General features: G+C 65.6%; 50 protein-coding genes (1 of these 50 running past the window's edge). 32 read left to right on the forward strand and 18 right to left on the reverse strand.

The window, feature by feature from the left end; translation table 11 throughout:
- Positions 1–884: 884 nt before the first annotated feature.
- Both CJ179_RS46350 and CJ179_RS46355 read left to right on the forward strand, forming a co-directional pair.
- The gene (locus tag CJ179_RS46350; RefSeq protein ID WP_257016228.1) at positions 885–1,454 is read left to right on the forward strand and encodes a Clp protease N-terminal domain-containing protein; all 570 of its coding nucleotides are present in this window, start codon (positions 885–887) and stop codon (positions 1,452–1,454) included.
- Positions 1,451–1,807: a VOC family protein gene (locus CJ179_RS46355; protein ID WP_218834930.1), complete on the forward strand. Its 357-nt coding sequence runs from the start codon at positions 1,451–1,453 to the stop codon at positions 1,805–1,807. The genes CJ179_RS46350 and CJ179_RS46355 overlap by 4 nt, the downstream gene beginning before the upstream one ends.
- Before the next feature lie 156 nt (positions 1,808–1,963).
- Here CJ179_RS46355 and CJ179_RS46360 read toward each other — a convergent pair whose 3' ends face one another.
- Entirely contained in the window at positions 1,964–2,248 is a 285-nt protein-coding gene (locus CJ179_RS46360) for a hypothetical protein (protein ID WP_143549052.1), read from the reverse strand.
- 227 nt (positions 2,249–2,475) lie between these two features.
- On the opposite strand from CJ179_RS46360, the gene CJ179_RS46365 reads away from it, so the two are divergent.
- The 4 genes from CJ179_RS46365 to CJ179_RS46385 all read left to right on the forward strand — a co-directional run bounded on the left by CJ179_RS46365 (position 2,476) and on the right by CJ179_RS46385 (position 6,643).
- Complete coding sequence (locus tag CJ179_RS46365; RefSeq protein WP_095865940.1) at positions 2,476–3,219, forward strand: hemerythrin domain-containing protein; 744 nt, start codon at positions 2,476–2,478, stop codon at positions 3,217–3,219.
- Between the two features lie 163 nt (positions 3,220–3,382).
- A complete protein-coding gene (locus CJ179_RS46370; protein WP_095865941.1) occupies positions 3,383–3,733 on the forward strand; it encodes a hypothetical protein in 351 nt (116 codons plus the stop codon).
- A 1,233-nt stretch (positions 3,734–4,966) separates the two neighbouring features.
- A complete protein-coding gene (locus CJ179_RS52395) occupies positions 4,967–5,188 on the forward strand; it encodes a hypothetical protein (RefSeq protein ID WP_095865943.1) in 222 nt (73 codons plus the stop codon).
- A gap of 84 nt (positions 5,189–5,272) precedes the next feature.
- Positions 5,273–6,643, forward strand: a complete 1,371-nt coding sequence (locus CJ179_RS46385) for an NAD(P)/FAD-dependent oxidoreductase (protein ID WP_257016229.1) — start codon at positions 5,273–5,275, stop codon at positions 6,641–6,643.
- Positions 6,644–6,930: 287 nt separating this feature from the next.
- Here CJ179_RS46385 and CJ179_RS46390 read toward each other — a convergent pair whose 3' ends face one another.
- Positions 6,931–9,591 carry a LuxR family transcriptional regulator gene (locus CJ179_RS46390; RefSeq protein WP_095865945.1) on the reverse strand — a complete coding sequence of 887 codons (2,661 nt, stop codon included), beginning with the start codon at positions 9,589–9,591 and terminating at the stop codon, positions 6,931–6,933.
- A 474-nt stretch (positions 9,592–10,065) separates the two neighbouring features.
- Here CJ179_RS46390 and CJ179_RS46395 point away from each other — a divergent pair, with 474 nt between their 5' ends.
- The 6 genes from CJ179_RS46395 to CJ179_RS46420 all read left to right on the forward strand — a co-directional run bounded on the left by CJ179_RS46395 (position 10,066) and on the right by CJ179_RS46420 (position 21,476).
- Positions 10,066–12,672, forward strand: a complete 2,607-nt coding sequence (locus CJ179_RS46395) for a LuxR family transcriptional regulator (protein WP_095865946.1) — start codon at positions 10,066–10,068, stop codon at positions 12,670–12,672.
- Positions 12,673–12,749: 77 nt separating this feature from the next.
- Positions 12,750–15,386, forward strand: a complete 2,637-nt coding sequence (locus tag CJ179_RS46400) for a LuxR C-terminal-related transcriptional regulator (protein WP_143549053.1) — start codon at positions 12,750–12,752, stop codon at positions 15,384–15,386.
- A gap of 77 nt (positions 15,387–15,463) precedes the next feature.
- Positions 15,464–18,133, forward strand: a complete 2,670-nt coding sequence (locus CJ179_RS46405; RefSeq protein ID WP_095865948.1) for a LuxR C-terminal-related transcriptional regulator — start codon at positions 15,464–15,466, stop codon at positions 18,131–18,133.
- Between the two features lie 45 nt (positions 18,134–18,178).
- Positions 18,179–18,397, forward strand: a complete 219-nt coding sequence (locus CJ179_RS46410; RefSeq protein ID WP_095865949.1) for a hypothetical protein — start codon at positions 18,179–18,181, stop codon at positions 18,395–18,397.
- Positions 18,394–19,539 (forward strand): LLM class flavin-dependent oxidoreductase, encoded by a 1,146-nt coding sequence (locus tag CJ179_RS46415; RefSeq protein WP_095865950.1) that lies wholly within the window; start codon positions 18,394–18,396, stop codon positions 19,537–19,539. Before CJ179_RS46410 ends, CJ179_RS46415 begins: the two co-directional genes overlap by 4 nt.
- A gap of 344 nt (positions 19,540–19,883) precedes the next feature.
- A complete protein-coding gene (locus CJ179_RS46420; protein ID WP_095865951.1) occupies positions 19,884–21,476 on the forward strand; it encodes a GMC family oxidoreductase in 1,593 nt (530 codons plus the stop codon).
- Between the two features lie 129 nt (positions 21,477–21,605).
- On the opposite strand, the gene CJ179_RS46425 is transcribed toward CJ179_RS46420, so the two are convergent.
- Positions 21,606–22,178, reverse strand: coding sequence for a GNAT family N-acetyltransferase (locus tag CJ179_RS46425; RefSeq protein WP_095866134.1), 573 nt, complete (start codon positions 22,176–22,178; stop codon positions 21,606–21,608).
- A 151-nt stretch (positions 22,179–22,329) separates the two neighbouring features.
- Entirely contained in the window at positions 22,330–22,506 is a 177-nt protein-coding gene (locus CJ179_RS51900) for a hypothetical protein (protein ID WP_179377908.1), read from the reverse strand.
- A gap of 690 nt (positions 22,507–23,196) precedes the next feature.
- On the opposite strand from CJ179_RS51900, the gene CJ179_RS46430 reads away from it, so the two are divergent.
- From CJ179_RS46430 to CJ179_RS46445, 5 genes are all read left to right on the forward strand, one after another.
- Positions 23,197–25,827, forward strand: coding sequence for a LuxR C-terminal-related transcriptional regulator (locus tag CJ179_RS46430; protein ID WP_143549054.1), 2,631 nt, complete (start codon positions 23,197–23,199; stop codon positions 25,825–25,827).
- A 77-nt stretch (positions 25,828–25,904) separates the two neighbouring features.
- On the forward strand, positions 25,905–26,336 hold the full coding sequence (locus tag CJ179_RS51105) for an AAA family ATPase (protein WP_143549055.1): 432 nt from the start codon (positions 25,905–25,907) through the stop codon (positions 26,334–26,336).
- Complete coding sequence (locus tag CJ179_RS46435; protein WP_095865953.1) at positions 26,333–26,554, forward strand: hypothetical protein; 222 nt, start codon at positions 26,333–26,335, stop codon at positions 26,552–26,554. The genes CJ179_RS51105 and CJ179_RS46435 overlap by 4 nt, the downstream gene beginning before the upstream one ends.
- Positions 26,551–27,696 (forward strand): LLM class flavin-dependent oxidoreductase, encoded by a 1,146-nt coding sequence (locus CJ179_RS46440; protein WP_095865954.1) that lies wholly within the window; start codon positions 26,551–26,553, stop codon positions 27,694–27,696. The genes CJ179_RS46435 and CJ179_RS46440 overlap by 4 nt, the downstream gene beginning before the upstream one ends.
- 355 nt (positions 27,697–28,051) lie before the next feature.
- The gene (locus tag CJ179_RS46445) at positions 28,052–28,492 is read left to right on the forward strand and encodes a hypothetical protein (RefSeq protein WP_143549056.1); all 441 of its coding nucleotides are present in this window, start codon (positions 28,052–28,054) and stop codon (positions 28,490–28,492) included.
- A gap of 256 nt (positions 28,493–28,748) precedes the next feature.
- Here the strand turns inward: CJ179_RS46445 and CJ179_RS46450 are convergent, their stop codons facing one another.
- The 6 genes from CJ179_RS46450 to CJ179_RS51910 all read right to left on the reverse strand — a co-directional run bounded on the left by CJ179_RS46450 (position 28,749) and on the right by CJ179_RS51910 (position 33,952).
- The gene (locus tag CJ179_RS46450; RefSeq protein WP_257016230.1) at positions 28,749–29,489 is read right to left on the reverse strand and encodes a hypothetical protein; all 741 of its coding nucleotides are present in this window, start codon (positions 29,487–29,489) and stop codon (positions 28,749–28,751) included.
- Entirely contained in the window at positions 29,413–30,321 is a 909-nt protein-coding gene (locus tag CJ179_RS46455) for a nucleotidyltransferase (RefSeq protein WP_095865957.1), read from the reverse strand. The genes CJ179_RS46450 and CJ179_RS46455 overlap by 77 nt, the downstream gene beginning before the upstream one ends.
- Before the next feature lie 423 nt (positions 30,322–30,744).
- The gene (locus CJ179_RS46460) at positions 30,745–31,431 is read right to left on the reverse strand and encodes a hypothetical protein (protein ID WP_095865958.1); all 687 of its coding nucleotides are present in this window, start codon (positions 31,429–31,431) and stop codon (positions 30,745–30,747) included.
- 307 nt (positions 31,432–31,738) lie between these two features.
- The gene (locus tag CJ179_RS46465) at positions 31,739–32,938 is read right to left on the reverse strand and encodes a histone-like nucleoid-structuring protein Lsr2 (RefSeq protein WP_095865959.1); all 1,200 of its coding nucleotides are present in this window, start codon (positions 32,936–32,938) and stop codon (positions 31,739–31,741) included.
- 498 nt (positions 32,939–33,436) lie between these two features.
- A complete protein-coding gene (locus tag CJ179_RS51905) occupies positions 33,437–33,583 on the reverse strand; it encodes a hypothetical protein (RefSeq protein WP_218834942.1) in 147 nt (48 codons plus the stop codon).
- A gap of 219 nt (positions 33,584–33,802) precedes the next feature.
- A complete protein-coding gene (locus CJ179_RS51910) occupies positions 33,803–33,952 on the reverse strand; it encodes a hypothetical protein (protein WP_179377911.1) in 150 nt (49 codons plus the stop codon).
- Positions 33,953–34,250: 298 nt separating this feature from the next.
- Here CJ179_RS51910 and CJ179_RS46470 point away from each other — a divergent pair, with 298 nt between their 5' ends.
- Both CJ179_RS46470 and CJ179_RS46480 read left to right on the forward strand, forming a co-directional pair.
- Positions 34,251–34,724 (forward strand): N-formylglutamate amidohydrolase, encoded by a 474-nt coding sequence (locus CJ179_RS46470; RefSeq protein ID WP_257016231.1) that lies wholly within the window; start codon positions 34,251–34,253, stop codon positions 34,722–34,724.
- A 494-nt stretch (positions 34,725–35,218) separates the two neighbouring features.
- A complete protein-coding gene (locus tag CJ179_RS46480; protein ID WP_095865960.1) occupies positions 35,219–35,509 on the forward strand; it encodes a DUF4193 domain-containing protein in 291 nt (96 codons plus the stop codon).
- Positions 35,510–35,672: 163 nt separating this feature from the next.
- Here CJ179_RS46480 and CJ179_RS46485 read toward each other — a convergent pair whose 3' ends face one another.
- Complete coding sequence (locus CJ179_RS46485) at positions 35,673–36,554, reverse strand: zeta toxin family protein (protein ID WP_179377912.1); 882 nt, start codon at positions 36,552–36,554, stop codon at positions 35,673–35,675.
- Complete coding sequence (locus CJ179_RS46490; RefSeq protein ID WP_095865961.1) at positions 36,544–36,990, reverse strand: hypothetical protein; 447 nt, start codon at positions 36,988–36,990, stop codon at positions 36,544–36,546. Before CJ179_RS46490 ends, CJ179_RS46485 begins: the two co-directional genes overlap by 11 nt.
- Before the next feature lie 206 nt (positions 36,991–37,196).
- Between CJ179_RS46490 and CJ179_RS46495 the strand changes: the two genes are divergently transcribed.
- The 5 genes from CJ179_RS46495 to CJ179_RS46520 all read left to right on the forward strand — a co-directional run bounded on the left by CJ179_RS46495 (position 37,197) and on the right by CJ179_RS46520 (position 43,365).
- Positions 37,197–37,658 (forward strand): MerR family transcriptional regulator, encoded by a 462-nt coding sequence (locus CJ179_RS46495; RefSeq protein ID WP_095865962.1) that lies wholly within the window; start codon positions 37,197–37,199, stop codon positions 37,656–37,658.
- A 112-nt stretch (positions 37,659–37,770) separates the two neighbouring features.
- The gene (locus tag CJ179_RS46500; RefSeq protein ID WP_095865963.1) at positions 37,771–38,811 is read left to right on the forward strand and encodes an NAD(P)-dependent alcohol dehydrogenase; all 1,041 of its coding nucleotides are present in this window, start codon (positions 37,771–37,773) and stop codon (positions 38,809–38,811) included.
- Positions 38,812–39,222: 411 nt separating this feature from the next.
- On the forward strand, positions 39,223–39,582 hold the full coding sequence (locus tag CJ179_RS46505) for a hypothetical protein (RefSeq protein WP_257016232.1): 360 nt from the start codon (positions 39,223–39,225) through the stop codon (positions 39,580–39,582).
- A gap of 759 nt (positions 39,583–40,341) precedes the next feature.
- The gene (locus CJ179_RS46515; protein ID WP_095865965.1) at positions 40,342–41,676 is read left to right on the forward strand and encodes an FAD-binding protein; all 1,335 of its coding nucleotides are present in this window, start codon (positions 40,342–40,344) and stop codon (positions 41,674–41,676) included.
- Between the two features lie 210 nt (positions 41,677–41,886).
- Positions 41,887–43,365, forward strand: coding sequence for an MFS transporter (locus CJ179_RS46520; RefSeq protein ID WP_257016233.1), 1,479 nt, complete (start codon positions 41,887–41,889; stop codon positions 43,363–43,365).
- A gap of 297 nt (positions 43,366–43,662) precedes the next feature.
- On the opposite strand, the gene CJ179_RS46525 is transcribed toward CJ179_RS46520, so the two are convergent.
- Both CJ179_RS46525 and CJ179_RS46530 read right to left on the reverse strand, forming a co-directional pair.
- The gene (locus CJ179_RS46525) at positions 43,663–43,953 is read right to left on the reverse strand and encodes a hypothetical protein (RefSeq protein ID WP_095865967.1); all 291 of its coding nucleotides are present in this window, start codon (positions 43,951–43,953) and stop codon (positions 43,663–43,665) included.
- Between the two features lie 12 nt (positions 43,954–43,965).
- Positions 43,966–44,511: a flavin reductase family protein gene (locus tag CJ179_RS46530; RefSeq protein WP_095866135.1), complete on the reverse strand. Its 546-nt coding sequence runs from the start codon at positions 44,509–44,511 to the stop codon at positions 43,966–43,968.
- Positions 44,512–44,685: 174 nt separating this feature from the next.
- Between CJ179_RS46530 and CJ179_RS46535 the strand changes: the two genes are divergently transcribed.
- The 8 genes from CJ179_RS46535 (at position 44,686) to CJ179_RS46570 (ending at position 53,385) form a co-directional block, all read left to right on the forward strand.
- Complete coding sequence (locus CJ179_RS46535; protein WP_095865968.1) at positions 44,686–45,159, forward strand: nuclear transport factor 2 family protein; 474 nt, start codon at positions 44,686–44,688, stop codon at positions 45,157–45,159.
- Positions 45,160–45,231: 72 nt separating this feature from the next.
- Positions 45,232–46,401: an LLM class flavin-dependent oxidoreductase gene (locus tag CJ179_RS46540; protein WP_095865969.1), complete on the forward strand. Its 1,170-nt coding sequence runs from the start codon at positions 45,232–45,234 to the stop codon at positions 46,399–46,401.
- Positions 46,402–46,492: 91 nt separating this feature from the next.
- Complete coding sequence (locus CJ179_RS46545) at positions 46,493–47,554, forward strand: 3,4-dihydroxy-2-butanone-4-phosphate synthase (protein WP_095866136.1); 1,062 nt, start codon at positions 46,493–46,495, stop codon at positions 47,552–47,554.
- 418 nt (positions 47,555–47,972) lie between these two features.
- Positions 47,973–49,043: a substrate-binding domain-containing protein gene (locus tag CJ179_RS46550; protein WP_257016234.1), complete on the forward strand. Its 1,071-nt coding sequence runs from the start codon at positions 47,973–47,975 to the stop codon at positions 49,041–49,043.
- A gap of 79 nt (positions 49,044–49,122) precedes the next feature.
- Positions 49,123–50,625, forward strand: a complete 1,503-nt coding sequence (locus CJ179_RS46555; protein ID WP_257016235.1) for a sugar ABC transporter ATP-binding protein — start codon at positions 49,123–49,125, stop codon at positions 50,623–50,625.
- Positions 50,622–51,626, forward strand: a complete 1,005-nt coding sequence (locus CJ179_RS46560; protein ID WP_095865972.1) for an ABC transporter permease — start codon at positions 50,622–50,624, stop codon at positions 51,624–51,626. Before CJ179_RS46555 ends, CJ179_RS46560 begins: the two co-directional genes overlap by 4 nt.
- 67 nt (positions 51,627–51,693) lie before the next feature.
- On the forward strand, positions 51,694–52,530 hold the full coding sequence (locus CJ179_RS46565; RefSeq protein ID WP_095865973.1) for a mycofactocin-coupled SDR family oxidoreductase: 837 nt from the start codon (positions 51,694–51,696) through the stop codon (positions 52,528–52,530).
- Between the two features lie 27 nt (positions 52,531–52,557).
- Positions 52,558–53,385, forward strand: coding sequence for a mycofactocin-coupled SDR family oxidoreductase (locus CJ179_RS46570; RefSeq protein ID WP_095865974.1), 828 nt, complete (start codon positions 52,558–52,560; stop codon positions 53,383–53,385).
- A gap of 296 nt (positions 53,386–53,681) precedes the next feature.
- On the opposite strand, the gene CJ179_RS51915 is transcribed toward CJ179_RS46570, so the two are convergent.
- The 4 genes from CJ179_RS51915 to CJ179_RS46590 form a co-directional block, all read right to left on the reverse strand.
- Positions 53,682–53,867 carry a hypothetical protein gene (locus tag CJ179_RS51915; RefSeq protein WP_179377913.1) on the reverse strand — a complete coding sequence of 62 codons (186 nt, stop codon included), beginning with the start codon at positions 53,865–53,867 and terminating at the stop codon, positions 53,682–53,684.
- A gap of 590 nt (positions 53,868–54,457) precedes the next feature.
- The gene (locus CJ179_RS46580; RefSeq protein ID WP_257016236.1) at positions 54,458–55,585 is read right to left on the reverse strand and encodes an alkene reductase; all 1,128 of its coding nucleotides are present in this window, start codon (positions 55,583–55,585) and stop codon (positions 54,458–54,460) included.
- Complete coding sequence (locus tag CJ179_RS46585; protein WP_095865975.1) at positions 55,582–56,577, reverse strand: LLM class flavin-dependent oxidoreductase; 996 nt, start codon at positions 56,575–56,577, stop codon at positions 55,582–55,584. The genes CJ179_RS46580 and CJ179_RS46585 overlap by 4 nt, the downstream gene beginning before the upstream one ends.
- A 101-nt stretch (positions 56,578–56,678) precedes the next feature.
- Positions 56,679–57,671, reverse strand: partial view of an MFS transporter gene (locus CJ179_RS46590; RefSeq protein ID WP_257016237.1) — the 3' portion only. The gene runs 264 nt beyond the window's last position; only the last 993 of its 1,257 coding nucleotides appear in the window; the start codon falls outside the window, past its right edge — the gene reads right to left on this strand; it ends in the stop codon at positions 56,679–56,681.

Genomic DNA, 57,671 nt, shown 5'->3' on the forward strand with positions numbered 1-57,671 from the left:
CCGCGGCGCTGCTCCCGGCGCTCCGCGCCGCGAGACGGGGCGAGTCGCTGCGCTCCCCGCCAGGGAGCCGCTGCGCGGCTCGCAGTGGGTCCATTCCCGTTGCCGTCGATCGAGTCGCTTCGCTCCTCTGAGTTTCCGAGATCAGGCTTTCACCTGCGCTTTTCATCGGCAGGTTTGATCCGGTCCCCCACACCCGAACGAGGCTGGGAGACGGGCGGTGCGCCCGTCCACTCGCCTTCCCGCGCCGCTCCATGTCATACACGCAGCATACCACCAGCCATCACGCAACCCAAAACAGTTGAAAATCTTGAAACATCCAATCTTATTGATGTGCAAAAGATTACGAACTTTACAATCTAGTACTTGTGCATAACACACGTAAAACCCTACTAATCAACAGATTAGCTAAACATATTGTTAATCAACATCTTTCAAATCTAGCTCCAAATCGGGCGAAACAGACACCCGCGCGCCCGCCGACACCCCGGCGCCGGCACTCCCCCCGGCACGTCGCCGGCACCCTCCACATCACAAACCGGGGAAATATCATCACACCAGGTCACAGCACCATTACGCCCAAGGCTGCCGAGGTCGCATCGATCCCACCCATAACCACCTACACACCGCCCAGAATGGGCAGCAGAGATTCAGCAGCGGTTCGCGTCGCTCGCGGCGACGCCCGGGGAGGGAGCGCGTCATGGTGTTCGAGAGATTCTCCGATCAAGCCCGACAAGTGGTCACCCCTCGCCGCCCGCACCCACCACCAAAACTGGCGTCGGCACCGAACACCTGCCCGCCTCAGATCTTCGACGCCGGCGGCCCCGGAGCAGCAGCACTGACCTCATGGGGTATCACCGCGCCGGCACTCGACAGCAAGCTCGAAGGTGTCAGCTCACCGGCGGGCTCCGCCCCGGCCGCCGGGCACATCCCGAACACGGGCGAAAACGAAGAAGGTCCTCGAGGGCAGCCTGCGCCAGACCGCCCTGCTCGGGCACGAAGAAATCGGCACCGACCACCTCCTCCCGGCCCTGCTCGACGACCCCGCCTCCACCGGCGCCCGGATCCTCACCGACCTTGCACCCCTGCCCATCAGCGAAATGCGTGAGCACCTCAGACGCGAACTCGCCCACAGGCCCACCCCAGGCCCCGCCCACCGCATCCCCATCCGGCTCAGCGCCGACGAATACACCCGCGCCCACGCCGCCGCCCGCACCGCCGGCCAGAACCTCGAAACCTGGATCCACGACCGCATCACCGACGCCCTCAAACAACCCTGGGGACCGACGGCCGAATGTCGACAGAAACGACACAGCCACCAGACCATCCGCGGTGAACCGATCCGATCACCGGCCCCGAACCCGATGGTCTACCAGCAGTCGAAACGAGAGCCGACGATAGGCTTCACACCCGAGCAAAGGGGAACGCCATGGGCCGCCGAGTGCCGTCGATCATGATGTTCGTCAAACAGCCCTGGGACGTAGCCAACTGGTACTCCCAATGGCTCAATCTTGGTGCCATCGAACAAATTCCCGGAGGAGACAGCGTTCTCCTCTCCGATGGAAGGTTCGAGGCGGTCTTCCACGCCGCCGACGCGGCGAAGAACCCTTGGGGCAGGAGCACAGTTATCTACTGGGCATCCGAGAACATCAGCGCAGACATCGAAACCCTGCACAGAGCGGGTGCCACCCTCCACCGCAGGCCACTGACGATCGCACCCCGACGAACCATCTGTCAGATGCTCGATCCGTGGGGAAACGCCTTCGGCCTGGAAGGCCCCGCCGAACACCAACCACCGAACAAGCCATAAAACTCACGACCGCGAGACCATTCCGTCCAACCACACGATCACCTCGAAAACCCGCAGAGCAGATCTCCTCAGGCCGCCCGGATCTCAACCAGCGGAAATGCAACGTCAGAGACACGGGCATCATCGAACATGCAGCCGCTTCGCGGCTGCCCACACCTACTGCAGCGCGCCATCGACATGGGCGAGCACGGACCGCGCATCGCGGATCTGGGCCGCAACAACCGCCGCCAGCGCATCCGACTCGGTCAGCGAGGCATCTTCGGTCCGCAGACCATGTCTCGCGTCCGGCCAATTCTCGACCTCCGCCCTCACTCTCAGCAGCATTTCTTCCAGGTCCCGCGCGTTCTCACGGTAGATCGTCTGCGGATCGGTTATGCCGACCACCACCTGAAGTGCCGACAGAGGACGCCAGCGGCTCGGGGCAGGGCACAGCGCGCCCATGTCCTCCGGGCAAATTGGAAGTACCGGCCTTCAGTCGAACACATCCTCGTGCTCCAACCCCACGTCACCGCGCGTAACCCGTCACGGGTGGAGTACCTGCGGGACCATCCACCGCTCAGGTGGAGTACTCCACTACTCCTGGCCATGCGCGTGCCGGCGCGCAGGCTTCTTCTTGTACCCAACACGAAGCATCACCCAGTACGGCACCGCAGCCCAGGAGCATCGCCATGACCACCGCCACGGCCCACCCAGTCGACACCCAACTGATCGGCATCATCCACGACGCCCTGCGCCGCGACCTCGGACGCACCTTCGACACCCTCAGCAGCCGGGCCCCGCTCGGCGCCCGCCGCCGCGCCGCACTCACCGACCACCTGACCTGGACCCTGGCCTTCCTCGAACGTCACCACACCATCGAAGAGACGTATCTGTGGCCGCTCGCCCGCCGGCGGGCCCCAACCACCGCGCCGCAACTCCACCAATTGACCACCGGCCATGCCCGCATCCACCGCGCCGCCGAAACTGTCGAGCACGCCGCCCACCTCTACCACGACTCCGATGCCGCCACAGTGCGCGATGACCTCCGCGGCGCACTCGAACGACTCTGCACCATGCTGCTCCCCCACCTCGACCGCGAAGAAATCGACATCACGACCATCCTGGCCGCGACCATCACCGACACCGAATGGAATACCTGGCTCCACCACCACCTACTCCACACCACCCGCCCGGCCGAGCTCGCCAGGGAAACCTATTGGCTCACCGAGACACTCGAACCCGAACGCCGCGCGTTCACCACACGCCTCCTCCACCCACATCATCGATCCGTCACTCACCACGCGTTCACTCTCACCTGCCGCCACCACACACGACAGCTCTGGAAGAAACGCACCACCACCGGTAACCGACAGCATTCGTCACGGATCCACGCCGCACTGCACCAACTCGACACCGCGCTCCCCCCCATCTGAACCACACTCTCCCCCATCTGAACCACCCAGCCACCCCTCCACATCACACCACAGGTGGCGATGCCACACCCAAACAGATTTCACTGCAGCCACTTACGGCCGCACCCCGAAATTTCGAGAGCCCTCAGCACGCCCTCAGCCCAACAACAGAAAGCAACGACCAATGAACAAGACCACACTCCGCACCGCGATCACGACCGCCGCCATCGCAACCACGATCGTCGGGATCGGGGCCGGCACCGCCACCGCCAGACCCACCGCCATCCCGGATCCGATGCCCAGGGTCGGGGTCCTGCTCGGTAGCGATGCACCCGCGAACACCCCGGGCGAGAACTGGACCTGCACCATCCGCCAGGGCGCGACCGTCGGGACCGAGAACGGAACCGGTCTGAAGGTGGATCGCCACGTGGCGATCAACCCGACGGTCGGCGACTGGCAGCCTGGACCAGTCAGTGGTTTCTGTGTCGGCCCTCAAGGACTCCAACCTCTCGCCCCCGGATCTGTTGCCGGGTAATACGAGATCGATCCCAGCGCTGCTCGTCTCAACCCAAACCCTCGGTCGACGGGTAGCGCTGGGACCTCGGGAATCCGTCCGAAGGACTTGGCAGCCCTTGCGAACGCAAGAGAACCATTTCCCTCTCCTATTAGCTGACCGACACCCTCGACCCCCGACGCTGCCAGTACATCAACCGCAGGCTTCGCCCCTGCCGGCGATCCATACGCGCCGTCTCCCACAGGCGCGAGTACCGCCGACCCAACGACTCCGCGCACATCACCGATCAAGGCAGTCCTGCACATCGCCGCACCCGCCAGCCCGCCCGCCGTCGTCTAGACCTCGTCTAGACCGCCCCGACCAACACTTCGCCCGCCGCATAGAGGAGGTGACGCGCACCCATACATACAGGCCACAGGGCCACCACGGGAGCGACCCGACCCGACCGCCTGACTCGAACCGAACAACACGTTCTCACGACAACGACTGCGAGAACGACAACCGCCTGACCCCGCATCGGCCAGGAAGCCACGTCGGTGATCCGGAACACAGAACCCGCGGCACCGACACGATTGAAAGAGAAACCATCATGCATTCCTCAGCAAACAAAGCCAGGACGCAAAGCACTCGCAGGAAGCGCGCCCGGCGATTGGCTCTCGGCGCCACCGCACTCGGAGCCACAGCAACGATCCTGGTACTCGCCGCTCCGTCCGCATCGGCCAACGTCACCAGTGTCAACATCTCGCAGGGCCTCAGTCTCGGCGGCTCAACGGCCTTCGGGACGGGCTGTACTTATCGTGTGACAGCGAACGTCAACGGCCCAGGTGACGTGCGGTTCTATGACAACGGCGTTTTCTTCGCCGGACCGTTGACGCCGACTGGTGGAGCGGCGACCGTGCAATGGACCCCCACCGGGACCGGCAAGCACATCATCCAGGCGCGGCAAGTTGGGCCCCCGAATGAGGAGACCAGGATGGTGGGCAACGGGCTCAATCTCGGTAGCTCCTGCGTCGTTCTACCGTTCTAATCGCTATGGCGACGCGGTGCCGATCGCAAGCACCGCGTCGCCGAGGCCGCCCTCACGCCATCGCATCGGTAGCCGCCGCCGAACACCTAAGGAACACAAACCCGTTCGAGGACGTGACGACCTCGGCGCCACACTCACCGGCGACCCCAGCCGTCACGACCGCAATCACGAACTGAAGTAATCGACTACTCCACCCACTACCACGCCGTGGCCACACCCTGAAAAGCATGACCACACCACCACTTCACCCCCCGCGAGCAAGCGTTGCGGCGGCTCCCCAGCCCTACTCACTGGCCCTGCGGCTCCGCAACGCCGGTGTTCCCGACGACCAAATGTGCAACTACCTCGACATCGAGGCAGAAGCCCTGGCACCGATTCTCGAGCTCGCCGGGGCGAAACTGGCCTCCATAACCGACTCGGAACCGAACACATCGGAAGGGCAGTCGTAGCAGCAGGCCCGCAAGACACACAGAGCCGGTTCCCGTCGGCACACACTGATGACCAGTATTTCAATTCGAAAGCAGATGGTTAATATGAACACAACAACGGCCTCGCACGCGGTTGTGATCGGCGCCGGCATCGGCGGTCTCCTCGCCGCACGGGTGCTCAGCGAGCACTTCGACCGCGTCACCGTCGTCGAACGCGACGGGTTGCCCGACACCCCCATCGCGAGACGCTGCGTGCCGCAAGCCCGTCACGCCCACGCACTGACCGCGCGAGGCAGAGCGGCAATGGAGGAACTGTTCCCCGGATTCACCAATGAAGTCCTCGGCCTCGGTGCTCCGACGGGCGACGGCCAGTCAGACTTCCGGTGGGTCTTCGACGGTCACCGCTGGGCCAAAGGAGTCTCGGGAGTCCACCTGCTGCTCGCCAGCCGCCCCCTGATCGAATGGCACCTCCGCAACCTGGCGTGTGCCCTGCCCAACGTGGAAATCCTTGGCCACTGCGCCGCCATCGGCATCATCACCGATCCCCGACGTCACGTGGTCACCGGACTCGCCCTGAGCGGCAAAGCTCACCGATTCGCCGACGATGCACTCGACGCCGATCTGATCGTGGACGCATCGGGCCGCAGCTCCCAAAGCCAGGGATGGCTCGAACCACTCGGCTACCCCCGGCCGGAGGAAGAACGGCTGTCCATTCACCTTGCGTACGCCACCCGCCGCTACCGGCGCGAACCAACCCAGATCGACGGCGACCTCGGCATCGGTGTCGGCAGCATCCCCGCAGTCCCGCGCGGAGGACTGGCGCTGGCGCAGGAAAACGACACCTGGATCATCACCCTCGCCGGATACGGCGACGACGAACCACCCTTGGATGCAGCGGGATTCGCCGCATTTGCCGCATCCTGTCCCGCACCCGATCTCGGTGAGCTGATCTCGACAGCCGAGCCGATCGACGACGGCGTCCGCTACCGCGTACCCACAACGGTGCGCCGGCACTTCAACCCTGCCCACCTACCCACCGGATACATCCCGTTCGGGGACACCATCTGCTCCTTCAATCCCGTCTACGGACAAGGAATGAGCGTCGCAGCCCTCGAAGCACTCACCCTGCGGCAAATCCTCCAGGCCGGCGGGGGGCGAGTGACCGACCGGTTCCTGCGCACAGCCCGACCAATCCTCGATCAAGCCTGGGAGATGACCTGCAACAGTGACCTCCGCATGCCCTTCATCGAAGGCAACCGAACACGACGAGCACGCGCCACCAATGCCTACGTCGCCCGCGTCCACCGAGCCGCCGCGACCGACCCCCGAGTCGGCACCGCATTCCTGCGCGTCATCAGCCTGCTCGACCGCCCAACCTCGCTCATGAACCCGGCGATCCTCACCCGGGTGCTGTGGGCCAACCGGAAGCAGACGAACACACCGACACCTCGACCGACCAACGTCCGCCTGAACTGACACCGACACCGGGACTTGCCCTGCGGCGCAACATCCTGACGTCGGCTACAACTGTCCGACCCCTATCGACGCCCCAGCGGTCCAGGACCACCCCCACGAAGCACGCCAGGGGCGTTGCGCGGGAAGCGCACTTAGCCAACGCAATCCATCTCCGCACCCAACCAGGAACAGGCGGTCGCGACGCCAACCGGCGAGCCGTACAACAGCTGCGCCACGGCAGTGGGTTGCTGTCTTCGTCGGCCTCAAGACCCGATGACGCCGGTCGGGTCATGACCGTCCCTACCGGCTCAGTCCCCGGGGACCTCGTCACGGACCAGGGCGGCGAACTCCGCGCGGTTCGTGAATCCCAGCTTGGTGCCAGCGCGGTAGATGTGTCCCTCGACGGTGCGGACCGACATCGTCAGGCGGTCGGCGATCTGCTGGTTGGACAGCCCCTGAGCGACGAGGGTGCCGATCTCGCGTTGCCGGGCGGTCAGCGGCAGCGGCCGGGCGGCCAGCGCCAGCGCCGGGGTCCGGGCGTCCTCGGAGTCCTTCGCCAGCCGGTGTGCACGCGCGCCAGCGGTGTTCGCGGACCCGCGCAGGCCATGCCGGGTGTGGGCGACCGTCGCCTGCGCGGCGGCGTCCGCTGCCGCGAGCAGGTCACCCATCCGTTCCAGCCGGTCGGACACCTCGAGCAGGGCGTGGCCGTCGTCGGCGGCGAGCGCGTCCGCCTGCGCGGCGGCGGCGGGGGCTCGTGGCCCGTCCACCACGGCGGCGAGTTCGGTCAGGCGTTGGGCGACGGTGCGGTCACCGAAGCACACCGCGGTGTGCAGCGCGAAGACCTCGTGCGCGAGCTGCCCTGCCGCCCTCGCGATGTCGGCGGCCTCGTGCGCCAGCACGACGGCCTCGCTGACCGCGCCCTGCGCGGCCACCACCCACGCCCGGGCCAGGATGATCTCCGGTTGGACCACGTGAAGGGTATTCGACGCCCGGTATTCGCGGATGACCGCGTCGAGAGCAGACAATTCCCGCTCGGCGGCGACCGCATCACCGGACATGGCCACCGCCTGTGTCAGATACAGCTGAGACAGGACCGCCCAGGTGCGTTGATTGCACGCGCCGAGTCCGGCGAACGCCTCCCGCAGCCAACGTCTTGCGGAGCGCAGCTTTCCGCGCCCGAGCGCTGTGTGACCGACCAGGAACAACGTCACCGGTGGCCCGATCCCCGGTACCTCCCATGTGTCGTTACGCTCCGCACACGCAATGTCTTCAGCCTCGTCGAGGTATCCGCCGAGGCGCAGCGCATTGATCTGGTAGAACTTCACGGGCTGAAGCAGCAGCCGCCCCTCCGCCGTCCGTGTCGCCGCGGCAGCGGCCCGTTCGATGACCGGTCCGATCTCGTCGACACGGCCCACAACCCCGAGTCCCAGCGTCAGACCCCAGGTCGCCAGCACGACCGAATTATCGGACAGCGACGGCGACGCGAGCGCATCCGTTGCGGCCCGAATTGCGTCCGCGGTCCGGCCGAGTTCAGCCGAAATTGGTGCGCGCAACGCGTCCAGCTCCGGACCGGCGCCAATGGTCTTCGCGAGCGCGTCGACCGCGTCCAGCGTGGATTCTGCTTGGTCGGGCCGGCCGAGTTTCCAGAACAGGTTTCCCGCCCGCAACTGTGCGACCTGTACCCGCTGCTCATCGGTGGACGCTCCCAGCGCCAGGGCCGCTGCCTCGCGCTCGCCGTCTTCGCCCTGATCATTCAGGCACAGGGCGTAGACGAGGAGGAAATGGGGTCCGTATCCCCCGCCGGCCCGTACCGCGGCATCGGCGAGCTTTGCGGCCAGGGCGGCGTCGCACAGCTCCAGTGCCCGTTGGGCGGCCGTGGTGAACAATTCCGGATCCACCTGGCCCTCGGCCCCCATCGCGGCATCGGCCTCCAGCGTGAGCACCGCCCGGCGCAGGATATCCGTGCCGCCGTTGTCGCCGGCCTCCCCGAGCGCCTGCGCCAGACGGCGACACACCCGGGCCGCCCGCAGCGGTCCGGTGCGCATGCGCCGCACCTCGCCGTACAGCGGATGCGCGAGCCGGGCCCGCAGCGGTCCGTCGTCACCGTCCACACTCACCAACCCGCGTGCCTCGGCCTGCTCGACCGCGACTGGATCGGTCACCCCCGCGAGCAGGGACACCGGAAGTGGCTCGCCGAAGGCGAGGACGTCCACCACCTCCCGCACCGGCTCCGACAAGTTCCCCATCCGGTCCTCGACCAGCTCGGACAGGCTCTGGGACATCAGCGATGGCCCCTCCCACCGCCATACGCCGCCGACCTGCCGTAGTCGCGTGGACTCGACACCGCTCTCGACCAGTTGCCGCAGGTACAGTGCGCTGCCACGGGCCAGCGCAGACAGGCGGGCCGCGGTGGCGCTGTCCACAGGGCCCCCGAGCACCGCCTCGAGCAACTCCGCCGTCTCGTCCTCCGACAACGGCTGCACCTCGCACCGGTCGAGGTACCCGTCCTTCCACAACCCGGTGACCGCATCCGGTGCTGGCTCTCCGCTCCGCAGTGTCAGGATCACCGTCGCGGCCCGGCGGACCACGATCTGCTGTACCAGCAGCGACGACAGATCATCGAGTAGGTGCGCGTCATCGACCGCGACCACCACTCCAGCGCTGCCCGCCCCGTCCACCAACGCGGACGTGGCCCGCTGCACGACCCGGGACTGGTCCTGGCCCGTCACGTTCAGCACCCCCGTGAACGCGCCCAGCGGCAGTACCCGCGCGGACGCCGTCGCCGGAACCCACCGGGTCGTCGCTCCCCGCCGCGCGGCCACCGCCAGCGCTTCCCGCGCAAGTCGCGTCTTCCCCACCCCCGCAGCTCCCGCGAGCACCACCCCACGCGGCCCCTCTGTCCGGCGCAGGGCACGCTCGATGAACCGCAGTTCCTCTTCCCGCCCAGTCAGCGGCCACGCCGCGCTCATGGCTAAATCCTAGAAGTGCACTGATCACAGTCGCGGCCGATTCGCCGGACACCGGTGAGCGATGATGCGCGGTGACCCGGCAACCGCGCGTCGGCTCACCACCCGGCAGCGGCATTCAACGCAGCAGTGTGCAAGTTTTCGAGTCCCGGCCGGGCGGCACGCGACCGAAATCGGAGGGGAGCAAACCGGAACACCTGGCACCAAACCGATTACCCTTCAACGAATCCGCTCACGGGTCGGGGATACCGCCGATCACGAACCGGTCAATCTGTCTCACGCCGGCGAGCATGGTGAGCTTCCCGCGCAGACAGGTTCGCCTGCTCGTCGACCGACACAGTTCCCGTTCCCAGGGCGCTGTCACAGCCCCGCGCCGAGACCAGGAATGCGGACACCGATGGGACGGTTGTGGCGAGTTCCGATCGTTATCGGACCAGGTGGTCGATTTTCTGCCCGCACCCTGCATACGATCAGGTCATGGCGAGTGTCTGGCCATTGGTCGGGCGTGCGGAGGAACTTCGCCTGATCAACGCCGCGGTGACCGGAGCCGACGATTACGGCGGGGTCGTGATCGCCGGACCGCCCGGTGTGGGCAAGAGCCGACTCGCCCACGAAGCGATCACCCACATCAACCCTGGGCGCTGGGTGTCGCGCTGGGCCCGCGCCACCACATCCGTACGGGCCCTGCCACTCGGGGCGTTCGCCGAATGGGCCGGTGACCTCGCCGAGGGCCCCCTGCTCGTGGTCCGCGGCGTCATCGACCACCTCGTCACCACCCCAGAGGGGGCGAAGGTGGTGGTCGGGGTGGACGACGCGCACCTGCTTGACGACCTGTCGTCGTTCGTCGTCCACCAGCTCGTCCACCGGAAGCTCGCCAAAATTGTGGTGACGATCCGGACCGGCGAACCCACCCCCGATGCGGTCACTGCGCTATGGAAGGACGGACACCTCCAGCGCGTCGAACTCCAACCGCTCTCGGAGAGCGAAACCGTGGACCTCCTCACCACAGTCCTCGGTGGCCGCATCGAACATGCCAGCACACAGAAACTTTGGACCTACACCCGCGGCAACGTCCTCTACTTGCGCCATCTACTCGAGCAGGAACTCGCAAGCAACCGGCTCACCGAACACCAGGGAATCTGGGAATGGACCGGACAGCCGGTCGTCTCACCCGGGCTGGCCGACCTGATCGACACCCAGATCGGCGCCCTGCCCGACATGGTCGGCGCGGTTCTGGACCTTCTCGCAGTCGGTGAACCACTGCCCGAACAGATGCTCGCCGACCTCACCGACCCGGACTCCGTCGAGACCGCACACGCCGCCGGACTGATCACCGTCGCAGATTCCGATCAACACCCGGTTCGACTCGCGCACCCCCTCTACGGGGAGGCGCGCCGCGCGAAGGCCACACCCTTGCGCCTTCGGCGGCTACGCTCCCGACTCGCGACAACCCTCGCCTCCCGGCCGGACGCGGGACCCCGTGACCTAGTCCGCCGCGCCGTCCTCACCCTCGAATCCGACCTCAGGAACGACCCCGCCCTGTTCACGGCGGCCGCCACCGCTTCGCTATCTCTATTCGACGCCGGTCTCGCCGAGAAACTCGCCGCCGCCGCGATCACGAGCGGCGCCGGCTATGACGCCCAGCTCACCCACTCCACGGCACTGGCATTAGCCAGCCGCGGCAGAGAAGCCGACGATGTTGCCGCCCAGATACTTACGATGGACCTGACCCACGAGCAGATCGCGGAAGTGGCATGTCACCGCCTCGGTCACCTCCTGTGGATCCTCGGTCGTCCCGAGCTGGCCGACTCGATTCTGCTCGACGCGAGGAAGTCCACCCCCTCGCCGGTGCACGCATCCCTGACCGCCGGTCATGCCATCATCCGCGCGTACGAAGGACGGCCGATCGAGGCAACGGAGGCGGCCCGTTCTGCCCTGCAGTCCGCACATCTCGCCGACACCGGTGCGGTCTGGGCGCTCGGGGCATTGCTGCTCGCGCTGGGAGACCTGGGGAAGGCCGACCAGATCCCGCCCATCGCGAACCGTGCGTACGACCTGCTCGACCACTCCGCACGGGTGTCCGCCCTACGGCTCATCTTCAGCGAGTTCCACACCGGCGCCTTACGGCTGGCCGGGAACGTGCACGAAGCCGATACGACAACCGCCCGCGTGTGCAGAGAGGCCGCCGACATCCCCGGGTGGGTGCAGCCGATGTCCTGCATGCTTATGGGTCGGGCAGCACTCGCCGCCGGCCGTCTGACCGAAACACGGAACTGGCTCGAACCGCGCTTCGGGTCCTTCCCGCGACTCACCGGATACATTCCGAGGGTCTGGTGCTGTGCGCTCGCCCAGGCGCAGGCTGTCTCGGGAGACCATGCCGCAGCCGCGGAAACCCTCCGCACCCTCGATGCGTTGCACGGCTCCGCGGTGCCGTTTCTCGAGCCGGAACACCTCATCACCCGGGCGTGGGTAGCCGCCGCCAGCGGTGCCGTCACACGGGCGATCGAACTCGCCAACCAGGGCGCCAAGCAGGCCGGCGCTCATCACCAGTACACCCAGGAAGTTGTCTGCCTACACACCGCCACACGCTTCGGGGATTCCACCACCGCAGACCGCCTCCAAGAGCTTGCCGGGCAGGTCGACGGGCCCCGCGCCCCCGCAGCCGCCCAACACGCCACCGCCCTGGCCGCCGGCGACGCCGTCGGCCTCCTCGACGCCTCCCACCAGTTCGAGGACATGGGCGACCTGCTGGCCGCCATAGACGCCGCCGCACACGCCGCCACCACCCACCGCCACCACGGCCGCAACGGATCCGCCCTCACCGCCGCCGCCCGCGCACAGCGATTGGCCGACACCTGCGGCGGCGCCGATACACCTGCCCTCCGCGAAGCCCGACAGCCGTCGCCGCTGACCGCGCGGCAACGCGAGGTCATCACCCTCGTCGCCCAAGGACTGTCGAACAAGCAGATCGCCGAGAAACTGACCCTGTCCGTCCGCACCGTCGAAGGACACCTCCACCGCGCCTCCGTCAAAACCGGTGTCTCCGGCCGCAACGACCTCGGCGCCACAGTCACCGGGCGATGAATCAATATGACTGCGGGTCAACGCGCATCACACCCCATCGAGCCTATTTCTGTATCTCAATCCGGAGGCTGGGCGCGATGAAACCGATTGCAAATATCTGGCCATTGGTCGGGAGGGAAGAGGAACTCAGCCTGGTCAATGCCGCCGTGACCGGAGCCGACGGTTACCGCGGAATCGTGATCGCCGGCGCCGCCGGTGTGGGCAAGAGCCGCCTCGCCCGAAAAGCAATCGCACAAGTCCATCCCGGGCGATGGGTGTCGCGATGGGCGCGAGCCACCACCTCCGCCCGGGCACTCCCGCTCGGAGCATTCACCGAATGGACCGACGGCGGCACTGCGGACACAATGTGCGTTGTCCGAGGCGTCATCGATCACCTCTCCACCTCCCCCTCAGGAACGAAGACGGTGATCGGTGTCGATGACGCACACCTGCTCGACGACCTGTCAGCGTTCGTGGTGCTCCAACTCGTCCAGCGGCGGCTGGCCCCCGTCGTGGTGACAATCCGCACCGGCGAACCGGTCCCCGACGCGGTCAGCGCGCTCTGGAAGGACGGTCACCTCCAGCGCATCGAACTCCAACCACTCTCCGAGGAAGAAACCGGCGAACTCGTCACCGCGGTCCTCGGCGGCCCGCTCGACCCAATGTCCACCCGTCGATTGTGGAACGTCACCCGCGGCAACGCCCTGTACCTGCGCCATCTGGTCGAACAGGAACTCGCCAGCGGACGACTCGCCCCGAGCCCTCAAGCGCCCGGACTCAGCGCCGGCGTATGGGTGTGGGATGGTCCCCCCACCGTCTCACCGGGACTAGCAGACCTCATCGGCGCACAACTCGACACCCTTCCACCCGCGGTCGGCGCCGTACTCGACGTCCTCGCCGTCGGCGAACCCCTCCCCGAACAGACGGTGGCAGACCTCACCGGTCCCCTGGCCGTTGAGCAGGCACATGCAATCGGGCTGATCACCGTCGACCGGGGCGGCCGCCACCCGGTGAGGTTGGCGCATCCGCTCTACGGCGAAGCCCGCCGCGCCCTGGCCACACCGCTACGACTGCGACGGCTACAAGCTGACATAGCCGAAGCCCTTGGCGCAATGAAAGATTCCGACGTCCGCGACCTCATTCGCCGTGCCGTCCTGATCCTCGAATCCGGCCTTACCGCCGACCCCGTCCTCCTCACGGAGGCCGCGACTGCATCTCTATCGTTGTTCGACCCCGAACTCGCGGTGCGACTGTGCAAGGCTGCGATCTCGGACAGCGCCGGCTACGACGCCCACGTCACTCTGACGGTAGCGCTGACCGTGCTCAGCCGCGGCGAGGAATGCGAACAGGTCCTCACGCAGCTGCTCGAACAGCCCCTCACCGACGAGCAGCTCGTGGACGTTGCATACCTTCGGCTCGCGAATCTGCTCTGGATACTCAATCGTCCGGAAGAGGCCGAATCCGCGCTCCTGGATGCGCGCGAAGTGACGGCACCGCGAGTGCACGGTGCACTGACCGCCGGTCACGCCATCATTCACGCGTACAAGGGACGCCCGCTCGACGCGGTCGAAGCCGCACAGTCCACGCTGCGGGTGCCGGACCAGCCGGACCTGTCTCGAATGTGGGCGCTGGGCTCCCTCCTGATCGCCTTGGGGGAATTGGGAAGGGCATCAGAAATTGCGCCCGTCGCCGCGCGCGCATACGACCTCATGACCGGCTCTGCGCGGGTTTCGATAGTTCGTCTTCCGTTCAGCGAGTTCCACACCAGAAGCTTGAGGTTGGCCGGATATGTCCACGAAGCCACCGCGGTCACCACACGGATCTTCGAAGAGACCGCCGATGTCCCCGGCTGGGCGCAAGGATTTCCCTCTGTACTGATGGGGCAAGCCGAACTCGCGGCAGGCCAGCTGGGTGCGGCACGGAAACGATTGGAACAACGCTTCACCTCTGTCGGAATCCCCGTCGGTTACATCCCCACGATTTGGTACTGCGCACTCGCCCAGGCCCAAGCAATGTCCGGCGATGGCGCGAGCGCAGCGGAAACCCTGCGTGCACTCGATACCTGGTCCCGAACCACCGTCCCGTACTTGAAGCCGGAGTATCTCCTCACCGAGGCCTGGGTCTGCGCCGCGGCCGGCTCCACCAGTCAAGCCATCGCACTCGCACACCAAGGCGCCGCGCACGCTGCCGCGCACGGACAGCATGCACGCGAGGTGATGTGCTTGCAGACCGCGACACGCTTCGGAGACCCCACCTCCGCCGATCGACTCCACGAACTCGCCGGGCAGGTCGACGGGCCCCGCGCCCCCGCAGCCGCCCTGCACGCGACCGCGCTCGCCGCCGACGACCCCGCAGGACTCCTCAACGCCTCCCACCAGTTCGAGGAGATGGGGGATCCGCTATCCGCGGTCGACGCCGCCGCACACGCCGCCACCGCATACCGGCATCAAGGCCGCAACGGATCCGCCCTCGCGGCCACCGCCCGCGCGCAGCGCCTCGCCGGCACCTGCGGTGGCGCCTCCACCCCCGCCCTCCGCGAAGCGCAGCAGCCGTCCCCGCTGACCGCCCGGCAACGGGAGATCATCACCCTCGCCGCCCAGGGCCTCACCAACAAAGAAATCGCAGACCGACTGACCCTGTCTGTCCGCACCGTCGAAGGACACCTGTACCGCGCCTCCCTGAAAACCGGCGCCTCCGGCCGCGATGATCTCGGCGGCACCCTCACGGGAGACTGAACCAACATGGTTGCAAGTGAACGGGTCTCACCCTCGATCGCCTTCCGTTCTGTAATACGGGTAGGAGGCTGAACAGGATGGAGCCGAACGCGAGCATGTGGCCGTTGGTCGGGCGCGACGAGGAACTACGCCTGATCAACTCTGCTCTGATCGGAGCCGACGGCTACGGCGGGGTCGTGATCGCCGGCCCCGCCGGGGTGGGCAAGACCCGCCTCGCCCGCGAAGCGCTCGCTGACATTCGTCCCGGTCGTTGGGTGTCGCGATGGGCACGAGCAACCGCATCCGCCCGCACCCTTCCGCTCGGAGCGTTCGCCGAATGGGCCGGCGACATCAGCGCGGACACGATGTTCGTCGTCCACAGCGTCATCGACCACCTCTCCACTGCCCCCACAGGCTCCAAGGTTGTCATCGGTGTCGACGACGCACACCTGCTCGACGACCTATCGGCGTTCGTGGTGCTCCAACTCGTCCAGCGGCGGCTCGCCAAGGTGGTCGTGACAATCAGGACCGGCGAACACACCCCGGATGCGGTCACCGCACTCTGGAAAGACGGTCACCTCGAGCGCGTCGAACTGCAACCACTCTCCGAAGAGGAAACCGGGGACCTCGTCGCCGCGGTCCTCGGTGGCCCGCTCGACCCCGCCGCGGCCCGCCGCTTGTGGAGTGTGACCCGCGGCAACGCCCTGTACCTGCGTCATCTCGTCGAACAAGAAATCGCCAGTGGACGACTCGCCCCGAACCCGGAAGCACCAGGGCTCAGCGCCGGAGTGTGGGTGTGGGAAGGTCCACCGGTCGTCTCACCGAGGCTGGCGGACCTCATCGCCACCCAAATCGACGCACTTCCACCAGAGGTCGGGTCCGTGCTCGATTTCCTTGCCGTCGGCGAACCACTCCCTGAACAGATGCTGGTCGACCTCACCAACCCCGAGGCCGTTGAACATGCACATTCAATCGGGCTGATCACCGTCGACCAATACGGCCGCCACCCGGTGCGATTGGCGCACCCACTCTACGGCGAAGCCCGCCGCGCCCAGGCCACACCCCTACGTCTGAGACGGCTGCAGGCCGACATCGCCGAAGCCATTGGCACCATGCATGATTCCGATGTCCGGGTCCTCGTACGCCGCGCCGTCCTGATCCTCGAATCGGGCATGATCGCCGATCACGCCCTCTTCACGCAGGCCGCAACTACATCATTGTCACTGTTCGACGCCGAACTCGCGGTACGACTGTGCAATGCCGCGATCTCGAACGGCGCCGGCTACGCTGCCCGCATCACCCTGTCATTGGCGCTGACCGAACTCAGCCGCGGCGAGGAATCCGAACAAGTCCTCGCACGACTCCTCGCGGAGCCCCTCGCCGACGAGCAGGTCGTGGACGTGGCGTGCCGTCGACTCGGAAATCTGCTGTGGGCACTCGATCGTCCAGATGAAGCGGAGTCCGTGCTCCTCGAAGCGGGGCAAACGACCGCACCGCGGGTGCACGGTGCATTGGCAGCCGGTCACGCCATCGTTCACGCGTACAACGGGCGACCACTCGACGCGCTCGAAGCCGCACAGTCCGCGCTAGATGCACCGGACCTACCGGAGGTATCCGGGATGTGGGCGCTCGGCTCCCTCCTGATCGCTTTGGGGGATACCGGCAAGATTTCGACGATGGCACCCGTTGCCGCCCGCACGTACGACCTTCTGGCTCGCTCCCCGCGGCTATCGACTCTTCGGCTTCACTTCAGCGAGTTGCACACGCGAAGCTTGAGGCTGGCCGGATATGTCCACGAAGCCACCGACATCACCACGCGGATCTGCGATGAGGTCGCCGATGTACCTGGCTGGGCGCAAGGGTTTTCCGCTCTGATTATGGGACAAGCCGAACTCGCGGCGGGGCACCTGAGCGCCGCACGGAGGCGGCTGGAGCAACGCTTCACCTCGGTCGGTATCCCCATTGGCTACATACCCACGATTTGGTACTGCGCGCTCGCCCAGACGCAAGCGATCTCCGGAGACGGCATGAGCGCGGCGGAAACCCTGCGCGCACTCGATTCGTGGTCCAGTACCGAAGTCCCGTATCTGAAACCGGACTATTTCCTTACCCGGGCCTGGGTCTCCGCCGCCACCGGCTCCACCACCCAAGCCATCGCACTCGCACACCAAGGCGCCGCGCACGCTGCCGCGCACGGACAGCATGCACACGAGGTGATGTGCTTGCACACCGCGACACGGTTCGGAGACCTCACCTCCGCCGAGCGGCTCCACGTCCTGGCCGGGCAGGTCGATGGGCCCCGCGCGCCCGCGGCGGCCGGCCACGCGGACGCACTTGCCGCCGGCGACGCCGTCGGCCTCCTCGATGCCTCCAAGCGATTCGAAGAGATGGGTGACCTACTGTCTGCGGGGGACGCCGCCGCACATGCCGCCACCGCATACCGACATCAAGGCCGCAACGGATCCGCCCTCGCTGCCGCCACCCGCGCGCAGCGCCTCGCCGGCACCTGCGGTGGCGCCTCCACCCCCGCCCTCCGCGAAGCGCAGCAGCCGTCGCCATTGACAGCGCGGCAACGGGAGATCATCACCCTCGCCGCCCAGGGCCTCACCAACAAAGAAATCGCCGACAAACTGACCCTGTCCGTCCGGACCATCGAAGGGCACCTCTACCGGGCGTCCCTCAAGACCGGTGCCGCGGGCCGCGACCACCTCGGCGCCACACTCACCGGCGAGCCAACCCACCATGAGCGACCACACCAACTGGAGTAGTCGACTACCCCACCCCACCGCACACGGCGCACGCACCCTGAAACCATGACCACACCACTCACACCCCGCGAGCAAGCGTTGCGGCGACTCCCCCAGCCCTACTCGCTCGCCCTGCGGCTGCGCGACGCCGGCGTCCCGGACGACCAGATGTGCAACTACCTCGACATCGACACACACGCACTGCCACTGCTACTCGAACTCGCCGACGCGAAACTCACCGCCGCACTCCACACCACGCCCGTTCAATCGGAGGGACAGCCATGAACGGCTTCAAAACCGGTCTGATGGAACCCGCAGTTCACCCCCTCGTCACCCCGGACCTGCTGCTGCGCAGCACCCGGGCCCTCGCGGTCGCCAGCCGGGCCGATTCGATGTGGCTGCCCGACCACCTCAACAGCCTGGTGCCGCCGTCGATCTGGAAACCGGCCTACACCGGCGGAGCTCGGCTGACCCCACGGGCGGACGCGTACTACGAACCCTGGACCGCGCTCGGCTACGTCGCCGCACACAACCGGCTCGCCCGCCTCCGCCTCGGTATCGGCGTCACCGACGCCGGCCGGCGCAACCCCGCCGTGACCGCCCAAGCCGCCGCCACCCTCCACCTCCTCAGCCGCGGCCGCGCCATCCTCGGCATCGGCCCCGGCGAGCGGGAAGGCAACGAACCCTACGGGGTCGACTGGTCACGGCCGGTCGCCCGGTTCGAGGAGGCCATCGCCACCATCCGCGCTTTGTGGGACTCCGGCGGCACACCGGTCACCCGGGACTCGCAGTTCTTCCCGCTGCGCGACGCGGTATTCGACATTCCACCCCACCAAGGGAAGTGGCCACCGATCTGGGTCGGAGCCCACGGTCCGCGGATGCTGCGGATCACCGGCAAGTACGCCGACGCGTGGTTCCCCGGCTTCGGTCAACAGCCGAAGCAGTACCGAGAACGACTGACAACGATCAGGGCGGCGGCCGACGACGCCGGACGTGACCCGGAAGCCATCACACCGGCGGCGCTCTTCTTCGTCCTCACCGCCCGCAGCAGCGCCCAGGTCGACGAGATGATCGGGTCGGTCGCCGTACGGGCCGCCGCGCTGGGGGTACCTGCCGAGGTCTGGGCGCGGCACGGGGTCGAGCACCCCCTGGGTCCGGACTTCTCCGGCGCCCAAGACCTGGTGCCACAGACCATCGACGAGGCGACCGCCCTCGCCTACGCCGAACGTGTACCACCGTCCCTGGTCCGCGAGGCCTGCCTGACCGGCACCCCGTCCGAGATTCTCGACCAAATGGCCGAATGGCGTGACCACGGCGTCCGCTACGCCGTGCTGGCGAACCTGAGCGGCTTCCACCCGAAATTCGGTGTGGGGCTGTCCTCGTCACTGCCACTCGTCCAGGTCCTGCGCGGGATGCGGCGACTCTGACCACACAACGGCCTCCCATGCCGGCGCTGAAATTGAAGCCCCGACCCGCAAGGGGTTGCCACACCGCAAGGGGGGGCCGCGGGCCACACGACCGGCAGACACCAGCAAGGACACCCCAGCCTGTACTACCGGTGCGGTCCGCCAACCTTCGTCCATCCCCGCGAAGACACCGAGCACTGCAGCGCGGAGATCGCCGGCAGCCTCGACTGCATCACAGATACCTCGACATACAGGCACCAACACCGGAGACGCCGATCCAGCTCACCGTAGCGAAACTCACCGCAACCGCCCCAGAACCCAAAGCATCGGGGCCAAGCGGCCACCCACGACACGGAGATGAAGAAATGACCCAGCAACCGTCCGCAGCCGACTACGTGATCGTGGGAACCGGCTCAGCAGGGGCCGTGCTCGCCCACCGGCTCAGCACCGACCCGCGGAACCAGGTGGTGGCCCTCGAGGCCGGACCGGAGGACAAGAACAAGTTCGCCCACATCCCCGCCGCATTCGCGAAACTGTTCCGGAGCGAGGTCGACTGGGACTACCTGACCGAGCCGCAACCCGAGCTCGGCGGCCGGCAGATCTACTGGCCGCGCGGCAAGATGCTCGGCGGGTCGTCATCGATGAACGCGATGATGTGGGTACGTGGTTTCGCCGCAGACTACGACGAATGGGCCGACCTCACCGACGACACGTCATGGTCATTCACCGAGGTAGTCAAATACTTCCGCCGCATCGAGAACGTGCAGGACGGCGCCCACCCCGACACCGGAAACGCCGGACCGGTCATCGTCTCCCACCAGCGCAGCCCACGGCCGCTCACCACCGCATTCCTCGACGCGGTCACCGAAACCGGCTTCGACCTGGAACGCGCCAACACCGCTCGGCCCGAGGGCTTTACCCGGTCGATGGTCACCCAGAAGCGTGGCGCCCGGTGGAGCACCGCCGACGCCTACCTCCGGCCGGCGCTGAGGCGGGCGAACCTGACCGTTCTCACCGAGGCATACGCGACCCGGATCGTATTCGACGGAACCGCCGCGGTCGGCGTCGACTACGTCAAGGACGGGATCCGGCGCACCATCCGCGCCCGCAAGGAGGTGATCCTCGCCAGTGGGGCCGTCAACACACCCCAACTGCTGATGCTTTCCGGTGTCGGCGACGAACAACACCTGCGCCGGCACGGCATCGCGGTGCACCATCATCTCCCCGAAGTCGGACGCGGTTTGACCGATCACTTCGTGTCCGCGTTCGGATACAGCGTCGACAGCGGTTCACTGTTCACCGCCGACAAGATCCCCGAGCTCGTGAACTACCTGCTGAGGCGGAAGGGCATGCTGACCTCGAATGTCGAGGAAGCGTACGGATTCGCCCGCAGTCGCCCCGACCTGCCGCTGCCCGACCTCGAGATACTCTTCGCGCCCGCACCGTTCTTCGAGGAAGGGCTCGTCGCACCGACAGCGCACGCCGTCGTCATCGGCGCCGTACTCCTCAAACCCGTCAGCCGCGGCCAGATCACGCTCCGATCCGCCGACCCCGCCGCGAAGCCGATCATCGACCCCCGTTACCTCAGCGACAGCGACGGAATCGACCGGAGCGCGATGCTCGAAGGCCTACGGATCTGCGCCGCGCTCGCCTCCGCGCCCTCGCTGAAATCCCAGCTCGGCCCGATCGTCCGGCCGGTCGTGCCATCCGGAACACCCGACGAGGAAATGCTGACCCGTGCGCTCGAGGAACTCGGCCAGACCATCTACCACCCCGTCGGCACCTGCCGTATGGGCAGAGACGCTGCCAGCGTCGTCACACCCGACCTCGAGGTCCGAGGCCTCCACAGACTCCGCATCGCCGACGCATCCGTCATGCCCGCCATCATCCGCGGCCACACCCACGCACCCACCGTCCTGATCGGCGAAAAAGCCGCCGACCTCATCCGCAACACCTAAATACCATCCCCGAGCGATCCTGATCAGGTCGAAAGAACCAGCATCGCTCCGCACACGATCAGGTCCGCGGCTTCCATCGCCTTCTCGGACGTGGTGGCAACCACGCCCGGTGGCTGGGCTGCCGCCCACCTACAGCCGAATCTCCATGAACACCGCCGCCGACTCGAGCCCAGCACTCCCCGCTTCCGACCCGGCGAACGGCGGCATCTCCACGAATCCTTCGGATCGATACAACGCATGCGCCGCCGTCATGAATCGCAGCGATTCGAGACGAACCGTGACAAACCCCTCGGCGCGTGCAGCATCAAGCAGCTCCCTCAGCAGCGCCCGCGCCACACCCCTGCCGCGCACAACCGGGCGAACGTAGACCCGTTTGAGCTCAGCGGTGACATCATCGACGGGCTTGAGCATCGCGACCCCGACAAATCCCTCTGGGTTTCGCGCCACCAGCAACCGGCCCCGGGGCCCGGTGATCGTCGGTAGCTCCGCCATGAACGCCCGGTGCATCCGATCCGCGGAATCCGTCCTCACCGGGCGACCGAGCATCCCGGCCAATTCCTCACCCGCCCAGGACCAGTACTCCTGAACCAACGGCTCCACCGCAGCAGCAGCAGCGCCGAGATCCGACGCGTCCTCGACCCACCACCGGTCACGATCGCCCACGCCGCGCTCAGGACACTCGTCCGGCGAAGCCTCAGTCATCGCGGCCACCTTTCACACCACTGACCCGAGCACGGATGACACACCACCATTCCACCACCACGTCGTCCCTGAGAAGTGACCTCAGCGGTTAGGTCACCGGTGAGCATTGCGGAGCCAGGCATCGACGTCATCGGTGACGACGTTGATGAAGTCAAGCCATGCCGCGCCGCCTGTTGGTGCGTTTACTGCCCAGGTCGGCGGCATACGAATTGGCGTCGACATTGTCGTGGAGCTCAGAGAATGCACTGACGGTGTCCGGCAGGATGCCGGTCTCGATGTCTGCGGCGATCTCTTCATCTTCGCCCCGATCTGCAGGTTCGTGGACCACATTCGACCTCTCTTCGGTCCGGAATGCATTCCGTGCATATACCTTCCCAGCCACTACCGCCGCTGAATTCCGCCGGGCGCCCGCGGCCGCGCATATGGTGTGGCCCTCGGTACACGGTTCGACATGGGAGGTACCGCAAAGGAGCAGTCTGGCTTGGTTTCCCGCGAACGGGTCGGCGTTCCAGCGATAGCTGCGAGTAGCTCGGCGCAGCAAGACCGGCCACACGCTGCAGGCGAACGCGCTCGTCAGCATTCCGCTGCCCTACCTCGACCGCGAAAGCGCTTGAGCTCGCGAAAGTCATGAAGGCACCAAACACACTCGACAGCCGGAAGCACTGGCCGAATTATTAATTCGTTGATCTCATCGCCACTTCCCGCACCGACGACTGTGGCACAGCAACGCGCAAAATTGATCCAGATTTCAGCTGCAACTATCCTGCAGGCCGCAAGCAGCCATCAAATGACGACCCCGAAACGCCGTCACTTCATCTCTGCCTGTCTGTCTGACCGGCGTCTCGCAGCCTACTGAAGGCGGCCACCGCATGACTCGTCGAGAGACCGACCAAAGCCATTCGCAGCGCGCGCCGAAACCCGGCAAACGAATCGGTCATCCCAGAGCCGTTCGCCCGCCCCGTACACCAAATCGAACCCGATGGTCGCTTTTGGCGCCAGACCTGCATACGATCAGCTCATGGCCAGAGTCTGGCCGTTGGTCGGGCGTGCGGAGGAATTACGCCTAGCCAACGCCGCCGTGACCGGAGCCGACGGTTACCGCGGAATCGTGATCGCCGGCGCCGCAGGTGTGGGCAAGAGCCGTCTGGCCCGAAAAGCAATCGCACAAATCCATCCCGGGCGATGGGAATCCCGATGGGCCCGAGCCACTGCCTCCTCCCGGGCACTCCCATTCGGGGCATTTGCCGAATGGACCGACATCGGCGCTGCGGACACTCTCTCTACTGTCCATGGCGTCATCGATCACCTCTCCAGCTCTCCTGCTGGGGCGAAGCCTGTGATCGGTGTCGATGACGCTCACCTGCTCGACGACTTGTCGGCGTTCGTGGTGCTTCAACTCGTTCAGAGGCGACTGGCCCCCGTCGTGGTCACCGTTCGTACCGGCGAACCTGTCCCCGATGCACTCAGTTCTTTGTGGAAGGACGGTCACCTCCAGCGGATCGAACTCCAACCGCTCTCCGAGGAGGAAACCCGTGACCTTGTCACTGCGGTCGTCGGTGGCCCGCTCGACGGCGTCGCAGCCCGCCGGTTGTGGACCATCACTCGCGGCAACCCCCTGTACGTCCGCCACCTCGTCGAACAGGAACTTATTACTGGACGACTCGCCCCGAGAGCGCAGGAACCAGGACTCAATGCCGGAGTCTGGGGATGGGATGGTCCCCCCACCGTCTCTCCGGGACTAGCCGACCTCATCGGGACCCAACTCGACGCCCTTCCACCCGCAGTCTCCACCGTCCTCGACGTGCTTGCAGTCAGCGAGCCGCTGCCTGAACAGATGCTAGCCGACCTCACCAATCCCGACGCCGTCGAAGATGCACACGCAGTCGGGCTGATCACCGTCGACCGTGGCGACCGCCACCTCGTGCGGCTATCGCACCCGCTCTACGGCGAAGCCCGCCGCGCCCGGGCCACACCTCTACGAGTGCAGCGGCTACAGGCCGATGTCGCCGAAGCCCTTGGCGCCATACAAGATTCCGATGCACGTGCGCTCGTGCGCCGCGCCGTCCTGACACTCGACGCGGCGCTCGCCACCGATCCCGACTTCCTCACAGACGCCGCGTTGGCGTCACTGTCGTTGTTCGATGCGGACCTCGCAGTACGCCTGTGCAAGGCCGCGATCGAAAACGGTGCCGGCTACGACACGCACCTCACCCTGTCCGTCGCCCTGACCATCCTTTCCCGCGGCGAAGAATCCGAGCAGGTCCTCACCAAGATCCTCGCCTGGCCGCTGCCCGACGAGGACCGCGTCGAGGCAGCATTCCTTCGGTCCTCGAATCTGTTGTGGATTCTCGGTCGTCCCGAGCAAGCCGAATCCGTGCTCCTCGAAACACGAGAAACGACAACGACACCCCTAGCGCACGGCGAGTTGTTTGCGGGTCTGGCGATCGTCCACGCGTACAACGCGCGCCCACTCGATGCGGTCGAGTCCGCTGAGTGCGCGCTGCGAACGCCGGACCTGCCGGCGCTGGCCCGGATGTGGGCGCTGGGCGCCCTCCTGATAGCCCTGGGAGATATGGGAAGGGCATCAGAGCTCGCGCCCGACGCTGACCGCAATTACAACTTCATGACCGGCTCCCCGCTAGTGTCACCCGTTCGTCTCCCCTACAGCGAGTTCCACACCCGAGGGTTGCGGCTCGCCGGCTACTTCCACGAAGCCACCGCCGTCACCACGCGCATCTGCGACGAATGCGCCGACATACCCGGCGTTGCGCAGCGCTTCTCCGCGCTGCTAATGGGGCAGGACGAACTCGCGTCGGGGCACCTGGGAGCGGCGCGAAGACAACTGGAACAACGCTTTACCTCTGCTGGAATCGTCCACGGCTACATACCTACAGCGTGGTACTGCGCGCTCGCCCAAACGCAAGCGATGTGTGGAGACGCCGCAAGCGCAACGGAAACTCTTCGCGCCCTCGACGCCTGGTGCCCCACACCCGTCCCGTACCTGAAGCCAGACTATCTCCTCACCAGAGCCTGGGTTTCCGCGGCAACCGGTGCCGTCACCGACGCCATCGAACTCGCGCACCGCGGCGCCCACTATGCCGCCGAACATCACCAATACGCCCATGAGGTTATGTGTCTGCACACCGCCACCCGCCTCGGCGACACCACCGCCGCTAACCGACTCCAGCAGCTCGCCGAACAGGTCGACGGGCCCCGCGCCCCCGCCGCCGCCCAATATGCCACCGCCCTTGGCTCCGGCGACGCGGACGGCCTCCTCGACGCTTCCCGCCAATTCGAGGACATGGGCGACCCGCTGTCCGCCATGGACGCCGCCGCCCATGCCGCCACCACCCACCGCCGCCACGGCCGCAACGGATCGGCCCTCACCGCCGCCGCCCGCGCCCAGCGACTGGCGGATGCCTGCGACGGTGCCCGGACCCCCGCACTGACCGACGCCCTCCAACCGTCACCGCTGACCGCCCGACAACGCGAAATCATCACCCTCGCCGCCCAAGGACTAACCAACAATCAGATCGCCGACAGAGTTAACCTGTCCGTCCGCACCGTCGAAGGACACCTCTACCGCGCCTCCCTCAAAACCGGACTCACCGGCCGGGACGACCTCGGCGGCACTGTCACCGGAGACTGAATCGCGATGACCGCACAAACATGTTCGCCAAGTCCGACCGGGCATTTCTCCATTTCGCTGGGTAAAGGGTGCAGCAGATGGTCTCCACAGTGGATCCGTGGCCATTGGTCGGGCGCAAGGAGGAACGGCACCTGATCAATGCCACGATCACCGGCACCGGCGGCTTCGGCGGGATCGCCATTGCCGGCGCCGCCGGAGTGGGCAAGAGCCGACTCGCCAGAGAAGCGATCACCCATGTCCGCCCCGGCCGATGGATACCACGGTGGGCACGCGCCACTACGTCGGCACGGGCACTACCACTCGGCACCTTTACCGAATGGGCCGGCGGCGTTGCGACGGAGCCAGTAGTAGGACACCTGCACCGCACCTCCCTAAAGCCGGCCTCGCCGGCCGCGACGACCTCGGCGCCATCCTCACCGGCAATCAGCCCCCTCCCCATCGGGGTCACCAACTGGAGTAGCCGACTACGCCACCCCACCATGCGCGGCGAACGCACCCTGAAACCATGACTCCTCCACTCACACCCCGCGAGCAGGCGCTACGGCGACTGCCTCAGCCTTACTCCCTCGCGCTACGGCTGCGTGACGCGGGCGTAGCCGACGACCAGATGTGCACGTACCTCGACGTCGACACCCACGCACTCCCACCGCTCCTCGAGCTCGCCGACGCGAAACTCACCGCCGCACTCCGCACCACCCCAGAAACCGAACCGGAGGCACAACCATGAACGGCTTCAGAACCGGGCTGATGGAACCCGGCGTCAACCCCCGCTTCGCCCCTGACCTGCTGCTGCGCAACACCCGAGCACACGCGGTCGCCGGCGGCGCCGATTCGATGTGGCTACCCGACCACCTCAACAGCCTCCTTCCCGCCTCGATCTGGAAACCCACCTACACCGGTATAGCCAGGTTCATCCCGAGGGCGGACGCGTTCTACGAGCCCTGGACCACCGTCGGCTACCTCGCCGCCCACAACAAGCTCGCCCGCCTGCGACTCGGTGTCGGCGTCACCGACGCCGGCCGCCGTAACCCCGCCGTCACCGCCCAAGCCGCCGCCACCCTCCACCTACTCAGCCGCGGCCGCGCCATCCTCGGCTTCGGCCCCGGCGAGCGCGAAGGCAACCAACCCTACGGCGTCGACTGGTCCCAGCCGGTCGGACGATTCGAGGAAGCCCTCGCCACCATCCGCACCCTGTGGAACTCCGGCGGCACACCAGTCACCCGGGACTCGACGTTCTTCCCGCTGCGCGACGCCATCTTCGACATCCCACCCCACAAAGGGACCCGGCCACCGATCTGGGTCGCCGCGCACGGGCCGCGGATGCTGCGCATCACCGGCCGCTACGCTGACGCCTGGTTCCCCAGCTACGCGCAAACCCCGAAGGAGTACGCCGAGAAACTCGACACCATCCGGGCCGCCGCCGACAACGCCGGCCGCGACCCTCAGACCGTCCTGCCCGCTGCCTTCTTCTTCGTCCTCACCGCCCGCACCGACACCCATGTCGACGAGATGATCAACTCGATCCCCGCCCGAATCTTCGCCCTCTGCGCTCCCGCCCACGTCTGGGCCCGCCACGGTGTCGAACACCCCCTCGGCCCCGACTTCACCGGCGCCCAAGACCTGCTCCCCCACACCATCGACGAAACCACCGCCCTCGACTACGCCGACCGTGTCCCGCCCTCACTCGTCCGCGAAACCCTCCTCACCGGCACCCCCGCCGACATCCTCGACCAACTGGCCGAATGGCGGGACCACGGAGCCCGCTACGTCGTCCTCGGCAACCTCAGCTCCTTCCACCCCCATCTGAGCGTCGGCCTCGCCTCATCGCTACCACTCGTCCACATTCTCCGAGGCATGAGACGGCTCTGAGGACAGTCACCGGTCGGATATGCAGCGATCATCCCGGACGCGTCCATGACGCAAAAGCTACTTCGTCTCGGTCGACTCCTTCCAAACATGGCTCATGCGGGGGCAGTCCCCCGCACACACCCGGCTTCGATGATGGGGTGAGTGAGGTGCGCGCTGGTCGAATTCATCACCACCGTCCCGTCCTTCGACGCGATTACCGTCCATGAGTAGCGCCGACTGTTCGCAGCTCAACGGTCCACGCGCCTCGGGCTCGCGGCGGCGCGCAGGTGGGGGGTCGTTGTCGTCGATGTACGCCACGGAATCGATCCGGCAACCGGCGATGCGGTCGCGGACCTCCAGCCGAGCCCAGTTCTCCATGATCCTCGACAAAGTAGCCGACTTCGAGCAGCCGCCGGTCGAACACTCGCTGTGGCGCGACAGCAGAGCCGCGTTCTCTCGGGGCAACTACCGCAAGACGATCGTCGATGCCGCCACCGCCACGGAGATCGTTCTCGCCCAACTCGTCAAGGAAGCCGAGAGTTCCACCAAGACAAAGTTTCCGAAGTACGGCCGTGGCAGCGCCCGCGGCATCGCAAACTACTCGACGTGGTTAGATAAGCTTGATGACTTCTCCTACACCCCTCATCTCAATCTCGGTATTCTCCGTAAGGCCCGGAACGACACGGTGCACAGCGGCCGCCAACCGACCCACGACGAAGCACTAACAGCGTGCAACGCAGCGGGGGACATCGTGACCCTGGCTCGCGACTCCGTCGAGGATGCGCTCGCCGTGGAATGGAAGGCTGATGCAGATTGATGTAGATGCCAACGGATACGCCTGGGCAGCAGGTTATCCCACTGCCGGGTGGGCCCAACCGGTTCTTCTCCAACCAATCAATCCGTGGGTGCAATAACAACACCAACCGCTCCGCCACAGCTGCGGACGGATCGGTCAACGGCAGCAGGTACGGTGCCGCCGCCGACGATCGAGCAGTGAAGGACTTTGCATTCGTATCCCCGTAGCATTCATCTCGCGGATTCCACGGTCGACCACTATCGCAGTGGTCGTGCGGTTAACTGGTCAACTGGTCAGATTGCATGTTCCCCACGTACGTATCCGCGTCTTGGTACGACGCATGGCCCTTGGATCGGTCGACGAGGCGGAGTTCCATCCCTCCTTGCGTGTAGCGGTCGGTGAAGTAGCGACCTTCGATTTCAGTGGGCTCGCGCCGGGCTATGTCGAATGAGCAGGTCCCGAGGTGCCTGGGACTGCGCTTAGCGTGCTCAGGCCGAGCGCCGTTCTGATACAGGAAGCTGAGCGTTTCTGCGTCCGCGCCGGCGGTGTGGTCCCAGAAAAAGGCTTTACTGCTGCTTGCACTCTCGGCGGTCATTTGCCTGACGTGCAGAGACCAGTACGACTGGCTGATGACGACGTAGGCCGGAATCGGTCCCCAGTTGCCGCCCACCGGGATATGGCTTCCGGCTGCGGGCGTCAGCGTCACTTTCCAGAGTCCGTCGATCCGCGGCCGGTGTGTCAGGAGCTTCAGGAGCGGGGCCTTCCACAGCCAGAGATCCCACACAACCAATCCGGCGGTGGCCAGGATTGGGAAGACCCCGACCACTATCCTGGCGAGGCTGTCGAGCCTTATGCCCATGACCGCCAGTACAGCGGTGTAGGCGAATCCAATGACGACAGCAACGGTGCGAACGGGTGTAGTTGGGCGCACGATAACCGACCTAGCTCCCGTACCCGAAGTGTCGCCATGTCGCGAGCACGAGGGCCATCCCGTCCTCCACCGACCACTTCTTGTCATGGGTGAACAGCCACGTCATCCTGCTGGGTTCAACCATCAAGCGTTCGTTCTCTTCCTCTTCGAGAAGCAGGAAGAGTTCCAGCAGGGTCGCCTCGAACCCTTCATCGAGACTCCCGCGGGTCAGCGTCGACTCGTCGACGTTGAAGACGAGACACTCCATGAAATAGGAGGGTAGCTCGTCGATCGTCCCCTGTGCGGCGAGGAAGTTCTCCGCGTTTTTCAACGCGCGAACGTACTTCTTGTAGCGATAGTTGGTGCGGGTGTTGAGATTCCGCCCATTGTCGAGCTGCTGCTGCGGCCAGTTCACGACCTTCGCACCGTCATCGGTCGGGAAGACGCAGCTTCCTTCCCAGCTAACCGTGCGTTCGGGGTTGTCGTAGCGGCGGTAGTCGAAGCTTGGAACGACGTCAGCGCTCGGTCGGCTTCCTTCCACAGCACTGATGTTGATGGCGATTTTCCCGCTCGTGTCGACGGACTCCTTGCCGAAAGCCTCGACGAGGGCATTGACAACCGCGTTCCTCCACGTCCTGGGTGTCCATTCCCCCTGGTAGGGGCGAGGAGGAGGTTCGATACCTGTTATACCGGGTTTGTAGTCGTAGTAGAGGCAGTCCTGCAGTTCCACTGCCACATCGACGTCACTGTCGCGCCGGACATTGGTGTTGTTCGGGTAGCTTCCCTTGGTGTAAACGAGAACATTGCTGCCATCGAAGTCGCCGCAGGTTGTGATGGCCTTACGCACCATGTCCTCAGCCCGCGCCTGCTGTTGTTGCTCATTCTCACTCGACGGCTTGATCCACCTGTTCAGAAGCTCCGCACGATCGGACGCCGACATCCCCACTAGGTTCCACCTTTCGTCGAGACGACGATACTGTGCCGGTCCGACAGCAGTGTGCCGAGAAGTTGCTGTGTACCCCAAGTCCGTGTGTTGCCCGTCACTGAAGATGCAGATGATCGCGTCGCTGTAAATGCAGACGGCCTCGGACTGTTTTCGAGGTTTTCGTCGGCATGGTGACGGCGTTGTCGTCACGTTGAAGGCGCGGTCTGCATGTTGTTGACCGCCCGCGGTCGGCGAGAAACCCATCCACGAATGGCTCGAGGTGTGCCCGTTCCTGACCGAACCGCCCCACCATCACCGAATAGCCCGTTCGAGATGAACGAGGCACGCCCGAGTCCGCCGCGACATGGGGCTCGTCTTCCTCGGCCGGCGCGGAGACGACGTCGCGTACGCGTCGAGGACACGATGAGTCAGGCGCGGTCACCCGGTGCCGACGTCCTCGACTGGGGCCCGGGACAGCACCCGCGCCAGGGCCGCCGTTGCCGTCAGCACGGCGGCCACCACCGCGATAACGCACACGAATGTCGCAGGGGCGGTGGAATACCCGAACAGCCCAGCGGCGCCCACACCGGCAGCGGTGGCCATCAGCGCACCGACCGGAAGCAACACCGCGAGCATCCGCACGGTCGCCGCACGCCGATCATCACCCGCCGCGGCCAACACCCACCACACACCCAGCAAAGCGCACCCGTACGCCAGCACCGCGCTGCCGGCGTAGAGCACAAGCACCACAGCCCATTCCACCGCGATGCCCACAGTGGCCGTGAACACCACATAGATCAACACGAGCATCGGCGACAATCCCACCGTGATACCAGCAAGGGCCGCGGCGACGGTCCGGCCGAGCAGGAAGGTGCGCCGACCGCGGCGTTGTTCGGCACTCGCCGCGTCCCTCACTATCCGCCACCCGGACAGCCACAGCACCATCCCGCAACCGGCCCCGACCACCGTGAGGACGGCCATCACCACAAGCCATGGATCAGTCACAGCTGGCTGGAACGACGTCGCCACCGTGTACGGGCGCGACGTAAACGCGGCGAACACCACCGCCGCGACCAGCCCGACGACCAAACCCACAACCCCGAAGATCCCGCTCTGTCTCCCCACCCGCCCATCGTGTCACCGGTAGGTGCTCAGATACCGGCAACTGCGGCCACCGGTGGTTCCCCAAGACATGTGTGACCCTCGCGATCCATTTGCGCGGAACTCGTCACGTCAGGTGCGCCGGGATACCTCGCACCCCTCCCCGGCACCGCTGCGGCGGCGGACAACCGCCGACCGCCGACCGCCGACCGCCGACCGCCGACCGCCGACCGCCGACCGCCGACCGCCGACCGCCGAGGATCATAATTCCAACAGGCTCATAGCCTTCACGGCAGGACGGCCACGCTGTGCTTCAGGGCAATGTCGCAGCTCACGCGACCGGCATCTCGGCCTGAGCAACATGGAAGGCTCGCTCGATCTCGACCGAAATCCGGCCGCGGGAGGACACCTCATGACCCGTCCCGATCGCCCATTCACGAATCTCCCTCGGTGACTTCTTCGCCGGAGCCTTACTCGCCGCTTCCTTCTTCGCTGGCGCCTTCGCCGCGACCGTCTTCTTCACGGCCGTCTTCTCCGAAGTTGCCTTCGTCGCGACTGTTTTCTTCACGGCCGCCTTCTCCGAAGTTGCCTTCGTCGCGACTGTTTTCTTCCCGGCCGTCTTTGTCGCGGCCGTCTTTGTCGCGACTACCTTCTTCTCCGCCGGAGCCTTGCGCGGCGCTACCCTCTTGACCGGAGCCGCCGCCGCGGCCATCTTCTTGGCAGCTGTCGTTTTCGCGGCCGTCGTCCTTACTGGCGCCGTTTTTGTCTGAACCTTCTTCGACTGCGCGTCGTGGAAGGCTTGCTCGATCTCGACCGGAATCCTTCCTCGGGAGGACACCTCGCGGCCATCTGCGATCGCCCAATCGCGAATCTCCTTGGTCGTCTTCGCCGGAGCCTTACTCACCACTGTCCTTTTCACCGGAATTTTGGCCGTGACCGGCTTCTTCACGGTCGCCTTCTTCACGGTCGGCTTCTCCGCAGCCGTGTTCGTCGCGACTGTCCTCTTCTCCGCCGGAGCCTTGCTCACCGCTGTCCTCTCGACCGGAGCCGCCGCGGCCGTCTTCTTGGCAGCTGCCTTCTTCGCTGCCGTTTTCTTAACCGGTGCCGCTGCCTGAATCTTCTGCGTCTGAGCGTCGTCGAAGGCTTGCTCGATCTCGACCGGGATCCGGCCGCGGGAGGACACCTCCAAGCCCGCCCCGATCGCCCACTTACGAATCTCCGTGGTCGTCTTTTCCGCTGGAGCCTTGCTCGCCGCCGTTCTCTTTGCCGGGGCCTTTTCCCGGAGTACCTTCTTCACTGCTTTCTTGTTCGTAGCCGTCGTCTCCGCTATTGCCTTCTTCACAGCCGTCTTCTTTGCCGACGCCGGTTTGACCTGAGACTTCTTCGCCTGCGCGTCATGGAAGGCCTGTTCGATCTCGGCCGAAATGCGGCCGCGGGAGGACAGCTCCAAGCCCGCCCCGATCGCCCACTCACGAATCTCCTTGGTCGTCGTCTTCGCCGATCCTGCACAACCCCTCGGTGATACCGCCATGTTGTCTCCCTATTCGTCAGGCAATCGTCGAACGCACACAGTAGCGGCATTTCGATCCTCTTCCCGCCAGCGGATCGGAAGGGCGACCAACCACACGCGGGCCGCACTGACTTCCGAGGACCTGCGCTGTCACCCTTTCGTCCAGCGACCACACCGAGCACCATCTGTCGACGGTGCCGACGAAGGCACGACTATTGCGGCCAACTAGGCCTGGCATTTCCTGATTCATCGCGAGAAGAACGCATGCGAATATGATTGCGCTGCAATAGGGTCCGTCGGATAGCAGTCAACGCGGCGGAACCCTCGGGCATGCACGGCCTCGCGACTGCCATGACGCGAAACGCAGCCCAGCACAGAATAACGGTGGGAAAGTGTTCGAGCCCGCCATCGCGGCCGCGAGGAGCCCGAGCGGAAGCAACACCTAATACCCCACTTTCCCAACGGATCTACGATCCCATTGCGGGTTATGGACACTGCGTTATGGCAGTGGTGAGGTTGTCAAAAGAACACCCAATCGGCATCCGTCCGCACCTTCAAATCGGGCCCGAGCTGGAAGACGAACAGATCGACCGTTCCCGGCCGGGCGCCGGTCACCTCCACCGTCGTCGTCGCCGTATCGATCGGGCTGTTCGCTCTGCCAGTCAAAGCGGTCATGGTGTGTGCCGGCCCCCCGGGGCGGGGCCGAGCCCTTTCCTGCGTCAACTGGTGTGGCACAGAACCTGCCGTCGCCGGTGCGAATTCATGCCAGACCTCTGATACTCCATCGTGGGGGCAGCAACCGGCCCCCGCTACGGCCGACCCGAAACTTCCGTGCCCGATGCCCGGACTCGGCACGGATTGGAATCAGTTCGGATCCCATTGCCATCATTCGAGACTGTTGAGCTCATCGAGAACCTGATCGACGGCGGTGGACGGGATACGGAAGTCATCGCCCTCCGAAGCCCGGAGACGGTCGCGTACGTAGGCGAGGATGGCGAGTTCACGCTCGAGGTCTGCTGCGGTTCGGTCGCTCACGGTCTCATCCTGCCCTGGAGGGACGGTGATCCGAACTGTGCTGCCCGGCGGCGTCGAGACGAAGGCTGGCGGTGTGGCACGCGTGCGAATACTTCCTTCAGGGGGACATGTCGTCTCCGCTGGTAAACGGACCATTCAGCCGGTCCGGTCGTAGGCGGTGCGACCCCTTGTCGCCTGTCGGCCGGGGTGCCACGCCCCGCACCCTTTGTCCCATGTCCGCAAGCACCGGAAACCCCAGCCCTCGACGAGACGCTGCCGTCTCTGGCCCCCCGCCGACATCTCCGCGGATCCGCACACAATGGCGGTGGTGACGCGCACCGGAACGGACTTCGAGCTGCAGATTCACACGTCCATCGCGGCGTTCGATGCCGTGGCAGAGCAGTGGCTCCCTGCCGTGGCCGGGCTCGCGGTCACGGTCCTCGTGCACACCGTCGACGCCGAAATGGGTCGGCCACGGTATCTGCCGCCCACCGAGCCCGCCGAGTGGGCGCGCGCGATCCTCTCGACCGCCGGCGCCTCGCATGGATACTTCCTTGGAGCCGTCGACCCGGACACCGGCGGCCACCGAGATGGGCAGCTCGCATACCGCCTCTATGGACAGTCCCGCCCACGGGTGATGCACGGTGCAACAGCCAACGCTTGCTCGCGCGAGTTCCGCCTCGGCACCGACCATCAGGCGATTCCCGTGCCTCGACAGGTGGTCCCCTGCCCGCACTATCTGCTCTCGGCCATCGACGGCAGAGAGCAGATCACCGTTCCCACGACGGCCTGATAATCGCCGACGCTGCGGCACAGCCGAATCGGCTCTTGACCTGCCATGACGACATGTCCCCCAGTACCCCAGCGGACGCGGCTGCCGAAGCACGGCCAGGTATTACGACGGTGACGAGGCGAACCTCCTGTCACAGCCTCCGGAGATCGCGGTACGCGTGAGCGCGGGTGCTGATCGTCTGGTGAGGTCGGTGACCGTGGCCGCGGGTGTCGCGGTCGGTGAACCGTTTCGTCGCCCGTCCTCGCTGCATGGTGGGTGGTGCGAGTTCTCGACCCGATTATTCAAGTACTTCGAGCGGCGATACTCGACCGATGCGATCAGCTCGCGGCGGGCGACCTGATAGCTGTCGAGTTCGTCGGTGACGATCACCCGCATCGCATACTCCGCCCCAAGAGGTTGAAGTCGCAGCACACGATGCCCCCGACAGCGTGACGCGCCACCGCACCCTCTAGTCTGGCGGATCCGACCACCCAGAGCATGAGGAAAGATCAGTCATGGCCACCGACTACGACGCACCACGAGTCACCGAATCCGACGAGTCGGACACGTCCCTCGAACAGCTGACCGCCAGCCGGAAAGACACCCAGTCCCCCGCCGTGGACGTCGAGGACGCCGACACCGCCGAGTCCTTCGAACTACCCGGCGCCGACCTGTCCGGTGAAGAATTCACCGTCCGCGTCATCCCCAAGCAGTCTGACGAATTCACCTGCACCAGTTGCTTTCTGGTCCACCATCGCAGCCGCCTCGCCGAACATCAGCAGTTGCTCTGCCGGGACTGCGCCTGAGGACGTCGATCAATCGGATTGCCTCGCATCTCCGGGGTCCCGGGTTTCCCGGATTCGGTCGTCATCGTCCTCGCTGAGAAGCCTTTCACGTCGCTCGTGGGCTCGCGGCCGAGGCGTTGCGGATTCAGATCCTGGCGGGTGGCACGTGGCACGGACGGAAGGGTCAGGGCTCGGGTCGGTCGGCCGGAATCTGCGGGTAGACCACGACGCCGTTCTCCTTCACCCACGTCTCGTCTCCACCATCGGCGTGCTCGACGAGCAGCTCGACGGTCGGGATCTCCGCGGACAGTGGGTGATCGAACGCGGCCCGCGCGTTGCGGGCGCACACCGTCTCCGCGGAATTATCGGCGTAGAGGGCGTCGATGACGAACCCCGGGGTGAATCGGCCACCGAACCCGTCACCGCCACGCAGCGCTTCCTGCCGGCCCCGCCACCACCGGGTCAGAGCGCGGGCCCGGGTGATGTGTTGAGGTGCTTCGACATCGAGGATGGTGAACTTCTCATAGTCCGCGTAGGCGAGGTCGCGCATGAGCCGCGGACCGAGGCCGGGCCAGCTGAACGTGCCCTCGAGGACCAGGTTCTCCCCGCGGGACAGGCAGATCTCGGTGATGACGTCGAGGATCTTCGTCGACTCGGTGTGCACCAGGGTGGCGAGTTCACGCGGCATCAGCCGGTGCCCGTCGGCCAGTTCGATGCTCAGCAGGTCGGTGTAGATGCCCTGCTCAAGCGTGTCCCGCAGCAGGTAGTCCTTGAGCCTGTCGGCATCGAGCACCCGCCATCCCCGCCCGGCGAGGTGCCGGCGGTCGATGCTCGATGACTTGCCCACCCCGGGTGGGCCGGCGGTTGCCAAAGCCAGGAACTGACGGCCGACACCGACGTCGGTTTGCTCGGCCAGGTAGGCGTCGACGATCGCGTCCCGTGTTCGGCGACGGGCGACCGGGTCGAACAGGTGGATGGAGGCGGAGGGGCCGTCCTTGTCGAGGATCCCGCCGGGCCGGCACCAGGCCTCGAGGTCGGCGGCAACAGCGGCGGGGTCAGAGTGCATTCGCCTGCGCACGCCTGTCGGCCGTGGCCGCGAGCAACACCCGGTAGTCGTCGTCACTCAGTAGGTCGCGGGAGCGTTCGATCTGATCCCACGTGCCCCGCACGTAGCTCTCCCCGAGCGGGTCGTCGCCCGGGACGTGCCCGAAGGTGTAGTCCCAGGCAATCAGTTCGGTCATCATCCGGTCGTGGTCGATCCGCTTCGCCGCATGCTCGAGCAGCACCTCCCGCGGGGACCGGTCGCGGGCCGAAGGGTTCAGCCGCAGCTTCTTCACGATCCGGCTGACCTCCGGCTGGGTGACGGCCAGGTTCTTCGCGATCACCCGCTGCGGCACCTGATTGTCCGTCGCGTGCGCCACCGCACGCAGCAACTTGATCTGCAGCAGTTCCTTCTCCGCCGGGATCGCCCGCAGGTCGCGCTCCACATCCGTCAACGCCATCGCACACCACCTCCAACTGCAGTTATACAAAATTGTATCACTGCTACGAGGGCTACCCGATGGGAAGGTCACGCCGGCGGGAAGTGGAGGGGCCTATCGAGTACGCCAATCCCCCGCAAGCCCACTGATCCGCCGGGCCCGGGGACCACGGGTGTGACTCACCTGACCTTTGACTTCAAGTACTTGAAGTTCTTAGCGTCGATGGTGTGAGTGCACGAACCACCCGACACGTCTACACGATCAAGGACGCGGCCGCCCTGACCGGACTTCCGGCCAGCACGCTGCGCTACTACGAGTCGGTCGGGGTGATCGCACCGGTCAGCCGCGGGGAAATCAGTAAGCACCGGGTCTACGACGAGGACGACCTGGGTCAGCTGTTGGCCATCGCGTGCCTGGCAGCGACCGGGATGTCGGTCAACGACATGAAGGAGTACGTCGCCAACGGACAACTCGGACCCACGGCCGCCTCCGCGCAGATCGCGTTGCTGACCGAGCGCCGGCAGCAACTCGCCCTCGAGGCCCAGCAGGTCGCACTCCGTCAACGCTACGTCGACCTCAAGATCGACTACTGGCGCGCGATCGACGCCGGCGACGAACCTCGGGCCGCGCTCCTCGCGGCCGAGGCGAGCGCACTCGCCGACGAACTCCACCACACCAAGAAGCGCTAACCCCCACCCACCACACCCCCGGTACGCGCCCCGCAATCGAGGCGGCACCGGTCACTCAGCCCTGCCCTGCCCACCACCACTGTGACCACCACAGAAGTAAGGAAGTACTGCCATGCGCGTCAACGCGTACGCCGCACCCGAAGCCGGCCAGCCGCTGGCCCCCACGACCATCGAGCGCCGCGACGTCGGCCCCCACGACGTCCTCATCGAAATCCAGTACGCCGGCATCTGCCACTCCGACATCCACACCGTCAACGGCGACTGGGGCCCGCAACCCTTCCCGGTCGTCCCCGGCCACGAAATCGTCGGCACCGTCGCCGAGGTCGGCGCCGGCGTCACCCGCCACCAGGTCGGTGACCGCGTCGGCGTCGGCTGCCTCGTCAACTCCTGCGGTCACTGCACCCAATGCCTGGGCGGCGACGAGCAGTACTGCGCCCACGGCATGGTCCCCACCTACGCCGGCGTCGACCGCGACGGCACCACCACCCAGGGCGGCTACTCCACCCACGTCGTCGTCGACGCCGACTACGTCCTGTCCGTCCCGCAGAGCCTGGACCCGGCCGCCGCAGCTCCCCTGCTGTGCGCCGGCATCACCACCTACACCCCGCTGCGCCGCTGGGGCGCCGGCCCCGGCAAGAAGGTCGCCATCGTCGGCCTCGGCGGCCTCGGGCACATGGCCGTCAAGATCGCCCACGCCCTCGGCGCCGAGGTCACCGTGCTCTCCCAAACGCTGAAGAAGCAAGAGGACGGGCTCCGCCTCGGCGCCGACGCCTACCACGCCACCTCCGACCCCACCACCTTCGAACAGCTCGCCGGCCGGTTCGACCTCATCGTCAACACCGTCAGCGCCAGCATCGACCTCAACGCCTACCTGGGCCTGCTCGCCGTCGACGGCACCCTCGTCAACGTCGGCGCCCCCGCCGAACCACTCAGCCTCAACGTGATGTCACTAATCGGCGGCCGCCGCAACTTCGCCGGATCGATGATCGGCGGCATCGCACTAACCCAGGAAATGCTCGACTTCTGCGCCACCCACCGCATCGGATCCGAAGTCGAAGTGATCCCCGCCGACCGGATCAACCAGGCCTACGAGCGGGTCCTCGCCTCCGACGTCCGATACCGGTTCGTCATCGACACCGCCACCCTGCACTGACCCCACCACGAACGCCCGCCGCACACAGGTACCGGCGGGCGTTCACCCACACACCACAACCCACCTCGCCGCTCGAGGTCCGCACAGATCCAGAACCGGAATGACTGTGCACAGGAGCGCTACTCGGCCGGGGGTGTTCGGTCATGACCTGCCGTCGGGTCACCGCTTGGGCTAGTTCGGCGGCGGTTGGCATCGTGGGACGGCAACATTTTCGGTGCAAAGCTCCCAGATGGCCTACACCACCGCCCGGTCCGATGACGAACACATCCATTGAGGTGAAAGGACCGGTCCTCGGCGGACCACTCCATCTGTGCACCGACAGACGTCACCCGCGAAAAGGGCGCGCCTCGGTTGTCCGGCAACCCCACTTCGGTCCGCCGACCCGACTCATCAACCGTCCGAAGGATGATCATGACCGCCGCCGTCCCCCGCAGCACACGTGCCGACCGCTGCGTGTGTTCCTCCGCCGACAGCGACGATATAGCGCACCGGCATTCTTCGCGATTGCCTGCCGTGTCGATCGCCCTGAGGGCTCTCCGTTGCTCGTTCTGGGTGATCGGACTCGTCCTAGCAGTGGCCGCGATTGCCTGCGGCGCCATCGCGACATCGCGGTCCACGGTGGCCGACGACGAGGCCGCATACTTGCGTGCCCTGCTGGGCGTCGTCGCCGACGTCGCGGGGATCATCGTTTCCGCGATTGCCCTGTTCCCCTCGCTGCGCAGCTGTGACCACGGGCGTGGCCGCAACATTCCCGGTCGACACGTGGATTGATACACGCCATCTGTGACCGCTGTCCCGGCTCGCACCGGTCCGCGAAGCGCACCGAGGTCGTCCGCGTCAGGCGGCGAACCAAGTGGCGCAGCGCTTCTCGATCCCAAAGGGTCGGGTGTCGCTTCGGCCGACCTCCCGGGCCATTGCAGAAACCGATATACCCAGGGGGCGTGCGACAAGCTTCATACGCACTCTCAGGTCGGCGACGCTGCCGGCGGTGCGCAGCGACCACTGCAGTCCGCCACGATGCCCCGCCGCGGCGGCGCACCACGGCGATTGTGGCCCCGTGGTAGGTGCACCCCACGACCGAGCGTCCGTGACGCCTGTTCCCGCGGTCAGTGTGGCTCGCAGCACCCTCACCCGGCGGACAAATCGTCGAACAAGTGCGCCCGCACCCCGCCGGACCGCCAATGCGTCCACGGTCCCCGATTCGTCGTCGACGAACACCGACAACCACCGCCCCACAGCCCGCCAATGACCGGACTTGACCTCGACCGCCGCACGATGATCGCCATGAAGCCGGCACAGCAACGCCCGCCCCGGCGGAAACCCGTGCTCGCCCAGCCACAACCGGGTCTGCCCCGCACACCAGACCGGCTGGCCAGCGCGCAGTACCCTGGGACCCGGACTCGGGCGGGGCGGGCGGGCTCTGGCGCGGCGGTGGAACCGCGGCCCATACGAATTCTATACTTGAACTGACTTCAGTTAGAGGACTAATGTGACGACGGACACTACGGCCGCACAACGGAGGGGCACGATATGCCAGGAATCGACACCGACGTACTCGTCATCGGCGCGGGAATGGCTGGACTGACCGCGGCTGCCCGCACCCTGAGCCGGAGTGGCTCGGTGATCGTCGTCGAGAAGTCCGCCACGGTCGGCGGGTCTGCCCAGTTCGCCGGGTACGCATGGACAGCGTCATCGCACGAGGTCATGGACGAGGTCAACCCCAACGGCGACCCCGCATTGCGGCGCGCGCTCGTCGACGGATTCACTCCGGGTATCGAGTGGATTCGCTCGCTCGGGGTCGACTGCGCGGACGCCGTGACGGTCCTGCGGTACGGCACAGGCCACCAGTTAGACACCAACCAGTACATCGACGAGTGCCGCAAGCGCCTCCGCGCCGGCGGCGAACTGCTCACCGGCACCAGCACTGTCGGGCTTCTCACCGAGGACGGTGCCGTCGTCGGCGCGCGGATACGGCTGGCGGACGGCACCGAACGAAAGATCCGGGCCCGGGCCACGATCCTCGCGACCGGAGGATTCCAGGCGAATCCCGAGGCGGCGAGTAAGCACATCCACCCCGCTGCGAGCGCGATGCAGCTCCGTTCCAACCCCATCAGCGCCGGTGACGGACTGCGGCTGGCCGAGGCCGTGGGTGCCGCGACCGGGAAGCACCGCTCCGGTTTCTATGGGCATCTCATTCCCACCGGGGTGCGCTTCCGTGACCCGTCCGATTTCGTGGCGCTGTCGCTGTACTACAGCGAGCACGCGCTGCTGTTCAATCTCGACAACCGCCGGTTCACCGATGAGACCGTCGGCGATCACTTGACCACGATGGCCTTGCTCGAACAGCCCGAGTCCCGCGGGCTACTGGTGGCCGACGAGCGGGTCCACCGCGACTGGATCACCGGCAGCTATGTCGAGGGTGCCGTTGCCATCGACAAATTCGACCTCGCGCAACGCCGCGGCGGGCGGTGCGGATTCGCCGAGAGTCTCGACGATTTCGCGTACCTGCCCGAGGAGTGGGGTTATGACGGGGCCGCGATCGCCGAGCAGATCCGCGAGATCAATGCGGCAGGAAGCGCGGTGCAGCCGCCGCGCAGCTACGACGCCGAGCCCTTGGACAGGGGCCCGTACTACGTGATCGAGGCGTGCCCCGCGCTGACGTTCCCGTTCCACGGCGTGCGCATCGACGAGAACGGCCGCGTCCTTGCCGCTGCGGGCGGAACGATCGAGGGTCTGTTCGCGGCGGGATCCGATACCGGCGGACTCTACAACCACGCCTACACCGGCGGTATCGCGCCGGCTCTGGTATTCGGCCTCGCCGCGGCGGACCGAGCTGCAGCCGATCGTGCGGTCGTCACCGCGTAACGCAGGTACCCGGCCACAACTGACAAGGCGTGACGCCGTCGACATCGATCCGCACGGTGCACGGCACACAATCCTCCAGTGCGTCATACCAGCTAATGGGTAAGGAGAATCACTGATGCAGCCCGCTGCGGCTACCCCTCGCTCCGGGATCCGCTGCGCAACGCGGACTTCACGGTCCTCGTTGCCGTCCAGTGCGTCATAAATGTGTGCGTGTGGGTATTCGTCGTTGCGGTCCAATGGACGCTGACCGTGTCCGGAGAGTCGTCGACGGTCATCGCCTCCGTCCAGACGGCGCTGGCGATTCCCTTTCTCCTGCTCGCTCTTCCGATGGGAGTCTGGGGTGAGCGCGGGGCGGGACCGGTCTTGATGCGCGGAGCGCTGCTTGTCCTTGCGGGTGCGGCGGTAGCCGCCGCCGTACTCGCCAGCATCGACGACGTGCCCCCATGGCTGATGCTCGCGACGGTCGTCGCGGTCGGCGCCGGGCTGTCGACTATCACGATCGCTTGGCAATCACTCATGCCGCACATCGTGGGCCGTCCGCTCGCGGGCACCGCGGCCATCCTCGACGGTGCCTCCTACAACGGCGCCCGCGCGATCGGCCCGATCATCGGTGGTGCGCTGTTGACCGTGACGACGTCCCAGGCCCTTTTTCTGACGTTGGGAGTCGTCCTCGCCGTGCTGGTCATACCGCTGTGGTCACGGCGCCGCGCTGGCACGGCGATGCCGCGCTCATCTGAACGGATGGCGCCCGCACTGGAGGCGTCGACGCGGTTCGTCCGGAATTCCGCATGGACCCGGAGGCTGTTGTACCGCCTCTCGGTCTTCGGTGTGCCCTCGAGTTGCCTATGGGCGCTCCTACCCGTGATCGCGCACGAGCGGTTGGGCCTGTCCTCGAGCCAGTTCGGCCTGATGTTCGGGCTCGTCGGGTTCGGTGCCGTCGTGGGCACCGTGGCGGTGATGCCGCTTCGCCGCCGGATGACGCAGAACGCGTTCATCTGCGCCGGATCACTCGCCTATGCTGCTGTTCTCGCTGCGGTCGCGACCGTCTCGAATGTTGTTGTCGTCGCCGTGCTCATGGTTGTCGTCGGCGGTTCGTGGGTCGGTGTCCAGAGCTCCTGGATGATGGCGGCCCACGATGCGCTTCCGACGTGGATCCGGGCACGCGTGATTGCCTTGATGCTGTTGGTCTTCCAGGGCTGCCAGGCGGTCGGCTCCCTCGTGTGGGGGGCGCTCGCCGACATCGTCTCCCTCGATGCCGCATTCGCCGCGGCAGCCGTTGTGATGGTTGGCGCGGGCATGGGCGCACTCGTCCATGGGATAGTGCCGGCGGAAACGATCGCCCCCACTCTCGATGACGCGGGAACGCGGACCGCGATTCCGCTGGCACCGGTGGCGGAGGAGTCGGCACCGGTCCGCGTGACTGTGACCTATCGATTACGGCCCGGCGGGCACGCATCGTTTCGGGCGCTTCGGCGCGACCTTGCACGCGCCCGCCGCCGTCTCGGCGCGCGCCGCTGGACGGCTGAGGTCGGTACCGACCGCGTGATCGAGCGGTTCGATTTCCGCGATGTCGCGGAGTATCGACGGTATCTATCCACCCGGTTGACCGATCCGGAGAAGTGCCTGCTCGACCGAATCTGGGTCGACGCGTGCGCTGAACGCCCGATATCGAGACTTTCCCACCGCTGATAGATTCCGACAGGCGCACTCGACACGACTGATTCCCCATGTGCTGTTGTTCGCGTCGCCTCGGCCGGTACAGAGTCCTTTCACACGAAAACGCGCGATTCGGAATCCGTTATTACCTGGCCGACGCCCTGTCACGTGAGCGGCGGTGGCCATCGCGGATGGACGAATTGCCCCTAGCAGGGGCAGGGCGGCTCCGATTGCGGCAACGAGCCCAGCGTGCGCGTTGGAGACGACGGCTAACCTATGCCCGGCCAGGCAGCGGGCGTGGTGACGCGCGCACTCGAAGCAAGATCTGGTCTATTCGTTGGGTTCTATATGCCCTTCGATGAATTCCCCGTCATACCACCCGCGCTTCTCTGCGTAGGACAACATGGCTCCGAAGTTCTCAAGCCACTCGCGAGTTCGCGGTCCTTGATCACGGAGCCAGGCAGACCTGATGAAGACCGCGTCATTGTCGATGTAGCCGATATTTGCACTGACCAGCGATTCGTGGGCCTTCTCGCGATCTGAGCTCATTCGTACGTGAAACGTCTTGAGATCCAAGAGGTCACGAGTTGCAACACTGTCAGAAGTGACCTCGATGTACATTGTCTTCCTTCCCTAGCTCGACGGGTAAGGCCCGGAGCGCGCCATCCGATGGAATTGGCTGTCGTGGAACACGATGGGTGATACCGAACTGTGCATCTTGATGCGGTTGACGGCAAGCACTGCGATTTCGTGATCGCCCGCCCGAACCTGCTCGTAGATTGAACAGTTCAACCAGAGGGCTGCGCCGGCAATGAAGACGGCCCCGGAACTGTCGCGAACCCAATCTATTCCCGCGAATCTATCGGGCACTTGCGACGCGAGTGCCCGTGCGGTCGACGCGTGGGCGTCGGCCAGCACACTGACACCCAGAGATGGGGCTCGTCGGAGCAGAGGCCATGTGGTTGACGTGAGGGCGACGCACACGGACACCAGTGCTGGTTCGAGCGACACCGACACGAAGGAGCTGGCTGCGATACCGGCCGGCTCGCCGTCGATCACTGCGCACACTGCCGCGACGCCTGATGGAAACCGGCCGTACGCGCCACGAAGGACGTGCGGCGACAGATCGTCGCCGCCGAAGAATCCGTCATCGGACCCTGCTGCCTGAATTTCTGACATCGACACCACCGCCACTCGGAACGAACTGAACTAGGTTCATTTCAGGCTACCGCAGACGCCCGCGCACCAGAACCGTTTCGGGTGCACGACTTCCAGCGCAGAGACCTATTGACGAGACGTGGGTCACAGCCTAACCTTCGCATGAAGTGAGTTCAGTTTATCAAAGGAGAGCGCGTGCCTACTGACGAGGAGTTGCGAGCGTCGAATATCGACATCGCCCGCAGGTATCTCGACGCAATCAACACCTGGGACTTCGCTGTCAAACGCGAGCTCCTCGCGGAGGACATCGTCTTCGAGATGCGTTACGCACCACCGGGATTCAATCGACGAATGGAGGGTATCGAGGAAGTGATGGCCTTCCTGGAGACCATCCCCTCCCTCATCGAGACCGAGGGGCTGCACGACTTCAGGCTCGAGACGTATCACTCCGATCCCGGGGAGGTCATCGCCGAGTACAAGAGCGACATGAAGATGGTCATTCCGGTCGAGCTGAGGAACGAGTACGTCACACGTTTCACCATCCGGGATGGGAAGATCACCCATTTCTGCGAGTTCTTCGACCCGATTCCCCTGGTTGTCGCTCTCGGCGGCCGGGTGGAGCCCGCGACCATCGAAAGCGCCAGATCGGCCCATACCGCAGGCGCCTAACGCTCATCAGCACCATATGTGCTCGCTGGGCTACGACAAAAGTCACGCTAGACCGAGAAACCGAGGTGTTGCATGTCCGAATCCAACTACCCGACCGCGTTCGGTGTCTTCATGGCCCCCTTCCACAAGATCGGGGTGAGCCCCACAGTTCTGTACGAACGGGACCTGCAGATCATCGAACTCGCCGACAGCCTCGGGTTCCAGGAGGCGTGGCTCGGCGAGCACCACTCCGGTGGTCACGAACCGATCGGCGCGCCCGAAATGCTGCTCGCCGCCGCCGCGCAGCGCACCAAGACCATCAAGCTGGGAACGGCCGTCAACTCGCTGCCCTACCACAACCCATTCCTCCTCGCAGAGCGCCTGGTCACCCTCGACCACCTATCTCGCGGTCGCGCGATCATGGGCTTCGGTCCCGGACAGCTGCTTTCCGACGCTTACATGCTGGGTATCGACCCGACGAAGCAACGCGACATGATGCTCGAGGCCGCGGAGGTCATTGTTCGGCTCCTTCGGGGTGAGACGGTGACCGAGAAGACGGATTGGTTCGATCTGCGCGAGGCCAAACTACAGGTCCGCCCCTACAGCCTGCCGGAGCTGGATGTAGTTGTCGCAGCCGTCACCTCACCGTCCGGTCCTGTCACTGCCGGGAGGCTGGGTGTGGGGATGATCAATCTTGCGGCCACCAGCCCAGCCGCCTTCGGCGCCCTTCGGGGCCATTGGAAGATCGCCGAGGACGAGGCGGCGAAGGCCGGGCGGACGGTGTCTCGTCGGAACTGGCGGCTCTCGGCGATTACCCACATCGCGGAGACGGAGGAGCAGGCCCGCCAGGACTGCACCCACGGGTTCGAGGAGATCTGGAACTATCTGGCGCATATCTCGCCGCTGCCGGCCTCCGAGAAGCCAGATGTCGAGGGAATGATCGACGAGGCCATCGAGTCTGGGTCGGTGCTGATCGGAACCCCTGACACTGCAATCGAGAAGATCCGGCAACTTGCCGACCAGACCGGTGGATTCGGAAGTTTCATCATGACGCTCACCGACTTCACCGACTACGAGCGCCAGCGAAATGCCGTCAAGCTCTGGGCCGAGCACGTGATTCCCGAGTTCCGGGGGCAGCTGAAGCCGATCCGCGAGCACAATGCGTGGGTGCGGGGTAACGAGTGGAAGGCCGAGACCATGGCGGCCATCAACGCTGCCACCGAGAAATACGCGGCACAGCATCAGCCGATAGCGGTCAACTAGCACTCCATTCTCTCGAGCTGTGACCAGCCGTGTACAGCAGCCCGAGAGACAGAGCAGTTCCCGGCCTGACCACCAGGAAGACGATCTCACCATGACTATCACCGACGAGAATCCGCTCGCGCAGAGCATCAGCGTCGCACCGACGCTCGCTGAGATCCGCGCGAAAGAACGAGTGATGGCCGCGATCAGTCAGCTGTCCCGGGGGGAGGCCATCATCCTGACCGATGGGATCGACTCGCCGACCAGCGGTGAGATCGTCTTTCCTGCGGTCCGGGTCAGCACGGCTGATGTCGCTTTCGCTATCCGTCACTCATCAGGATTCCTGCAAGTCGCCCTACCGTCGGACCATTGCGACGCCCTATTGCTTCCGGCTCAACAGGGTGCCGCTCCAGGGGCCGAACAGTGCGTCACCGTCGACGCGGCCACGGGTATCACCACCGGCATCTCTGCCGCGGACCGGGCACGCACGATCCGGCTCTTGGCGTCCCCGGACGCGTCACCCGCGTCATTCAGCCGTCCAGGCCATGTGGTGCCCCTGCGCACGGACGCGGCCCTGCCCACGTCGGATTTCGGGCATCCCGAAGCTGCAGTCCATCTGGTAGCGGCAGCCGGGTTCCCACCCGCCGCGGTGCTCACCACCGTCGTCGGCACTACCCACCCAACAGACGTCGCCTCAGGTAGCGAGCTGCATGAGTTCGCCCGCACCCACCAACTTCCTGTCGTCGGGCTCCGTGACCTCGACTCCGCCGGGATACCACCCCAGTCCTGCCTCCACGTCTCGGTGGACCTCCCCAGCGGAAGAACATCCCTCGAGTCATTCACCGACCTGGGTCACAACTACCTCTATGTGGTAATTGGTGAGCTGTCCGGTCGAGAGGACGTTCCCTTGCACCTGATTCCAGCAGATCGAGTGTTGATTGACGCAGGATCTTCACGGGCCGAGCCGCGCATTCTGATCGGACTTCCCCAGATGCCGGGGGATGAATATTGCCGTGTGATCGACAGGCTTCATCAGCCGCACAGCGTGATCCGCACCATCCTCCGCCGTCTCGGTTGCCTATCAGTGGTAGCACACTTCGACCTCGACAAGCCTCAGATCACCGGCAACGGAAGGACCATTCACGGCGTCTGCAGTTCCGACGCAAGAGGATAGCGGACGGACCTCGCCTCCGCTCCCGCGCCATCCGCGCAGCACGCAAGGACCAGACGAATACAAGGAAACGTCAGGAACTCAATCACGGCGACGCCGGAGACACGGCCGAGACGCCACGCCAGCGCGAGGAGCGCCGGAGCGCAGAAACGTTGCCCCGCCTCCCTGCACTGAGCCCCAATCACGTTGAGGCGAAATCTAATACTTGTCCATCGCTAACATCTGCTGGATCACCATGAGCGTTGAACCTTGATCCACGGTTACGCCTGCGCTCCGTTCGCCAACAGAACCCAATTCAATTCAGAGTGAGGCGACATTGAAGGTCCTATGTGCCACAGTCGTTCTAGGAGTTGCGCTCGCACTCACAGCGTGCGACTCCACCTCCTCCGCGGCGGGAGACGGCTCGGTCAATACCCACGCCGTGCAGATTGCGCAAGCAGAAGTCGATACGCACCTGGCGGACGCGACGAACGTAGGAGTCACCGAATCTACCAGTGGCGCACCGCGTCGGGGCCTCCGATTCGCCTACGTAGGCTGTGCACTGCCGACCTGCGCTACGTTCCGCGATGGCATGACCGCTGCAGCCGACGCCATCGGGGCGACGGTGACCACGCTGACCTACCAGGGCACCCCGGAGAGCATCCAGTCGGCCTTCGACAACGCGGTGCAACTACATCCGGATGCGATTTTCAGCACGGGTACCCCGCCGTCCGCCACTGTCAAGCAACGTGAGGAAATGAAACGCCTCGGCATTCCGTTCATCGACAACTCTGCGATCTACGAACCCGACCCCAAGACGGCGACCGGCACCGTAGACAACGACCCGGCTCCACCGACGGTCCTCTTCGAGCCGGCCAGCATGGTGCGCTACATGGGCCAGTTGCTCGCAGACTGGGCGATCACGCAGTCCGGCGGCAATGTGAACAGCATCTTCGTCAACGTTCCGGATTTCCCGATTGTCGTCCCCCCACAGGTCGGATACGAGGATCGCCTCGCCGAGCTGTGCCCGGATACGTGCTCGAATACCAACATCAACGGTACGGCCAACGACATCGGGACGGCCATTCCATCCAAGGTCGTCAGCGCACTGCAACAGCACCCCGACACCAACTACATCGTCTTCACGGCGGGTGACTTCTCGCTGGGTGTACTGCCCGCAGTACGCGCGGCGGGGTTCACCGACGTAAAACTCATTGGCAACAGCCCGATCGCCGACAACATCGCGGGCTTAACTGCTGGAGACCAGAATGAGGCATGGCTGGGCGTCTCCAACCAGGTACTGGGCTGGCGTTACGTCGATGCCGCGGTGCGCGCGCTGAAGGGCGATGCAATCCCCTCGCCGGTCGCCGATAGCCCGGACGATACGACCGCAGCGGCATGGCCGTGGATCCAGATCCTCACGAAGGACACCGCCCCGACCGAGGATCCCTGGATCACCCCGCGCAACTACAGGGAGCTCTTCCTGACGATGTGGAACCTACCAGTTACCTGACCAACCACGAACATTCGAGGTCTCAGCCTTTCAGAACGGGAAGCCAGTGAACGATTTGTTAGAGCTCTCCAGCCTGTCGATGACTTTCGACAGCGGCCGCGCGCTCGACGGCGCGGATCTGAGCCTGACGGTGGGTGAGATACACGGTCTGGTTGGACAGAACGGGTGCGGGAAGTCCACGTTGATCAAGATCCTGTCGGGCTACCATTTTCCAGACCCGGGAGCGGAGGGCACCTTTCTCGGAGCACCACTCCCCTTTGGTGACCCTTCCGCACCGCACCGAGTCGGAATTCACTTCGTACACCAGGATCTCGGGCTCGTGGACGGCCTTTCGGTTGTGGAGAACCTCGCATTGGGATCCGGGTACGCAACCGGCCCATTCGGGAACATCCGATGGCGGCGGCAAATAGCTGCTACCAGGGAGGCCACCCACGCCCTGGGATACGAGCTGGACCCGCACACCGATGTGAGCAAACTGAGCCCATCAGAGCGCGTCGGTGTTGCGATATCACGCGCCCTGATCAACGACTCGAGCGCAGCTCTACGGCTGCTAGTTCTCGATGAACCAACCGCGGCCCTGCCACCGACGGAGGTGCAGCGCCTCTTTGCGGTCCTACAGAGATTGCGCGAGCGCGGAGTGACCACGTTGTTCGTCTCTCACCGGCTCGACGAACTGCTCACCGCCTGCGATCGAGTGACGGTGCTTCGCAGCGGTCGCCGCGTATCCACTGCGGGAACCTCCACCATGACGCGTGAGAGTCTCATCCGGGACATCCTCGGCCGGCCACTCGTGCCGCACAAGCCGACAAATCTCTCGGTCAACAGCCAGGAGCCATCTGTCACGGTTCGGCGGCTGACCGGCACGAGATTGAAACCGCTGGACTTCGACGTCTACCCAGGCGAAGTCCTCGGGCTGGTCGGTGTGACGGGCTCGGGCCGGGAAGAGGTGGCCAGCCTCATCGTTGGCGCGACCGAGCCGATCGACGGATCTGTCACGGTACACGGGAGCACATACTCGGGTTTGAACCCCCACACCGCATCTCGGGCGGGGATAGCCTTCCTGCCGACGGACCGGCGGCGCAGCGCGGTCATCCCAGACGCAACAGTTCGCGAGAACCTGACTTTGCCCATGCTCGCCGACATCACCCGGCTGGGCCACATCAGCAGGCGTGCAGAGAGCCGTGTCGCGGGTGACTGGATCGGGAAAATGCAAGTCCGCCCATCAGACCCGGAGAACCTCGCCATCAACCTGAGCGGCGGTAATCAGCAAAAGGTCCTTCTTGCACGATGGCTGCGAACCAAGCCCAAGATGCTGATTCTCGATGAACCCACCCAGGGTATCGATGTGGGAACGAAGACACAGTTCTACGCGCTACTGAGTGCGGCCGCCCGAGACGGGATCGCCGTCGTCGTGTGCACAACGGACGGTCAAGAAGCGGTCGAGCTCTGTGATCGCGTTCTTGTTCTCGCGGACGGGGTCTGCACGCGTTCACTCACCGGCTCGTCACTGACCACCGCGGTCGTGGAGCAAGAGTTGCTGGGCTTGCCCGAAAACACGGAGAAGGACGAGGTACTGGCATGACGAGCGTTGAATCCAAACCAGCAGCACACCCCCAGATTCAAGGGGACAAGAAACCGCTGCTCGGCGTTGTTCTGCAGCGCTACTCGGGCCTCGTCCTGCTCACCGTGCTGATCGTTCTGTTCTCCGTCCTGCTACCGGAAACATTCCCCACGATCCGGACCTTCCGCACACTCGTCGCCGACCAGGCGATCACGACGATCCTCTCTCTAGGCCTGCTCGTCGCGTACCGCGCAGGTGCCTTCGACCTCTCAGTCGCGCAAGGCCTCGGCCTGGCCGTCATTCTTGTCTCCTGGCTGCAGTCATCGCATGGGGTATCCGTCCCGATGGCTACCCTGCTCACTTTGACTGTCGGGGCCCTCGTCGGAGCCGCAAACGGGATCGCCATCGCGATACTCAAGGTGAACTCCTTCATCGCGACCCTGGCGATGGCATCAATACTCGAGGCCGTCATCTACGGCGTCTCCGGGGGCAACCAGATCGTCGGCGGAATACCGCAGGGATTCCTCTCGCTCGGTCAGGCCCAGTACTTCGGGATTCCCGTCGTGGTCATCTACATGGCCGTCGTGGCAGTAATCGTCTGGTACGTCACCGAACAGATGCCAGTCGGACGCCGGCTTCAAGCTGTCGGAAGCAACGTGGAGGCATCGCGTCTCAATGGCATTCGCACAGCACGGTACATCTTCGGCGCGCTCGTGGCTTCATCAATCCTCGCCTCACTCGCCGGTGTGATCTTCGCCGCCAAGATCGGAAGCGCATCCCTGACCGCCGGCGCCCCCTACCTCCTTCCCGCGTTTGCCGCGATCTTCCTGGGATCGACCCAGGTTCATCCCGGCCGAGCGAATGTGGCTGGGACGCTGATAGCGATCGCGCTGCTGGCAACCGGAGCCAAGGGGCTTCAACTGCTCGGCGTGCCGATCTGGACAAGCAGCCTGTTCAACGGCGCCGTGCTCTTGGCCGCCGTGTCCATAGCGCAGATCAGGCGCAGTAAGTCGCGGTCATAACTCGCCGCACGCCCAGATCTGTGCTGCCGAATCGTCCCCAACCTACCCACAAGAAAGAGGATCGGAAATGGTCGATCTAACAGGCAAAACTGCCCTCGTAACAGGTGGAGCGCGAGGACAGGGCCGCTCGCACGCCCTCGCCCTCGCCAGAGCCGGCGCTTCAGTCGTAATCCTGGACGTCTGCGAAGACATCAAGAATGTCTCGTACCCGCTTTCCTCGCAGGCGGACATGGACGAAACCATGCGGCTCATCAACGAGGCTGACGGGAAAGCACTTGCACTCAAGGCAGACGTGCGCGACCGGGAGGCAATCAGCGATGCAGTCGAGCGGATCGTCGACACCTTTGGATCGCTAGATATTCTCGCGATCAATCACGGCGTCATGGCGATCAGCGAATTTCGCCACATCGATCCCGCCGACTGGGATGTGGTCATGGACATCAACCTCAACGGCGTCTTCAACGTGCTGCACGCGGGCCTGCCGCATCTGCTGAATCAGACCTGGGGACGGGTGATCATCACCTCGTCGATGGCGGGCAAAGGAGGGTACCCGCAATTCAGTCACTACTCGGCCTCGAAGTGGGCGGTTATCGGGCTGGCAAAGACAGTCGCCCTCGAGGTGGCGACCACCGGGACCACGGTGAACGTCATCTGTCCCTGCTGCGTCGACACACCGATCATCCACAACAGCACGATGTACGGGCTATTCCGACCCGACCTCGACTCCCCGACAATCGACGACGTCGCCGAGGAGTTCTCCCGGTATCAGCCCCAGGGAGTTCCATGGATTCCCCCTCAGGCAATCACGGACGCACTGATGTTCCTGGTCTCCGACGGTGCGAAACACATGACCGGCGAGACCCTCTCCGTTGCGGCCGGCCAAAACGCCAACGGTGCCGCCTAAGTAAGCCATCACCAAGACAGGAGTGAAATGGGAAGAGTTGAGGGCAAGGTCGCTTTCATCACCGGAGCGGCCCGCGGCCAGGGCCGCAGTCACGCAGTGCGCCTCGCCGAGGAGGGCGCAGACATTGTGGCCGTTGATATCTGCGGCCAGATTGATTCAGTGCCTTTCCCGATGGCGACACCTTCGGACCTGCAGGAGACAGCCGAGCTTGTCGAAAAGCAGGGCCGCAGGGTCGTCGCAATCGAATGCGACGTGCGTGACTACGAAGCCCTAAATGAGGCTGCGTGCCGTGGGGCAACCGAATTGGGGAAGATCGATATCGTGGCAGCAAACGCAGGAATCTCTTCAACCGGAAAGCTGCATGAACTGCCGGAACAGAAGTGGCAGGACGTGATCGACGTCAATCTCACCGGCGTCTGGCACACATGCAAAGCGACCGTACCGCATCTAATCTCGGCAGGCGGCGGATCGATCGTCGTCACTAGCTCAATGGCGTCGCTCCGAACATGGCAGAACATCGGCCACTACGCGGCGGCGAAGCATGGCGTCGTTGGAGTAGCGAGGGTCATGGCTGCGGAGTTAGCTCCGTTCGGTATCCGAGTCAATGCATTGCATCCAACGCAAGTCGATACCCCGATGCTCGACAACGACTGGGCATTTCAGCTATTCCGACCGGACTTGGAGAGACCGTCAAAATATGATGTCGTCGAGCCGATGACCGCACTGAACCTCCAGCCGGTTCCGTGGGTTGACCCCATCGATGTCAGCAATGCGCTGCTCTTCCTCGCCAGCGACGAAGCCAGACACATCACCGGGGTCTCCCTGCCGGTCGACGCAGGAGCCAATGTGAAGTAATCCGGGCGGGCACCCGAGCTGCCCGTCTGTCCGTCAGCGAGTGGGATCCATCGCTGACGGAGGCCACAAATCCTGATCGTTGAGTTCGGTACCGGGATCGCCGCTGGTACCGGCGCGGCGAGAGAGATCGACGCCGCTGAGACATGACGGCGATCGTGGCCGCAGCTGGCACCGGTGCCGCGGGATTCGCGCCGTCAGCAGCAACCACCGACGACCACGGCGCAATAGTCGCGGCTGTTGCGGGTGTTCCACCTGCCATCCCAGCTCAGCGTCGAGATCACGCGGACCGTGAACTCTTACCGGACAAGTCGGCGACGGCCAGCTCGAAGGGCTCCGCGGTATCCGCCTCCTCGACGTCGACGACGGACGATTGCGACCGGTTCTTTCGGGGCCTTCAGCTCGTCGGCCGAGTCCTCGGCCAGCTCGTCGAGATCGGTCTTTCCGGGTGCGTAGTAGTCGGTGACCATGTCCTCGGTGCGCACCCGCACACATGCCCGGGGCGGGCCGTGTCGACGACCCTGTCGATCGCGATCTCGGTCAGCTCCCCGGCCTCGAAGTCCTCGAGCGGGGTACGGCCGCCGAGGATTCTCGGTCGCGGGCAGCCACCAACTCGCCGCACCATACGGATCATCCGCAACTTCGAGTCGCCGGTTCGCATGCCGGACCACATCGTGAATCTCGTGCCGGTTCCGGTCGATTGGAACACCAGGTATCGGTAGTCCGGTCGCCAGCCGATCGGCAACCCGACCAACTCCCACGCCCTGCGCCGTTATTGCGCGACGCTGCGGATCGGCTCACTCATCGGCGCCAAGATCGGCGCAGCCTCCATCGAGTCGACCACCTCGACGGCGGCGGCGAGAACCGACCGGCGCACACTCGCCCGCGGCGTGGCATCTTCAGCCTCGGTGACGGTCGCAAATCAGCGACTGCGCAAGCTGCAACCGCCCTGCCTGCGACAACGCGACCGCGGAAGACCGGGTGAGCGACGTGACAACATCTCCGACATCGTCACCTGCGCCCAGCGCGGTCAAGCTCTGAGTCGCAGAGCACCGCAAGTGTGTTCAGTGCCGCGTCACGTACGAACCGTGTGTGCCTGTTCCAGGGTCGGGTAGTCCGTGTATCCGCGATGGTCGCCGCCGTAGATCCCGATCGGTTCCGGGGCATTGAGTGGGGCGCCTCGGCGGATACGCTCCACGAAATCCGGGTTGGCGAGGAAGCCGCGGCCGAAGGCGATCAGGTCGGCCCCGCGTCGGAGCCAGGCATCTGCCGCACCGACCTTCGTGACATCGTCAGGCCGGCTGAGTGTCGGCGACACCACGAGAGCACTCGGCCACAGGGCCCGGATGCGGTCGTCGAGGTCGGCGTGACCTGCCTCGACGAGGTGCAGGTAGGCCAGCCCCTCCTGTGCCAGCTCCTGGACCAGCGATGTGTAGGTGGTGTGCGGGTCGTAATCGATGACGTCACCGAATCGGTTGCCGGGGGAGATCCGCAGCCCCACTCGATGCGGGCCGATGGCCGCGGCGACCGCTCGTACGACGTCGACCGTCAGCCGGATGCGGCCCTCGCTGGTTCCGCCCCAGTTGTCGGTGCGCAGATTGGTGTTCTCGGCGAGGAACTGGTGCAGAAGATAGCCGTTGGCGGCGTGGATCTCGACACCATCCAGTCCCGCTGCCATCGCCCGCTCGGCTGAGCGGGCGAAGTCCTCGACAATGGTCAGGGTCTGGGCTCCGGTGAGCTGCTGCGGGCGGACGGCCAGTCTCCTGCCGTCTGCGGTGTACACCTCCGCCCGGGCGGCGATGGCCGAGGGCGCCACGGGATACACCCCATCAGGCAGGAAGGAGGGGTGGGCGAGACGTCCCGCATGCATCAGCTGCACGAAGATCCGGCCCCCAGCGTCGTGCACCGCATCAGCTACACGAGACCAGCCGCGCCGGTGGGCGTCACTGTGCAGGCCTGGCACGCCGGGTCCGAGGCGGCCGGCCGCGGTGGGGTGGGTGCCCTCGGCGATGATCAGTCCGGCGCTGGCGCGCTGTGCGTAGTAGGTGCTCATCAACGCGCTGGGCGTGCCATCCGAGGCGGCGCGGGATCGAGTCATCGGAGCCATCACGATGCGATTGGGCACGGTAAGGGCGCCCACTGTTGCGCTGTCGAAAAGCGGGGAGTTCACGGTGCCGGGCGCCGAGAGGGAGCCGGATGTCATGCGGTCTTCAGCTCGGCGAGGAGTTCGTAGCTGCGGACGCGGTCCTTGAACTCCCAGGTCTCGGTGAGAACGATGAGTTCGTCGGCCTGCGTGTGCTTGACCAGCTCGTTGAGGCCCTCGCGGACCGTGGCGGGCGAGCCGACGCAGGACGCGCGCAGCATGGCCCCGACAGCTGAGGCTTCTTGCGGGGACCACAGTTGGTCGATGTCGTCGACGGGTGGCAGGTTCTGCAGTTCGCCGCGGATCAGGGTGAGGAACTTGCGCTGGAGGGTCGTGAAGATGTGCTCGGCGCTGCGGTCGGTGTCGGCTGCGATGACGTTCACGCCGACGACGGCGTGCGGCTTGTCCAGGTTTTCGGAGGGGCGGAAGTTCGCACGGTAGATGTCCAGGGCAGCGGACAGCTGGTTGGGAGCGAAGTGTGAGGCGAAGACGAAGGGCAGGCCTTCCTTCGCGGCCAGGGCAGCGCCGAAGGTGGAGGACCCGAGGATGTACAGCGGGACGTTGGTGCCCTCGCCGGGGATGGCGCGGACCCGGCGGGTGGGTTTGCCCGGCGCGAGGTAGCGGCGAACGTCGGCCACCTGGGCCGGAAAGTCCTCGGCGGTGGCGTCACCGCGGCGCAGTGCCTGGGCGGTCCACGGGTCGGTGCCCGGTGCACGTCCCAGACCGAGGTCGATGCGTCCTGGGTAGAGGGCGGCGAGGGTGCCGAACTGTTCGGCGACGACGTACGGGGCGTGGTTGGGGAGCATGATGCCGCCGGAGCCGACCTTGATCCGCTCGGTGGCAGCGGCCACCTGTCCAATCAGGACGGAGGTCGCCGCGGAGGCCACGGCGGCCATGTTGTGGTGCTCGGCGATCCAGTAGCGGTGGTAGCCGAACTCCTCTGCCTTGCGGGCAAGTTCGATGGTCTCGTGCAGCGCCTCGGTGGCGGTGCCGCCGTGCCGGATGGGGGCGAGGTTGAGAAGGGAGAGCGGGATATCGCGGAGGTGGTTCATGACTGTGCGAGATTGCCTTTCGCGTGCTGCGGGGAATGCATGGATTGATTGGCGAGGATGCGTGATCACGCCTGGATATGTGCGGGTGACGGTGGTGCAGGTCAGTGGTGCTGACCGAGCTCGGCGAGTTGGTGAGCAGGGGTGGGCTCGTCCTCGTTGCCGGGGCGGGCGATGACGGCCGACGTCGGGCGGCGAGGGAAGGCGGACGTGCGAGCGAATAGGGCGATGAGCAAGGCGACCGCGGTGAGTGCAGCGGCCGCACCGGGCACGGCGGCTACGCCGATGTGATCGAGGACCTGACCGCCGACCAAGGAACCGCCGCCGATGCCGAGGTTGAAGCCGATTATGAACAGCGCGGAGGCGGCGGCCGGCGCCGCGGGCGCTGCTTTGAGTGCGGCGGACTGCAGGAAGGTCGGTAGTGCCGCGTAGGCCAGTCCCCACAGCACAATCAGTGCGATCGTCGCAGGAGTGAACCAGCCGACTGCCCCCAATCCGGTCAGGGCCAGAACCACGATGCCCACGGCGCTCAGCAGGGCGCCCCGCGGGCGCCGGTCCACCAGCATTCCGGCGCACCACACCCCGGCGATGCCCGCGACGCCGAAGGCGAAAAGGACAGGGCTGACCGCGCTCTCGGAGATGCCGGCATCCTGCAGGAAGGGAGCGACATAGGTGTAGAGCGTGAAGTGACCCAGCATGACCACGGTGGTCGTGACGGCGATGGCCAACACTCCGGGGATCCTGAATGCCTTGGCGGCCGACGAGTCGGCGGAGCGCGTGCCGGGAACCTGAGGCAACAGGGCGGGAGCCGCGGCCATCACGAGGACCGCCACCCCCGCCAGGACGACGAAGGCCGCTCGCCAGCTCAGGGCGTTACCCAGTGCCGTACCCAGGGGGACGCCCAGGGACAGGGCTGCACTGTTGCCGGCGTAAACCGTGGCGACGGCGCGGCCGGCGCGGCCGGGAGCGACCATCTGGGTGGCGTAAGCAGCCATCATCGACCAGAGCACACCGTGCACCAGCGCCGCGATGAGCCGGCCGATAATGGCCACGGGAAAGGTGGGGGCGAGGGCCATCAACAGGTTGCTCACGGCGAA

Source organism: Rhodococcus sp. ACS1, from assembly GCF_002300155.1.
Lineage (GTDB): Bacteria > Actinomycetota > Actinomycetes > Mycobacteriales > Mycobacteriaceae > Rhodococcus_F > Rhodococcus_F koreensis.

Coding starts and splice junctions, on each gene's coding strand:
- CJ179_RS46355 (WP_218834930.1), top strand. CDS start 1,451: ATGATGTTCGTCAAACAGCCCTGGGACGTAGCCAACTGGTACTCCCAA.
- CJ179_RS46360 (WP_143549052.1), bottom strand. CDS start 2,248: ATGGGCGCGCTGTGCCCTGCCCCGAGCCGCTGGCGTCCTCTGTCGGCA.
- CJ179_RS46365 (WP_095865940.1), top strand. CDS start 2,476: ATGACCACCGCCACGGCCCACCCAGTCGACACCCAACTGATCGGCATC.
- CJ179_RS46370 (WP_095865941.1), top strand. CDS start 3,383: ATGAACAAGACCACACTCCGCACCGCGATCACGACCGCCGCCATCGCA.
- CJ179_RS52395 (WP_095865943.1), top strand. CDS start 4,967: ATGACCACACCACCACTTCACCCCCCGCGAGCAAGCGTTGCGGCGGCT.
- CJ179_RS46385 (WP_257016229.1), top strand. CDS start 5,273: ATGAACACAACAACGGCCTCGCACGCGGTTGTGATCGGCGCCGGCATC.
- CJ179_RS46390 (WP_095865945.1), bottom strand. CDS start 9,591: ATGAGCGCGGCGTGGCCGCTGACTGGGCGGGAAGAGGAACTGCGGTTC.
- CJ179_RS46395 (WP_095865946.1), top strand. CDS start 10,066: ATGGCGAGTGTCTGGCCATTGGTCGGGCGTGCGGAGGAACTTCGCCTG.
- CJ179_RS46400 (WP_143549053.1), top strand. CDS start 12,750: ATGAAACCGATTGCAAATATCTGGCCATTGGTCGGGAGGGAAGAGGAA.
- CJ179_RS46405 (WP_095865948.1), top strand. CDS start 15,464: ATGGAGCCGAACGCGAGCATGTGGCCGTTGGTCGGGCGCGACGAGGAA.
- CJ179_RS46410 (WP_095865949.1), top strand. CDS start 18,179: ATGACCACACCACTCACACCCCGCGAGCAAGCGTTGCGGCGACTCCCC.
- CJ179_RS46415 (WP_095865950.1), top strand. CDS start 18,394: ATGAACGGCTTCAAAACCGGTCTGATGGAACCCGCAGTTCACCCCCTC.
- CJ179_RS46420 (WP_095865951.1), top strand. CDS start 19,884: ATGACCCAGCAACCGTCCGCAGCCGACTACGTGATCGTGGGAACCGGC.
- CJ179_RS46425 (WP_095866134.1), bottom strand. CDS start 22,178: ATGACTGAGGCTTCGCCGGACGAGTGTCCTGAGCGCGGCGTGGGCGAT.
- CJ179_RS46430 (WP_143549054.1), top strand. CDS start 23,197: ATGGCCAGAGTCTGGCCGTTGGTCGGGCGTGCGGAGGAATTACGCCTA.
- CJ179_RS51105 (WP_143549055.1), top strand. CDS start 25,905: ATGGTCTCCACAGTGGATCCGTGGCCATTGGTCGGGCGCAAGGAGGAA.
- CJ179_RS46435 (WP_095865953.1), top strand. CDS start 26,333: ATGACTCCTCCACTCACACCCCGCGAGCAGGCGCTACGGCGACTGCCT.
- CJ179_RS46440 (WP_095865954.1), top strand. CDS start 26,551: ATGAACGGCTTCAGAACCGGGCTGATGGAACCCGGCGTCAACCCCCGC.
- CJ179_RS46445 (WP_143549056.1), top strand. CDS start 28,052: ATGATCCTCGACAAAGTAGCCGACTTCGAGCAGCCGCCGGTCGAACAC.
- CJ179_RS46450 (WP_257016230.1), bottom strand. CDS start 29,489: ATGACAAGAAGTGGTCGGTGGAGGACGGGATGGCCCTCGTGCTCGCGA.
- CJ179_RS46455 (WP_095865957.1), bottom strand. CDS start 30,321: ATGTCGGCGTCCGATCGTGCGGAGCTTCTGAACAGGTGGATCAAGCCG.
- CJ179_RS46465 (WP_095865959.1), bottom strand. CDS start 32,938: ATGGCGGTATCACCGAGGGGTTGTGCAGGATCGGCGAAGACGACGACC.
- CJ179_RS46470 (WP_257016231.1), top strand. CDS start 34,251: ATGGCGGTGGTGACGCGCACCGGAACGGACTTCGAGCTGCAGATTCAC.
- CJ179_RS46480 (WP_095865960.1), top strand. CDS start 35,219: ATGGCCACCGACTACGACGCACCACGAGTCACCGAATCCGACGAGTCG.
- CJ179_RS46485 (WP_179377912.1), bottom strand. CDS start 36,554: ATGCACTCTGACCCCGCCGCTGTTGCCGCCGACCTCGAGGCCTGGTGC.
- CJ179_RS46490 (WP_095865961.1), bottom strand. CDS start 36,990: ATGGCGTTGACGGATGTGGAGCGCGACCTGCGGGCGATCCCGGCGGAG.
- CJ179_RS46500 (WP_095865963.1), top strand. CDS start 37,771: ATGCGCGTCAACGCGTACGCCGCACCCGAAGCCGGCCAGCCGCTGGCC.
- CJ179_RS46505 (WP_257016232.1), top strand. CDS start 39,223: ATGACCGCCGCCGTCCCCCGCAGCACACGTGCCGACCGCTGCGTGTGT.
- CJ179_RS46515 (WP_095865965.1), top strand. CDS start 40,342: ATGCCAGGAATCGACACCGACGTACTCGTCATCGGCGCGGGAATGGCT.
- CJ179_RS46525 (WP_095865967.1), bottom strand. CDS start 43,953: ATGTACATCGAGGTCACTTCTGACAGTGTTGCAACTCGTGACCTCTTG.
- CJ179_RS46530 (WP_095866135.1), bottom strand. CDS start 44,511: ATGTCAGAAATTCAGGCAGCAGGGTCCGATGACGGATTCTTCGGCGGC.
- CJ179_RS46540 (WP_095865969.1), top strand. CDS start 45,232: ATGTCCGAATCCAACTACCCGACCGCGTTCGGTGTCTTCATGGCCCCC.
- CJ179_RS46545 (WP_095866136.1), top strand. CDS start 46,493: ATGACTATCACCGACGAGAATCCGCTCGCGCAGAGCATCAGCGTCGCA.
- CJ179_RS46555 (WP_257016235.1), top strand. CDS start 49,123: ATGACTTTCGACAGCGGCCGCGCGCTCGACGGCGCGGATCTGAGCCTG.
- CJ179_RS46560 (WP_095865972.1), top strand. CDS start 50,622: ATGACGAGCGTTGAATCCAAACCAGCAGCACACCCCCAGATTCAAGGG.
- CJ179_RS46565 (WP_095865973.1), top strand. CDS start 51,694: ATGGTCGATCTAACAGGCAAAACTGCCCTCGTAACAGGTGGAGCGCGA.
- CJ179_RS46570 (WP_095865974.1), top strand. CDS start 52,558: ATGGGAAGAGTTGAGGGCAAGGTCGCTTTCATCACCGGAGCGGCCCGC.
- CJ179_RS46580 (WP_257016236.1), bottom strand. CDS start 55,585: ATGACATCCGGCTCCCTCTCGGCGCCCGGCACCGTGAACTCCCCGCTT.
- CJ179_RS46585 (WP_095865975.1), bottom strand. CDS start 56,577: ATGAACCACCTCCGCGATATCCCGCTCTCCCTTCTCAACCTCGCCCCC.